The 43,506-nt window shown below is 65.5% G+C and carries 44 protein-coding genes; 20 read left to right on the forward strand and 24 right to left on the reverse strand.

All coding sequences use genetic code 11. The features are described 5' to 3' along the window. The coding region (locus ACR9ZJ_RS07670) for a C13 family peptidase (protein ID WP_481287409.1) at window positions 1-978 on the forward strand (978 nt) is incomplete at its 5' end. Between the two features lie 173 nt (window positions 979-1,151). Here ACR9ZJ_RS07670 and ACR9ZJ_RS07675 read toward each other — a convergent pair. Genes ACR9ZJ_RS07675 through ACR9ZJ_RS07685 form a run of 3 tightly spaced genes read right to left on the reverse strand, consistent with a single transcriptional unit; the run spans window position 1,152 to window position 4,126 of the window. Further along, window positions 1,152-1,955 carry an amidohydrolase gene (locus ACR9ZJ_RS07675; RefSeq protein ID WP_481287410.1) on the reverse strand — a complete coding sequence of 268 codons (804 nt, stop codon included), beginning with the start codon at window positions 1,953-1,955 and terminating at the stop codon, window positions 1,152-1,154. Then, the gene (locus ACR9ZJ_RS07680; protein WP_481280255.1) at window positions 1,943-3,088 is read right to left on the reverse strand and encodes a pyridoxal phosphate-dependent aminotransferase; all 1,146 of its coding nucleotides are present in this window, start codon (window positions 3,086-3,088) and stop codon (window positions 1,943-1,945) included. The genes ACR9ZJ_RS07675 and ACR9ZJ_RS07680 overlap by 13 nt, the downstream gene beginning before the upstream one ends. A 9-nt stretch (window positions 3,089-3,097) precedes the next feature. Further along, window positions 3,098-4,126 carry a LysR substrate-binding domain-containing protein gene (locus tag ACR9ZJ_RS07685; protein WP_481287411.1) on the reverse strand — a complete coding sequence of 343 codons (1,029 nt, stop codon included), beginning with the start codon at window positions 4,124-4,126 and terminating at the stop codon, window positions 3,098-3,100. Between the two features lie 124 nt (window positions 4,127-4,250). Between ACR9ZJ_RS07685 and ACR9ZJ_RS07690 the strand changes: the two genes are divergently transcribed. After that, window positions 4,251-4,835 carry an FMN-dependent NADH-azoreductase gene (locus ACR9ZJ_RS07690; RefSeq protein ID WP_481280253.1) on the forward strand — a complete coding sequence of 195 codons (585 nt, stop codon included), beginning with the start codon at window positions 4,251-4,253 and terminating at the stop codon, window positions 4,833-4,835. 212 nt (window positions 4,836-5,047) lie between these two features. On the opposite strand, the gene ACR9ZJ_RS07695 is transcribed toward ACR9ZJ_RS07690, so the two are convergent. The 6 genes from ACR9ZJ_RS07695 to ACR9ZJ_RS07720 form a co-directional block, all read right to left on the reverse strand. Further along, window positions 5,048-5,203, reverse strand: coding sequence for a hypothetical protein (locus ACR9ZJ_RS07695; RefSeq protein ID WP_481287412.1), 156 nt, complete (start codon window positions 5,201-5,203; stop codon window positions 5,048-5,050). Window positions 5,204-5,221: 18 nt separating this feature from the next. Then, window positions 5,222-5,380, reverse strand: a complete 159-nt coding sequence (locus ACR9ZJ_RS07700; RefSeq protein WP_371021924.1) for a hypothetical protein — start codon at window positions 5,378-5,380, stop codon at window positions 5,222-5,224. Between the two features lie 47 nt (window positions 5,381-5,427). Further along, window positions 5,428-6,318, reverse strand: coding sequence for a ribonuclease H-like domain-containing protein (locus ACR9ZJ_RS07705; protein ID WP_481287413.1), 891 nt, complete (start codon window positions 6,316-6,318; stop codon window positions 5,428-5,430). Continuing rightward, window positions 6,315-8,732: a DEAD/DEAH box helicase gene (locus tag ACR9ZJ_RS07710; RefSeq protein ID WP_481287414.1), complete on the reverse strand. Its 2,418-nt coding sequence runs from the start codon at window positions 8,730-8,732 to the stop codon at window positions 6,315-6,317. The genes ACR9ZJ_RS07705 and ACR9ZJ_RS07710 overlap by 4 nt, the downstream gene beginning before the upstream one ends. 88 nt (window positions 8,733-8,820) lie before the next feature. Further along, entirely contained in the window at window positions 8,821-9,060 is a 240-nt protein-coding gene (locus tag ACR9ZJ_RS07715) for a hypothetical protein (protein ID WP_481280249.1), read from the reverse strand. 33 nt (window positions 9,061-9,093) lie between these two features. Continuing rightward, window positions 9,094-9,498 carry a hypothetical protein gene (locus ACR9ZJ_RS07720; RefSeq protein WP_481280248.1) on the reverse strand — a complete coding sequence of 135 codons (405 nt, stop codon included), beginning with the start codon at window positions 9,496-9,498 and terminating at the stop codon, window positions 9,094-9,096. Window positions 9,499-9,617: 119 nt separating this feature from the next. On the opposite strand from ACR9ZJ_RS07720, the gene ACR9ZJ_RS07725 reads away from it, so the two are divergent. After that, window positions 9,618-10,007, forward strand: coding sequence for a hypothetical protein (locus ACR9ZJ_RS07725; protein WP_481280247.1), 390 nt, complete (start codon window positions 9,618-9,620; stop codon window positions 10,005-10,007). A 4-nt stretch (window positions 10,008-10,011) separates the two neighbouring features. Here ACR9ZJ_RS07725 and ACR9ZJ_RS07730 read toward each other — a convergent pair whose 3' ends face one another. Both ACR9ZJ_RS07730 and ACR9ZJ_RS07735 read right to left on the reverse strand, forming a co-directional pair. Beyond that, a complete protein-coding gene (locus ACR9ZJ_RS07730) occupies window positions 10,012-10,347 on the reverse strand; it encodes a hypothetical protein (protein WP_481287415.1) in 336 nt (111 codons plus the stop codon). 53 nt (window positions 10,348-10,400) lie between these two features. Next, window positions 10,401-11,123, reverse strand: coding sequence for a murein L,D-transpeptidase catalytic domain family protein (locus ACR9ZJ_RS07735; protein WP_481287416.1), 723 nt, complete (start codon window positions 11,121-11,123; stop codon window positions 10,401-10,403). Between the two features lie 141 nt (window positions 11,124-11,264). Here ACR9ZJ_RS07735 and ACR9ZJ_RS07740 point away from each other — a divergent pair, with 141 nt between their 5' ends. Beyond that, on the forward strand, window positions 11,265-12,998 hold the full coding sequence (locus ACR9ZJ_RS07740; protein WP_481287439.1) for a L,D-transpeptidase family protein: 1,734 nt from the start codon (window positions 11,265-11,267) through the stop codon (window positions 12,996-12,998). A gap of 55 nt (window positions 12,999-13,053) precedes the next feature. Here the strand turns inward: ACR9ZJ_RS07740 and ACR9ZJ_RS07745 are convergent, their stop codons facing one another. After that, window positions 13,054-13,551 carry a DUF421 domain-containing protein gene (locus tag ACR9ZJ_RS07745; protein WP_481280244.1) on the reverse strand — a complete coding sequence of 166 codons (498 nt, stop codon included), beginning with the start codon at window positions 13,549-13,551 and terminating at the stop codon, window positions 13,054-13,056. 106 nt (window positions 13,552-13,657) lie between these two features. Between ACR9ZJ_RS07745 and ACR9ZJ_RS07750 the strand changes: the two genes are divergently transcribed. From ACR9ZJ_RS07750 to ACR9ZJ_RS07775, 6 genes are all read left to right on the forward strand, one after another. Further along, window positions 13,658-14,077, forward strand: a complete 420-nt coding sequence (locus ACR9ZJ_RS07750) for a low affinity iron permease family protein (protein WP_481287440.1) — start codon at window positions 13,658-13,660, stop codon at window positions 14,075-14,077. A gap of 70 nt (window positions 14,078-14,147) precedes the next feature. Then, a complete protein-coding gene (locus tag ACR9ZJ_RS07755; RefSeq protein ID WP_481287417.1) occupies window positions 14,148-14,879 on the forward strand; it encodes a 2OG-Fe dioxygenase family protein in 732 nt (243 codons plus the stop codon). A 235-nt stretch (window positions 14,880-15,114) separates the two neighbouring features. After that, window positions 15,115-15,486, forward strand: coding sequence for a 2-hydroxyacyl-CoA dehydratase (locus ACR9ZJ_RS07760; RefSeq protein ID WP_481287418.1), 372 nt, complete (start codon window positions 15,115-15,117; stop codon window positions 15,484-15,486). 33 nt (window positions 15,487-15,519) lie between these two features. Continuing rightward, entirely contained in the window at window positions 15,520-16,338 is an 819-nt protein-coding gene (locus tag ACR9ZJ_RS07765; RefSeq protein WP_481287419.1) for a CHAD domain-containing protein, read from the forward strand. Between the two features lie 100 nt (window positions 16,339-16,438). Then, a complete protein-coding gene (locus ACR9ZJ_RS07770) occupies window positions 16,439-17,161 on the forward strand; it encodes a 3-keto-disaccharide hydrolase (protein WP_481287420.1) in 723 nt (240 codons plus the stop codon). 313 nt (window positions 17,162-17,474) lie between these two features. Further along, a complete protein-coding gene (locus tag ACR9ZJ_RS07775) occupies window positions 17,475-18,770 on the forward strand; it encodes a carbohydrate-binding protein (protein WP_481287421.1) in 1,296 nt (431 codons plus the stop codon). 106 nt (window positions 18,771-18,876) lie between these two features. On the opposite strand, the gene comJ is transcribed toward ACR9ZJ_RS07775, so the two are convergent. After that, window positions 18,877-19,338: a competence protein ComJ gene (gene comJ, locus ACR9ZJ_RS07780; protein WP_481287422.1), complete on the reverse strand. Its 462-nt coding sequence runs from the start codon at window positions 19,336-19,338 to the stop codon at window positions 18,877-18,879. 139 nt (window positions 19,339-19,477) lie between these two features. Between comJ and ACR9ZJ_RS07785 the strand changes: the two genes are divergently transcribed. The 4 genes from ACR9ZJ_RS07785 (at window position 19,478) to ACR9ZJ_RS07800 (ending at window position 24,857) form a co-directional block, all read left to right on the forward strand. Then, window positions 19,478-19,996 (forward strand): RNA polymerase sigma factor, encoded by a 519-nt coding sequence (locus ACR9ZJ_RS07785; RefSeq protein ID WP_481287423.1) that lies wholly within the window; start codon window positions 19,478-19,480, stop codon window positions 19,994-19,996. Then, a complete protein-coding gene (locus ACR9ZJ_RS07790) occupies window positions 19,989-21,074 on the forward strand; it encodes a FecR family protein (protein ID WP_481287424.1) in 1,086 nt (361 codons plus the stop codon). The genes ACR9ZJ_RS07785 and ACR9ZJ_RS07790 overlap by 8 nt, the downstream gene beginning before the upstream one ends. Window positions 21,075-21,156: 82 nt before the next feature. After that, entirely contained in the window at window positions 21,157-23,631 is a 2,475-nt protein-coding gene (locus ACR9ZJ_RS07795) for a TonB-dependent receptor (RefSeq protein WP_481287425.1), read from the forward strand. Further along, complete coding sequence (locus tag ACR9ZJ_RS07800; RefSeq protein WP_481287426.1) at window positions 23,628-24,857, forward strand: histidine-type phosphatase; 1,230 nt, start codon at window positions 23,628-23,630, stop codon at window positions 24,855-24,857. Before ACR9ZJ_RS07795 ends, ACR9ZJ_RS07800 begins: the two co-directional genes overlap by 4 nt. On the opposite strand, the gene ACR9ZJ_RS07805 is transcribed toward ACR9ZJ_RS07800, so the two are convergent. The 3 genes from ACR9ZJ_RS07805 to ACR9ZJ_RS07815 form a co-directional block, all read right to left on the reverse strand. Continuing rightward, on the reverse strand, window positions 24,824-24,991 hold the full coding sequence (locus tag ACR9ZJ_RS07805) for a hypothetical protein (protein ID WP_481280232.1): 168 nt from the start codon (window positions 24,989-24,991) through the stop codon (window positions 24,824-24,826). The genes ACR9ZJ_RS07800 and ACR9ZJ_RS07805 overlap by 34 nt on opposite strands. A 13-nt stretch (window positions 24,992-25,004) precedes the next feature. Then, window positions 25,005-26,117, reverse strand: a complete 1,113-nt coding sequence (locus ACR9ZJ_RS07810) for a calcium:cation antiporter (protein WP_481280231.1) — start codon at window positions 26,115-26,117, stop codon at window positions 25,005-25,007. Window positions 26,118-26,193: 76 nt separating this feature from the next. Next, a complete protein-coding gene (locus ACR9ZJ_RS07815; protein WP_481287427.1) occupies window positions 26,194-26,952 on the reverse strand; it encodes a COG4705 family protein in 759 nt (252 codons plus the stop codon). 220 nt (window positions 26,953-27,172) lie between these two features. On the opposite strand from ACR9ZJ_RS07815, the gene ACR9ZJ_RS07820 reads away from it, so the two are divergent. Both ACR9ZJ_RS07820 and cydB read left to right on the forward strand, forming a co-directional pair. Beyond that, window positions 27,173-28,591, forward strand: coding sequence for a cytochrome ubiquinol oxidase subunit I (locus ACR9ZJ_RS07820; RefSeq protein WP_481280229.1), 1,419 nt, complete (start codon window positions 27,173-27,175; stop codon window positions 28,589-28,591). A 5-nt stretch (window positions 28,592-28,596) separates the two neighbouring features. Then, entirely contained in the window at window positions 28,597-29,604 is a 1,008-nt protein-coding gene (cydB, locus tag ACR9ZJ_RS07825) for a cytochrome d ubiquinol oxidase subunit II (RefSeq protein WP_481287428.1), read from the forward strand. 248 nt (window positions 29,605-29,852) lie between these two features. Here the strand turns inward: cydB and ACR9ZJ_RS07830 are convergent, their stop codons facing one another. From ACR9ZJ_RS07830 to ACR9ZJ_RS07840, 3 genes are all read right to left on the reverse strand, one after another. After that, window positions 29,853-30,632, reverse strand: a complete 780-nt coding sequence (locus ACR9ZJ_RS07830; RefSeq protein WP_481287429.1) for a YkgJ family cysteine cluster protein — start codon at window positions 30,630-30,632, stop codon at window positions 29,853-29,855. Window positions 30,633-30,667: 35 nt separating this feature from the next. Next, the gene (locus ACR9ZJ_RS07835; RefSeq protein ID WP_481287430.1) at window positions 30,668-31,318 is read right to left on the reverse strand and encodes a hypothetical protein; all 651 of its coding nucleotides are present in this window, start codon (window positions 31,316-31,318) and stop codon (window positions 30,668-30,670) included. 221 nt (window positions 31,319-31,539) lie between these two features. Then, window positions 31,540-32,775, reverse strand: a complete 1,236-nt coding sequence (locus ACR9ZJ_RS07840; protein WP_481287431.1) for an MFS transporter — start codon at window positions 32,773-32,775, stop codon at window positions 31,540-31,542. Between the two features lie 94 nt (window positions 32,776-32,869). On the opposite strand from ACR9ZJ_RS07840, the gene ACR9ZJ_RS07845 reads away from it, so the two are divergent. Next, complete coding sequence (locus ACR9ZJ_RS07845) at window positions 32,870-33,832, forward strand: AraC family transcriptional regulator (RefSeq protein WP_481287432.1); 963 nt, start codon at window positions 32,870-32,872, stop codon at window positions 33,830-33,832. On the opposite strand, the gene ACR9ZJ_RS07850 is transcribed toward ACR9ZJ_RS07845, so the two are convergent. After that, window positions 33,829-34,428, reverse strand: a complete 600-nt coding sequence (locus ACR9ZJ_RS07850; protein ID WP_481280223.1) for a winged helix-turn-helix domain-containing protein — start codon at window positions 34,426-34,428, stop codon at window positions 33,829-33,831. The genes ACR9ZJ_RS07845 and ACR9ZJ_RS07850 overlap by 4 nt on opposite strands. Before the next feature lie 88 nt (window positions 34,429-34,516). Here ACR9ZJ_RS07850 and ACR9ZJ_RS07855 point away from each other — a divergent pair, with 88 nt between their 5' ends. Continuing rightward, window positions 34,517-35,887 (forward strand): S41 family peptidase, encoded by a 1,371-nt coding sequence (locus ACR9ZJ_RS07855; RefSeq protein ID WP_481287433.1) that lies wholly within the window; start codon window positions 34,517-34,519, stop codon window positions 35,885-35,887. 202 nt (window positions 35,888-36,089) lie between these two features. On the opposite strand, the gene ACR9ZJ_RS07860 is transcribed toward ACR9ZJ_RS07855, so the two are convergent. Next, on the reverse strand, window positions 36,090-36,878 hold the full coding sequence (locus ACR9ZJ_RS07860) for an NAD(P)H-dependent oxidoreductase (RefSeq protein WP_481287434.1): 789 nt from the start codon (window positions 36,876-36,878) through the stop codon (window positions 36,090-36,092). Window positions 36,879-36,964: 86 nt separating this feature from the next. Between ACR9ZJ_RS07860 and ACR9ZJ_RS07865 the strand changes: the two genes are divergently transcribed. Then, window positions 36,965-37,858, forward strand: a complete 894-nt coding sequence (locus ACR9ZJ_RS07865; RefSeq protein WP_481280220.1) for a LysR family transcriptional regulator — start codon at window positions 36,965-36,967, stop codon at window positions 37,856-37,858. 94 nt (window positions 37,859-37,952) lie between these two features. Then, window positions 37,953-39,077, forward strand: a complete 1,125-nt coding sequence (locus tag ACR9ZJ_RS07870; protein WP_481287435.1) for an RMD1 family protein — start codon at window positions 37,953-37,955, stop codon at window positions 39,075-39,077. Here ACR9ZJ_RS07870 and ACR9ZJ_RS07875 read toward each other — a convergent pair. From ACR9ZJ_RS07875 to ACR9ZJ_RS07885, 3 genes are all read right to left on the reverse strand, one after another. After that, window positions 39,063-39,632 carry an energy transducer TonB gene (locus ACR9ZJ_RS07875; RefSeq protein ID WP_481287436.1) on the reverse strand — a complete coding sequence of 190 codons (570 nt, stop codon included), beginning with the start codon at window positions 39,630-39,632 and terminating at the stop codon, window positions 39,063-39,065. The two genes, ACR9ZJ_RS07870 and ACR9ZJ_RS07875, sit on opposite strands and share 15 nt — an antisense overlap. Before the next feature lie 262 nt (window positions 39,633-39,894). Beyond that, a complete protein-coding gene (locus tag ACR9ZJ_RS07880) occupies window positions 39,895-40,965 on the reverse strand; it encodes a lipocalin-like domain-containing protein (RefSeq protein ID WP_481287437.1) in 1,071 nt (356 codons plus the stop codon). Beyond that, the coding region (locus tag ACR9ZJ_RS07885) for an FtsX-like permease family protein (protein ID WP_481287438.1) at window positions 40,965-43,506 on the reverse strand (2,542 nt) is incomplete at its 5' end. The genes ACR9ZJ_RS07885 and ACR9ZJ_RS07880, both read right to left, overlap by 1 nt.

A 43,506-nucleotide genomic window follows, 5' to 3' on the forward strand; every position in this document is an offset into this window, starting at 1 on the left:
GGCGCGGCGCGGGCCCCGCCCCCCCCCGAGCCCGCCGCGGCGGCGGCATCCTCGCCACGACCCGCGGCCACGCCGGCCATCGCATCGTCGGCCGCAGCCTCGGCAGCGGATTCGGCCCCCTCGACATCGGCCTCCGACGGAGGCGACACCGAACTGGACGCGAGCGCCTGGCCGGACACCGCGCCGACCCCGGAACAGGTCTTCTCGGCCCAGCCGGATGCCATGCGCAAGGCCATCGGCAAGCTCGCACCCCGCACGCGCGGCAAGCCCAACGTCTACGCCATCGCCTTTGGCGGCGATGGCTCCGAGGACGTCTTCCGCAATGAAGCGGAATACGTCGACACGCTGATGTCGAACCGTTTCGGCAGCCCCGGACATACCCTGGTCCTCGAAAACAATCCGGCAAGCCTCGCCACGCGCCCCCTGGCGAGTTGGACGAACCTGGAGGCCGCGCTCGACGGGCTGGCGAAGGTGATGGACCCGCGCGAGGACGTCTTGTTGCTCTACGTGGCCACGCACGGCGGCAACGATCATTCGCTGCTGGTCGACATGGACCCGATTCCCCTCGACCAGCTCGATCCCGAGGGCCTGGCCGAGATTCTCGGCAAGCATGCCTTCCGCTGGAAGGTCGTGGTGGTGAATGCCTGCTATTCCGGTGGCTTCGTTCCCAAGCTGCGCGGCGCAGGCACGTTGGTGCTGACTTCGGCGCGGAGCGATCGCACCTCGTTCGGGTGTGGCGCGGATTCCGACATCACCTATTTCGGCCGTGCCTGGCTGGCCGACGGACTGAATGCCACGCCCGATTTCATCGAGGCCTTCGGCAAGGCCAGGACGGAAATCGCCGCGTGGGAAGCGAAGGAATCACTGGAAGCTTCGGAACCGCAGATCGACGTGGGCGCGGGCATCGAGGACAAGCTGGCGGCATGGCGCAAGATGGCGAAGATCGGGCCGGCGGTGCCGTTCAAGGCGGCAAAGTAGGCGGTCTGTCGCCGCTGAAGCGGCTCCCACGGTGTCGGAGCGGGCGAAGTGGAAGCCGCTTCAACCGCGATGCCCCTGGATGGGAGCCGACCCTGTCGGCGACGCCTCTCATGAACCCGGATGGATGCCTCTCATGAACCGGTATGTGGGAGCCGCTTCAGCGGCGACGCCCTTCAGGCCGAGGTATCCAACGAGAACCGGTCGGCATCCATCCATGCCGGGAAACGCTCGCGGTGCGCCATCAGCGGCGCCGGGTCCAGGATCATCGTGATCACCTGCTCCTGCGCGCCCAACTCCACCAGTGGCTCGCCCACCGGATCGATCACCGCGCTATCGCCCGCATATGGCAGGTCGTTGCCGTCGACACCGACGCGATTCACGCCGATCACGTAGCACAGGTTTTCGATCGCCCGCGCGCGAAGCAAGGTGCGCCAGGGCTGCCGGCGCGGCGCCGGCCAGTTGGCCACGAACAACGCCAGGTCGTAATCCATCCCGCCGGCCGACGATTCACGGCGGCCGTTGCGCAGCCACACCGGAAACCGCAGGTCGTAGCAGACCTGCGGCAGGATTCGCCAGCCTTTCAGCTCCACGATCAGGCGTTCGTTGCCACCGCCATAGCGTGTGTGCTCCCCGGCCATGCGGAAAAGATGGCGCTTGTCGTAATAAGCGAGCGAACCGTCCGGCGAGGCCCAGATCAGCCTGTTGTAGACGGTATCGCCGTCGCGGATCACCAGGCTGCCGGTAATCGTGGCGTTCACCTCGCCGGCAAGCGCGCGCATCCAGGCGACGCTGGGACCATCCATCGACTCGGCATTGCCCAACGTGTCGTTGGTGAAACCCGACAGGAAGGTTTCCGGCAGCACGATGAGGTCGCTGGGGGCGGCACCGCGCACGAGCGCACCGTAATAATCGCGATTGCCTGGGGCGTCGTGCCAGCGTGTCGCGCCCTGGACGAGGGAGACGGTCAGAGTTTGCACAGGAGCTCCGCGGCGGCTTCCATGGTGGCATCGTTCTTGGCGAAGCACAGGCGGACCAGCCGCGTGTCCGGTGCGTTTTCGTAGAACGGGCTGAGCGGGATGACGGCCACGCCACCCTCCCGGACCAGCCATTCGCTGAAGTTGATGTCGTCGACGTCACGGATGGCGCTGTAATCGACGAGCTGGAAGTAGCCGCCGGGGACGTCGAGCAGCGTCAGGCGCGACGGCTTCAGCAGGTCGCGGAAACGGTCGCGCTTGGCCTGGTAGAAAGCCGGCAGTTCGAGGTAATGCCCGGGTGTGGATTCGAGGAATTCCGCGAACGCCCATTGCGCCGGATTGAAGGTGCAGAACGTGAGGTACTGGTGCACCTTGCGGAATTCGGCCGTGAGCGCCTTCGGCGCGATGGCGTAGCCGACCTTCCAGCCGGTGCAGTGGTAGGTCTTGCCGAACGAGGAGACGACGATGCTGCGTGCGGCCAGTTCCTCGTGGCGCAGCACGCTCTGGTGTTCCCGCCCGTCGAAGACGATGTGTTCGTATACCTCGTCCGAAAGAACGACGATCGACGTGTCGCGGACGATATCGGCCAGTTCGTCGAGATCGGCGCGGGAGAGCACGGCGCCCGAAGGGTTATGCGGCGAGTTGATGAGGATCATCCGCGTCTTCGGGGTGACCGCGTCGCGCACGCGCTGCCAGTCGATCGCGAAGGCGGGCAAGGTCAACGGCAGGTGTATGGCGGTGGCGCCCTGCAATTCGATCGCCGGCTCGTAGCTGTCGTAGCAGGGGTCGAAGACGATCACCTCGTCTCCCGCGCGGACCACGGCCGCGATAGCCGAGAACAGCGCCTCGGTGGCTCCCGAGGTCACCGTGACCTCGGTGTCCGGGCTCACCCGGTGGCCGTAGAGGCGTTCGGTCTTGAGCGCGATCTGCTCGCGCAGCTTCGCGATGCCCACGCCCGGCGCGTACTGGTTCTTGCCTTCGGCCATGGCCCGCGTGATGGCTTCGCGCAAGGATTCCGGCGGTTCGAAATCGGGAAAACCCTGGCCCAGGTTGACCGCTTTGTGTTCGATGGCCAGCTGGCTCATGACACTGAAGATCGTGGTTCCCACCTTGGGAAGCTTGGTTTCGAGCTGCATCGAACGCCCTTACTCGTTTGGACGGCCAAACGCCGTCGGATGTGCCGATCCTACCATGCGCGCCATGCGGATCGCTCCGGCCTGCTCCGGGTTCGCGACGGCTTTCTCGCAATCCTTGTGGAATTCGGCCTGGGCCCGCGGCAGGCGTTCGGCCAGGAAATCCACGAAACTGCGAATGGCAGGCAACAGTCCACGACGACTCGGATACACGAAATGCAGCGTGCCCTGTGCGGTCGTGTACTCCGGCAACACCCATTCGAGATCGCCGTTGGCGAGCAACGGCCCGCAAAAATCCTCGGGAAGCAACGCCACGCCGCAACATTGCACGGCGGCGGCGATCAGCACCGAAAAATCGCCGCTCACCAGGCGCGGCTTCACCTCCACCGCCGCCTTCTTCCCGTTCGCGTCGACCAGTTCCCAGACCTGGGCTCCCTCGTGTTCGTACATGGACAACGCCGGAAGCAAGGCCAGTTCGTCCAGTGTCTTCGGTCGTCCGTTGGAATCGAGGAACTTGGGGCTCGCCACCAACAGGCTTCGCGCATAACCGATGCTGCGCAACACCAAGGTCGCGTCGGTATCCAGCTTCTCGCGGACACGAATGGCGACGTCGTAACCCTCGCCAATGACGTCCACGCGCCGGTTGGTGGCGGTCAGGCGCACCTGCACCTTCGGGAGTTCGAGCAGGAAGGCCGGCAACATGGGGCCGACCACGTTCTGCGCGAGCGAGATGGGGCAGCTGACCCTGACCACGCCACGCGGCTCCGTGCGCAACTCGTCCACGGCATCCTGTGCCGCGCGCGCCTCTTCGAGCACGGCCCGGCAGTGCTGGTAGAACCGTTCGCCGATCTCGGTGACCACGAAGCGCCGCGTGGTGCGCTGGAGCAAGCGCACGCCGAGACGGTCTTCCAGTTGGGCGATCCGCTTGCTGAGGCGGGATTTAGGGATGCCCAGGGCGCGCCCGGCCGCCGAAAAGCCGCCGTGTTCCACCACCGAGGCGAAAAAGTACAGATCGTTGAGGTCCTGCAGCGCGCCTTCCATCGGAGGCTCCCGTCGTTTCGCCTAAGAAACAATGAGTCTACTCCAAGCCGGCTTATCCGTGGATTGTCTGCGGCGTATCGTTCTTCGCATGCCGCTCAGGCGGCCAATCACTGAGGATTCGTCCATGAAACTCCTGCATATCGATGCCAGCGCACTGGGTGCCCATTCCGTGTCGCGCGGCCTGACGGCCGCCGTCGTGGCCGAATTCGTCCGCAACCATCCCGGTATCGAGGTCACCTACCGTGACCTGCATGCCGCCCCCCTCGCCCCCTGGGCGCTGCCGGCAGGCGAGAACGACCCGAATGCCGCCGAAGCGGAAAAGGTGATGGAGGAATTCCTGGCCGCCGACGTCGTGGTCGTCGGTGCGCCGATGTACAACTTCGGCATCAGCAGCACACTCAAGGCCTGGATCGACCGGATCGCCGTCGCCGGCAAGACCTTCCGCTACACCTCGGCAGGCCCTGAAGGGCTGGCGGGCGGGAAGCGGGTGATCGTCGCCTCGTCGCGTGGCGGCATCTATACAGCGGGCACCCCGGCGGCGGCCATGGACTTCCAGGAGCCGTACCTGCGTGCGGTCTTCGGCTTCCTCGGCATCACCGACATCGAGTTCGTTCGCGCCGAGGGCATGGCGATGGGCGACGACCACAAGAACCAGGCCATCGGCGGCGCCGTCGCCGGCATCGGCAGCCTCCTGCGCAAGGCGGCCTGATAAAAAAGGTTCTTCACGGAAATCCGGAAAGCGCGGCTGGCGAAGCCGTTACGTCTGTCCTCCCTCACGCGGGCGCGGCATGTGGCGCCCGGCAGCTCCCCCGCCACGCACACAACGAATGCGAGGGCGAAGCCGAGCCCGCACCAGGCGAACCCCGGAAATACGCGAAGAACCAAAAAAGAAGAGCCGCGCAAGCGCGGCCCTTCTTTTCCTCAGGACGACGGGGAATTCTGTTTTCCCGGTTTGTCCTTGGGCATGTTCTGGTGTTCCCGCGGATGCCCTTCGCCAGGAATCTTGGGCGTGCCGTGCGAGGGCTTCGGATTGTCTTCCCGATAGCCGGGCGTCTGTTGCTTGCCGTCGTTGGTCATCTGGATTCCTCTTTCCACTCAAGGCCGTTGCTGGCAGGCGGCATGGCCGCATTCACAGGCGCCACCCACGTTCTGGCTCTCGGCGGCCATGCGGCAGCTTTCGCTGCAATAGTCCCTCGATACCGGCACCTGGCAGTTGCAGCCCACGTGATCACAGGGTTTGCTGGCTTCGTTCATGCGTCGACTCCTCAACGTTGCCTCGACGAGCCTGCGCGGACCAGCGTCTATTTTTCGTAACCGGACGGCGAAACGGCAGCCCCATCCACGGCGGCCCAGCCATGCGCCTCCACCAGCAGGCCGCTCAGGCTGCGGACGTCCTGGAGATTGTGTTCCGCCACGCGGATCAGGTTGGCCGACGAACCTCCACGCAGGTAGGTGAGCCAGGCGCGCGGCGCCTCCGACCCGGGCAGATCGTCCTCACGCACGATGTGCAACAACTTGCGCTCGGCCGTCTGCATCTTGCAGTTCTCCCAGGCCTGCCGGTAGCGGCGGCGCATGGGATGCAGCAGGTCGACGTGCATGCGGCCAAGCAACGGGTTCGGCATTCGTGCAAGCCGGTAACGCGTGGCCAGCAACGGCGCGTCGTACGACTTGCCGTTGTAGCTGACCAGGACCGTCTCCGGTTCGATCCACCGTGCGAATTCCCGCAGCATGGCGGCCTCGGCCGCCATCGCCGTGATGTACAACTGGCGGACGCGCAACGCGCCGTCATGCCAATCCGCGGCACCGATCATGAAGGCGCGCGTGCCGGTGCCGCCGGCCAGGCCCGTGGTTTCGGTGTCGAAGTGGAGGAACTGCTCGCGGCGGGCCGTGGCCAGCTTCGCGAACGAGAGGTCGAGTTCCGCTGGAGGCTCCGCCCAGGCGAAACGCTGTTCGAGGTAGCGCAGGCCTGGCGAGAGTTCATCGCCGGGTACATCACGTGTGTGCGCACGCAGGGGCACGCGCGGCTGGGCGAGGCGCTCGCGGACGCCGGCCATGCGGCGGAGCGTGGCGAGGTCGGGGGTGCTGGTGGGTGTGTCGCGAGCACCCTTCGCCGACCGTGTCGGCGATTCCTGCGGAGCGGCGATTCCAGCTTGCCGGCGCAGGATGGCCAGCTTCGACGCCAGGTCGCTCATGCACCGGCACCCAACAGCCGCAGCACGCGCGCCGCCAACGCCCGCGGCGTTTCCTCGCGCCCCTCGTCGGCGGCGAGCACGGGTCCCACGCATGCCGGGCAACCCGCCTTGCAGTCACAACCTTCGACCGTCGCCAAGGCGTGCCGCAGCAATTCCGATGCGCGGCGGAACAGGGGTTCGCTGAGCCCGACGCCGCCGGGGAAGTTGTCGTACAGATAAACCGTCGGCAGGAAGCGCTCCAGCGTGTCCGGCGATGCGAGACCACCGTCCGGCGCGCGAACCTGTCCACGCCCGGTGGCATCCACCTGGGCGGACCAGACGCCGTCACCGGAGCCGACCGCCTTCTGCAAGTCGCGCGGCTCGGCCATCACCGCGACGACGGCCGCGGTGTGCACGGCATATGCCGCGCCGAGGAAGCCATCGATGGCGTGCTGCCGCGAACGAAACGCTTCGTCGAGCACCGTCTGCGGCAACTGCCACCACACGGCGGTGGAATGGAGTTCCTGGTCCGGCAGGTTGACCGGCCCGTAGCCGATGTTCTCGTGCGTGTAATAGCGGATCTTCTTGTACCCGGACACCCGGCGCACGACATGGACTTCACCGTGTCGCGCGCTTCCGTCGCCCGACTTGCAACCGTCGAAACATTCCAGCTCCTTGAGCTTGGTGTAGTCGATGGCGTCGGTGTAATAGTCGACGCTGGTGCGCGTGCAATAGGCCTTGCGCCCTTCCCAGTCGAGCTTTTCCACCTGGTAAGGCACCGACTGGATCATGTGGATCGCACCCTCGTAAAGCGTCAGCGCCGCAGCCGAGTAGTCCACTTCCGCGATGATCGCCTGCCTGCCTTCCGTGCGGTCCACCACCACGAAGTTGCCGTCGGCGACCGAGCGCAGGCTCACCGCGTTGGCCGGATAGCTGTCGGCGATCCATTCCCAGCGATCGCCCTCGTTGTGCAGCACCTCGGATTCCGCCAGCACCTGCAGGTACGGCTCGGCGTCGTCCGGGCCGAAGGCGTCGCCGGTGACGAAGGGGAGTTCGAATGCCGCGCAGCGGATGTGGTCGAGCAGGATCAACGGCTGGTCGGGCTGGATCCTCGCATGCTCCGGGCTGGCCTCGGTAAGGAAGGCGGGGTGTCGCATCAGGTACTGGTCGAGCGGTGCACTGGTGGCGACCAGCACGCCGAGCGACGGTTGCTGCCGGCGCCCCGCCCGGCCGAAACGCTGCCACGTGGCCGCGATCGATCCGGGATAACCGTTCAACACCACGGCATCGAGGCTGCCGATGTCGACACCCAACTCCAGCGCCGAGGTGGAAACGATGCCGTCCACGTTGCCCGCTCGCATCTCGCGCTCGACCTCGCGCCGCTCGGTCGGCAGGTAACCGCCACGATAAGCGCGTATCCGCGCCGGCTTGCGCGTGTCGTGGTCGAACACGTCCTTCAGGTACTTGGTGAGCACCTCGACCATCAGCCGCGACTGGGCGAACACCAGGGTCTTCATCTTCGCCTTGATGGTGACGCGCGCGATGAGGTTGGTTTGCGAACGGGCCGAGGCGCGCAGGCCGAGGTCGGGATTGACCACCTGGGGATTCCACATCAGCACGTGCTTGTCGCCAGTGGGTGCGCCGCTGCGGGCGATGGTGGCCACGTCATCCTCGATCAGCGCCCGGGCATGCTCCGTGGCGTTGCCGATCGTGGCCGAGCACAGCACGAATTGCGGGCGCACCCCATAGAAGGCGCAGATGCGCTTGAGCCGGCGCAGCACGTTGGCCAGGTGCGAACCGAACACGCCGCGATAGGTGTGTATCTCGTCGATCACCACGTAGCGCAGGTTCTCGAAGAACTGCGCCCACTTGGTGTGGTGTGGAAGGATGGCCTGATGCAGCATGTCCGGGTTGCTGACGACGACATCGCCATGCAGGCGGATGGCCTGGCGCGCATCGCCCGGTGTATCGCCGTCGAAGGTGAACGCCTTCACGCCGAGGCCGCCGGCGCGGTTGATGTCGAGCAATTCGGCCACCTGGTCTTGCGCCAGCGCCTTGGTGGGAAACAGATAGAGCGCCTTGGCACCTGTTTCCAGCACCGAGGCCAGCACCGGCATCGTGTAGCAAAGCGTCTTGCCCGAGGCCGTCGGCGTGGCGACCAGCACGTGCCTGCCCGCGCGCGCGGCGTCCCAGGCTTCCTGCTGGTGGCTGTAGAGGCGATCGATGCCGCGGGCGCTCAAAGCCTGTGCCAGGCCGGCCGGGAGATCTTCCGGCAAGGGCACGAAACTGCCTTCCCGGCCGAAGACCGTGAAGGCGGAACAGACCCGGTCGCCGTATTTTTCGGTCAAGCGGTGTGCGAGCGTGCGGCCGTCGTGGCGGGTGGCGAGGACCGAGTCGGCCTCGTCGGTGCGCAGGGCTTGCAGATAGGCGGCCATGAGAACTACCGGGCACAAGGGGGGGGTGCCCGTTATCCCGTGTCACGGTCTCATAGGCTGAGACGCGTGAGGAGCCGCCGCGGTCACGTCATCGCGAGTAGGCCCGTCGCGCACCCTCCAGCCAGTCGGCGTGCTTGATCCCACGCTCCATGGCGGCATCCACCGCGAGACGTTCTTCCACGAATTCGTCCAGCAGCGTGATCATCACGAAGTCGCTCGGACCCGCATGCGCGACCGGCTCGACGATATAGGCCGCCTTCCAGCGGCCCACCGCCGCCTTCAACGTGCGGACTTCCACGGAATACCGGCCAACGATACGTCGATGCACGAGTACGACTCCCTTGGTCGGATGGAGAAAAACTCAGGCTTTCGGTGGCGCCCGCATGTCCAGCCCTTCCCCACTGGCGGGAATGGTGAAGGTCTTCGTCTCGCCCTGGCCCACGCTGGCATCGGCTTCGACCCGCTCCGCCGCACAAGCGCCGTGCGGGAGCATGCCGAGTTTGCGCGTGCCCGAGGGAACGTGGAGGACGAGTTGCTCGCCGATTTCCATGTCGGCCACCACTTTGTCGTCGACATAGATGGCCGTGGAGCAACCGGCACCCCACAGGCCCTGCTCGCGGACGATGTTCAGGGTGGCGTCGCCGCCGCTGGGATCCTGGTAGCCGAACACCGTACTGGACGGAACGTCGTGGATGCCGACGTGGCGTTCGTTCTGCGTGGCGCAGCCGGCAAGCAGGACCAGGGCGGAAAGAGCGATGTGGCGCATCGGGGAACACTCCATGAATGATGAAGGCAGCATTCGTTTCACAATGTCTAGATTACGTGAAAATCACTCCGCCCCTGCGCCATCTGCCAAGACATCCGGTTCGGCGCTAGACTTTCGCGATGACCGTCCAGCACGCCAGTACGCCCACCGCCCTCGTCTTCGACCGCGCCCACATGGTGGCGGAGACCGTCGCCCTCGTCCTTGCCGACGCTGGCTACGCGGCGCGTGCGACCGTCACATACCGCGACGCCAAGCGCGCCTTTCAGGAACTACCGGAACTGGCCCTCATGGTGATCCATGCCGACACCCCCGGGGAGCGCAGGGCCTCCGGTCTGCTGCAGGCGCTGATCCGCGAACGGCCGAATACCGCGATCGTGGTCGTATCCAGCCGGTTGCCGCAGGACCTGGAGCCATTCCCGCTATCCGCGGTGTTCCTCGAGAAGCCCTTCGACCGCGCCCAGCTACTCGACGCCGTGGAACGCGCGAGGGAATCCCGCCCGCGCGCCTGAGCCGTCAGAGGCAGGAAATGGCTTCGTCGCGGAAGCGGCTGTCGTAGTCGCCCTTGCCCTTCTGGATTTCGTACATCACCACCTGGGCGCCAGCACCGTTGGCGGTGACGTCGAGACGCTCGTGCTTGCCGTCGTCATTGGCGGTCACGCGGCCCTTGTCTTCCTTCGCGTCGCCCTTGGCACCCTTGGCGAGGGCCTGCCACTTCGGCTCCACGCATTGCACATAAGCCGTGACGCTCTTGCCCGTCTTGCTGCTGAGCTTGGGCAGGGTATCGGTCATGCCACTGGTGGCGCAGCCGGCGAGGACGGTGCAGGCGGCGATCGCAAGAACGTGTTTCATGCTGGATTCCACGGTAAGGGTCCGGGAATTCTAGCGCGACGGGGCGGCCGCGATCAGGTACCCGCGCGTGCGACGACGTTCGCCTCGGCTTTCGCCAGCTGGCCGTTGGTGCACTTGAGGTAGTTCGACGAGGCCAGCCAGCGCTTGTCCGGATAGTACGAGAACACCATCTGGCCACCCTTCAGGGCATCGATCAGCTTGTGCGCGATGGCCGTGCGTACGGCCGGGCAACCCCAGCTACGGCCGATGCGGCCGGCTACCTTCGCCATCGCCTCGTTCACGTAGGCGGCACCGTGGATCACGATGGCGCGCGCCATCGCCTGGTCGTTCACGCCCGGCTCCAGCCCACTCATGCGAAGCGAATAACCATTCTTGCCGGTATACGTATCCGACGTGCGGAACAGCCCCAGGCTGGAGGCGAGGCTGTCCGGCGCGTTGGAGAATTTCGTGGCGTTCGCGTCGCCGCTGTTCTTGCCGTGCGCCACCAGTTCCTGGAACAACAGCTTGCGGTTGACCGTGTCGAACACCCACAGGCGCGGCTGCGACGATGGCTTCGAGTAGTCGATCACCGCGAGGCGGTCGGCAGGCTGGCCGCCCTGTGTCTGCGCGCACTCCGCGGCCTGGACGGCGAGCCCGATGACCTTCGGGTCGGCGGCGGGAGCCAGGCGCGACAGGGCCTCGCCGAGCGAATCGGCGGCATGGGCCTGGGCGGGGAGGAAGAACAGGGCGCCAAGCAGCGGCGCGGACGCGAGGAGCGTTCGGAACGATCGAATCATGCGGCCAGCCAGAGGGGTTACGACGGGGCATCCTAACGTGCTGATCATTTATTGACCACAACACCGTCACTTCTTTGCCATTCAGATAGGTGAAAGCGTAGGGTGATCAAGGGTTCGACCAAAGGAAGCATCGAAGTGACCATGGACGCCAGGACATTACGCCGCCGCATCCTGATGGCGCTGTGGAGCGCCCTCCCCGCCTGGGCCTGGGGCCAGGACCTCCCTTCGCCGCCCTCGTCCGCGGCTTCCCCGCCACCGATCGTGGCCGCGGAGCCGGCATCGGCCGCCAGCGTACCCCCGCCCCAGCCGCCGCCCGCCGACGACCCGCTCGCGCAGGCCATTTACGCTCGTTTGCAGCAGATGACGCCGCTGGATGGCGGTCCCCTGCCTCGCCAGGACGCGGCGCTCGGAAAGGCGGTGGCGGACTTCTACGCGCAACGCCACTACACCGCCGCCTGGGCGGACGAGACGAACGTGCGGCAACTGCTGGCGGGGCTGGCTTCGACGGAAGGCGACGGCCTGCTGCCCGAGGATTACCGATTCTCCCAGCTGAAAGCCACGGTGGAGGCGGCGGACTGGATGAACGCATCGCCCCAGCGGCGGGCCGAGTTCGAGGTGGAGGCGACGGGTGCCTACATCACGGCGCTGGTCCAACTGGCCCGTGGAAAGGTGGACCCGGTGCGGTTGGACCCGACCTGGAACTTCGACCCCGCCGCGATCGACCCGCAGGAAGGCATGACCCTGCTGCAGACCTCGATCGACGAACGCAGCATCGACCAGGCCTTCGCCACGGCCCGGCCGCAAAACCCGCTTTACGCGAAGCTGCGCGACGCGCTCGCCCAGCTTCGCGCCACGGCCGCGGAGGGCGGCTGGCCCCACGTACCGGAGGGCCCGGTCCTGAAACCCGGGATGACGGATGCCCGCGTCGTCGCGTTGCGGGCACGCATGGTCGCGGGTGGTTACCTCGACCCGACGCTCGCCGAAGGCGACCGCTTCGACAATCCGCTGAAGGACGCGGTCAGGCGCTTCCAGGCCGACCAGTACCTGGACGCCGATGGCAATGTGGGCGGTGAAACGATCGCCGCGCTGAACGTGTCCGTCCAGGACCGCATCGGCCAGGTCCGGGCCAACCTCGAACGGGCGCGCTGGTTGCTGCATTCCCTGCAAGGCACCTTCGTCGTTGTCGACGTGGCGGGCTACAAGGTGACCTACTACCGCGACGGCAATCCGGTGTGGAAATCGCGCGTCCAGGTCGGCAAGCCCTACCGCAGTACACCGATCTTCCGCTCGCAAATCACCTACGTCACCTTCAACCCGACCTGGACGATCCCGCCCACGATCCTCAAGAACGATGTCTTGCCGAAGATCCGCAAGAATCCCGCCTACCTCGCCAACAATCGCATCCGGGTGCTCGACAGCGGCGGGAATACGTTATCCCCGTCGAAGGTGAACTGGGCCAACCCGCGGGGAATCACGTTGCGCCAGGACGCCGGGCCCGGGAATTCGCTCGGGCAGGTGGTCATCCGCTTCCCCAATTCGTTCGCCGTCTACCTGCACGACACACCGCACCAGGAACTGTTCGAGAAGGCCAAGCGCGATACGAGTTCGGGCTGCATTCGCGTCGAGCACCCGCTCGAACTGGTCGAGCTGTTGTTCAACGACGCGCAGAAATGGAATCGCCAGGCGATCGACGAGCGCATCGCGACGAAGAAGACGCAGAACGTGACGTTACCCACGGCGGTACCGGTCCTGCTCGCTTACTGGACCGTCGACATCGCGGACGACGGGAAGCTCGCGTACAAGCCGGACGTGTACCAGCGCGATGGTTCGCTGCTGGCCGCCCTGGACAAGCCGCAGCCCCTTCGTACTCCCTGAGCCGCGGCCACCGGTCGGCCCGGCCAACGCCGGCAGCGTGGATGCCGGCCTCGGGCTATCGCTCGCGCAATGCCTGTTCGCCCATATCGCGGACCAAGGTGATCTTCCCGTTCGGTTCCAATCGGCCGATGACCACCGAGCTTTCGTCCTCCATGCCCGCCGCATGCAAGGCACGATTGAACGCGGCCTCGGGAAGATTCTGCCGCCGCATCTCCGCGGGATCGCGGCGGCCATTGCGCACGAGTTCGGCGGGCAAGCCCTCCACGAGGCGATTGAAGCGAGGCATGCGCGTACACAACCAGGCAAGCCCCTTGTTGGCCAGCAGGATGCTGGCCACGCCGATGAAGGCACCGAGGTAGCTGTGGTCTTCGCCGACTATCGCCGTGCGCAGGGTTCCGCCGACGAGCACGAGCACCAGCACGTCGAAGGCGGACATCTCGCCGAAGCTTCGCTTGCCCGACAACCGCATCAGGATCAACAAGCCCACATAGGTCAGGACGCCACGGGCGGCGAAGTGCCACCACGGTTCCGAGAGTTCGAACCATTCGTTCATCGCAACGCTCCTCGACTCTTCGCCCATGCTTCACGGGCAACGAAACACCCTGCGCACGTTGTGGCCGTTCGGCCGCATGGACGAAGTGAAATCGGGAGACGTGGGCATGGCAAGCGACAGCAACGACCAGAGTTTCTTCACCCGCATGGCGATGGCCGTGGCGAAGGCGTCGGGGAAGCCGGCCACGTTCGCCGCGGCGGTGGCCATCGTGGTGATCTGGGCCGCCACCGGCCCGGTCTTCGGCTTCAACGACACCTGGCAGCTGGTGATCAACACCGGCACCACGATCGTCACCTTCCTCATGGTGTTCCTGATCCAGAACACCCAGAACCGTGACACGGCCGCGATGCAGATCAAGCTCGACGAGTTGATCAATGCCTTGAACGGAGCCAACCCCGCCTTGCTCGACCTGGAGGAACTGGACGAAGCCACCCTCGACAAGATCCGTGCCCACTACACACGTCGCGCGGCCGAGGCGCGCAGGGCCCAGGGGCATGACGGCGATCCGGAGCACGAAGCCCCCTGATCGCCCATGCACGCCTGCCGGGGCCGTTTGCCGCAGTGCGGGGATGGGGCGCCGCCGTATACTGCAAGTCATGAACGCGCCCCTCGAAGTCAGCGAAACGACCCTCCACGACCAGGTCCGGGACGAGGGTTTCGCCTTCGTGCATGGTCCGCACATGCGCTCCCTGGTCGAACAACTGGCGCCGCTGAGCGATTGGGAGGCTTTCGTCGCCAGCTGGAACGCGCTCGAGCCGGACACCTACCTGGCCGCCACGGGGCGTTTTCGACGCCGCCGCCACGCAACCTTCGCCGCCTCCCGCTTCGGCCATGTGGAGCCGAAGCCGCACCAGCCACATTTCCAGACCCTCGCCTACAACAGTCTCCAGGGCGATATCGCGCGCTGGTTCGAGCCTGTCCTTCCCGAGATCGCCACCGGCGCCACGATGAGCGCGATCCTCGACTTCTGCCGCGACTTCTTCAGTGGACTGTCTCCCGGGATAGGTCAATGGCATGTCGAGGTGCACCAGTTCCGGATCGAGGCGACGGCCGGCATGGCGGGCGAGCCCACCCCGGAAGGCAGCCATCGCGATGGCGTCGACTATGTGCTGGTGCTACTGGTGGACCGGGAGAACATCGCCAGCGGGACCACCACCATCCATGCCCCCGATGGACGCGCGCTGGGCGAATTCACCCTGGCCCAACCGTTCGACGCCGCGCTGATCCACGATCCGAGGGTGTTCCACGGGGTGACGCCGGTCATGCCTCTGGACCCGACGAAGGCGTCGCATCGCGATGTGCTGGTCGTGACCTTCCGCGCCGCCTGACCGGCCACCCACACCGGGGACGTCGCCACCGGCGCCGCGGTGGGCCCCCTCCTGATATCCACAGGCGCTGTGGAAAGCACTTGCATAACCATGTGGATAAGTCCGACGTTGCCTTGCTCGACGGCTACTTGCGTTGTGTTGGTCACACAATCGTCACGATGATTTGGCCGGCAATCTCAAGCCGGGAACGGACGACCGTGCCACAATAGGCATTCCTCCAGCGCCAAGCAGCACGATGAACTCGTCCGGCAAATACGACTTCAAGCAGTTCCAGGAGGAACTTGCCGCTCTCGACCGCCAGGCCTCGGCAAGCAAGCCCCCTGCGGCCGATCCCGTGCCTTCCAAGGCGGCGGCTCCCGAACCGGCCGCCCCGAAGCGCCGCGGGCGCCCGCCCAAGGTCGATCCCCTGGCCGGTGCCCGTGCGGAGTTCGAAGCCCTGCGCCTGCGCCACGGCCTCACGGTCGCCGACGTGGTGTCCTGGTTCCCCCAGGAGGAAGGCGTCGCCTACCTGCAAGCCCTGATCGCCGCCAGCGAACCGAAGCCACGGCGGCGGCGCAAGGCGCTCGATGCGGATGCCGGCCCGGGTGACACCGACGCCGCTGGCTGATCGAAGGCGCGAAGCCCTCGATGATGCTATCTAATGCGCATGCCCCGGACCGCGCCGCCGACCATCGCCGACGCCCTCGCTTCCTTCGCGATCAGGGAGTGCCGCGCGGCCATGCGCGCCCTGGCGGATACGAAACGGCGCCATCGCGGCGTCCATGAGGCGCGAAAGGCCATCCGCCGCCTGAAGAGCCTGCTCACCCTCGCGGCGGAGCCGTTCGCCGCGTCACTACCGTCGATCGAGGCGACCCTCGGCCACCTCGCCACCGGATTGTCGCCACTGCGGGACGCCTACGTGGCGCTCAACATGGCTCGCACGATCGCAGGTCCCGCACCCTCTCCCGAGTGGCGACATGCCATCGAGGCCCTGGAACATCGGAGCGAAGGGCGCCTCGCCGCCGCCCTGACCAAGGACCCGCGCTTCCTCAAGCGGCGCCGTGAACTGCGTGATCTCGCGGGCGTGATCGAAGCCCTGCCGTGGAAAGAAGTGGATCGCAACACCGTCGAACGAGCGATCGCCCGTTCGGAGCGGCGCGTCGCCAAGGCGCACAAGCGCGCATCCCGCGACCCGTCACCGGCCAACCTGCATCGCTGGCGCCGGCGTGCGCGACGCCTGCGCATGCAACTGGACACCTGGCGCAAGGCGTTGAAGACGACCGGCAAGTCGTCGCACCACCATGCGCACCAGAGCAAGACCGCGGCCCATGCCATGTCGAAGCTCTCCGATGCCCTCGGCGCGAAGCAGGATCTCCGTGCGCTGCGCACGACGCTGCGTTCGTTGCGCGAGCCGCAAGCCATCGCTCCTTTACTGGAGCAGATCCGCCGGGAACTGGCGAACCACCGAAAGATCGGCTGAGCGACCCACCGATCCATGGAAGTCCAGACGTCCATACCCCGGCGCACGGCACCGCTTGCCGGGTGCGTTACGCTCGCCCTCCCATTCCCCGGAGCTTCCCATGATTCGCAATCGTTCGAAGATCATCGCGATGGCCTGCTGCCTCGCCATCCTGCCCGTGCATGCCGCGGAAAAGGACCAGGGCTGGACCTCGCTGTTCGACGGCAAGACGCTTGCCGGATGGCATTCGTTCGGACAGAAAGGCGTCGGCAAGGATTGGAGCGTCGTCGACGGCACCATCCAGCTCCAACGCGACCTGAAGGCACCCGCACGCGATTTCGCCGACCTCGTCACCGACAAGGAATACGAGAACTTCGACCTCAAGCTCGAATGGACGATGACGCCGTGCGCCGACGCCGGCATCATGTTCAACGTGCAGGAGTCGCCGAAATATCACGAGACCTGGGAAACCGGCCCTGAGATGCAGATTGCGGACCTGGTCTGCACCAAGCCGGACAGCTACACGCTGTACGAACGATCGGGCGACCTGTTCGATCTCATCTCTTCCGACATCGAGAACGTCAAGGAGCACGGCAACTGGAACGCGGTGGAGATCATCGTCGACCACGGCCACGTCCAGTTCTTCCAGAACGGGCACAAGACCGTCGACACGACGCTATGGACCCCCGAGTGGAACGCCCTCGTCGCGAAGACGAAGTTTTCCCGGATGCCCGATTTCGCCCGCTTCCACAAGGGCCGCATTTCCCTGCAAGGCGGCGAAGACAAGGGCATCGAGCCGATCCGGATCGCCTACCGGAACATCCGGATCAAGGCATTGGACTGATCCCTTGTCGGAACTTGACCTTCGTTGTCATTCGAGGACATCGGACAGGTCATGAACCCCGGAGGCACCTGACGCACCGCATCAGGTGCCTCCGCCCTCCAGCGCCCGAATTATCGCCGCATGTGGCCGGATATCCGCCGCACTGCGCCATCGGTTCGTTAAACGCGCTTCACGCCGGCCGTCACACTTCGCCGCATTGCAAATAGACAACGTTGTCATTCAGGACTAAACCGGACCCGCGTTTCGTCGTGGTTGTTCAGCGCAGGGGACGCAGTCAGGGGAATCAAAACTACTCTCGATCAGGAGGCGCTCCATGTTCATGAAGACATCCGGTGTGCGGTCTCGTGCGGTTATCGGTGGGTGTTCGGGCACGCTGGGCGTGGCCATCGCCATCGCCCTCTCCTCGGTGGTGCCTGTGCGACAGGCCCATGCGGCCGGCGCCTGCGCCGCCGCGTGGAGCGCGACGACGGTCTATACCGCCGGCAATACGGCCAGCGAGAACGGCACCAACTACATCGCCAACTGGTGGACGCAAGGCAACGACCCCGCCACCAACAACGGTGGCAGCGGATCGGGACAACCGTGGACCTCGCAGGGCTCGTGTACCGGCGGCGATACGCCACCGCCCGATAACCCGCCACCGGACAATCCGCCCCCGACCAGCGGCCAACTGCTCTTCAGTCCCTACAAGGACATCACCATCAACCTCGACTGGAACACCAACATCATGTCGACGATGGTGACCGGCACGCGCCTGCCGGTCGTGGGCAGCGGCAGCCTCGTCTCCACCCAGGTGCCGAACCTCGGCGCGATCACACTGGCCTTCGCCACCGGGGAATGCGGAAGCGAGAACTGGGGTGGCGTGCCCGCCGCGGCCTTCGCCAACGCCAACATCGCGCGCCTGAACAGCGCGGGCGTGAACTATGTCGTATCGACCGGTGGTCAGGCGGGCGTGTTCACGTGCGGAAGCGCGACGGGCATGGCGAAGTTCCTCTCCACGTACATGACCTCGCACATGGTCGGCGTCGACTTCGACATCGAAAGCGGACAAACCCCGGCACAGCTCAACGCCCTGGTCAGCAACGCCGTCTACGCCGAAAGCCTCTACCCGAACCTGCGCTTCTCCTTCACCCTCGCCACGCTGGCTGCCTCCGATGGCAGCTACGGCGGCGTGAATGCCACCGGCGACGCGGTGGTACGCGCCGTGAAAGCCTCGGGTCTCAAGAACTACACCATCAACCTCATGACCATGGATTACGGCTCCGCCGGTCCAGGCATATGCGTGGTGAAGAACGGCAGCTGCGACATGGGTCAATCGGCGATCCAGGCGGTGACCAACCTGCAACATACTTACGGCATCCCGCTGAGCAAGATCGAGATCACCCCGATGATCGGCGTGAACGACGTTTCGAGCGAGACCTTCACCGTCGCCGATATCGACACGGTCACCAACTATGCCGTCGCGAACAAGCTGGCCGGCCTGCACTTCTGGTCGCTCGACCGCGACAATCCTTGCTCGGGCGGGTTCGCCTCGCCCACCTGCAACTCCGTGCCCAGCACCAGCGTGTTGCAATACACGAGGCGTTTCCTGAGCAACCTCGGCAAGTGACGGCCGCACGGTCGCGAAGCCCATGGGCTTCGCGACCGTGCGAAAGCAGGACGCCATGCCGGTGGGAGCCGACCCTGTCGGCGATGGGTGGCCGCATCGACCGCCTTCAGGCTGCGACCGCCGCAAGATCGAAATCCGTCCGCCGCGTGATGGCCGGATCGGCGACGGGGATGGCGAAACGGGGCTCGGCATCCGCAAGGAAAGTCAGTTCCATGCGCGGTGAATCGAAGAAGGTCGCGCGCAGCAGGTAACTTCCTGGCAGCCAGGCGATCATCCTCGTGTCGCCCACCCCGCCCACCTCGATGCCGCTGACCGTCGGCAGGAGGAAGAGCAGCTCGATCACGCGGACCGCATCGGCCGCCACGAGCTGGCATCCCCGGACCCGCGTCACCTGGATCTGGTGGGGGCCGTCTTCCTGGTGAAGACGGAACGAAGCCGAGCCGGGACGCCACGCGAAACCCTGGGCGATCTGTCGTTCGCTCCAGGCGCTGAAGGGCGAATCCATCGCCGCCCAGCAGACGACGACCTGCCGCCGGGTCAGCCGTACGTCGATGAGCGTCCTGTCCATGTGTCCTCCTGACGAAAGCGATTCCGATGATACCCGTGAGATGATACCCGTGATTATTTGCGAGTGTCGGAAACCGGCCGGCGGGTAACACGATTGCCATACAACGATCCTAGGCTCGCCTGACGAACCTGGAGCCACCGTGTCGATCGAGACGCCGCAGAGCTGGGCGCGCCTCCTCGTGGACAAGGGCCCGTCGCTCGCCAACTACTTCCTTCGCCGCGTGGCCCATCGCTGGGACGCGCAGGACCTCGTGCAGGAGGTTTACCTGCGCCTGCTCCGGTCTGGCCAGGGCGACACGGGCGCGGTTCGCAACCCGGAAGCCTACCTGTTCACCGTAGCCGCCAACCTGGTGAAGGAGCATGCGCAGATGCGCCAGCGGGCCTCGGTCGGCAGCGAAGGACTAGAGGAAGTCATGGAGCGGCTGGCCACTCCCTGCGACGCGGGGGCGGACATCGATCGCCAGCTGCGCCGGCAGCGACTGGCCACCTTGATCGATCGCCTGTCGCCGAAATGCCGTGCCGTGCTGGTGCTGCACTATCGCGACGAGCTTTCGTATCGCGAGATCGGCGAACGCTTGTCGATCTCGCCGAACATGGTGAAGAAATACATCGTCAAGGGACTGGCCGCGTGCCGGCAAGGATTGCAGCGTTATGAATGACCGGCGCATCACCGAGGAAGCGGCTGGCTGGTACCTCGACATGCGCGAGAACCCCGGCGCGCAAGCCCGGGAGCAGTTCCTCGCATGGTTGCGCCGCTCGCCACAACACGTGGCCGAGTACCTGGCGATCGCCCAGTTGCACGGTGACATGCGCGCGGTCGCGGCGATGGATGGCGCGTCGCTGGACGAACTTCGGGCGCTGGCCGCGACCGAGCCGAGCGTGGTCCCGCTGAGGCGCGACCAGGAAACGGGACCACGGGAGGTTTCGGCAAGGCAACCGCGACCGCGACGGCCCCGCCGCTGGGTCGCCGCCGCGTCGGTCCTCTTGCTGGCAGCCATGGGGTGGTTTCTGGGGCGACCATCGACGGAACCGCCCGGCGTTCGTTACGCCGCCGCGGAAGATGGCATCCGGACCGTCACGCTGGCCGACGACACGCGGATCCAGCTCTCCCCGGGCAGCATCGTGGATGTCCGTTTCGACGACCGCTCGCGCCGCATCGAACTGGTGTCCGGCGACGCATCGTTCGACGTCGGCCGGGATGCCACCCGCCCCCTGGAGGTGGAGGCCGGCGGCCAACGCATCGAGGACGTCGGCACGGTGTTCAACGTCAGCCGCCGCTCCGACGATATCGAGGTATCGGTGATCAGCGGCCGCGTGGCGATCTCCCACGTGCCGGCACCCTGGCTGGACCGCGCCCGGCGTCGCCTCACCGGCCGCGGCTGGCCGCCCGAGCGCATCGCCGAGATCGGTGGCGGTGAAACCGCGCGGGTGTCGGCGGATGGACGACTGGTCGGCCGCGGCAAGGCCGACGTGATCACGGCGGCCATGTGGCTTCCCACCGAAATTCGCTTCCACGACAGCCGCGTCGCCGACGTGGCACGCCGTTTCAACGCGTACATCGCGACGCCGTTGTCCGTGGACGATCCCGTGCTCGCGGAGAAACACATCAGTGGCGTGTTCCATGCGCGCGACCCGGAAGCCTTCGTGAGCTACCTGGGCAGCCTGCCCAACGTTCGCGTGGTGCGCGAGCCGAACCGCATTCGCTTCACTTCGGCCCGTGGCAGCCATCGGCTGTAAGAAAAAATTCATCGAAAGAGCGGTACCCGATGGGGTGCGAGCGGACTCTTTGAAGGTGTATCCCATCGAAGGAAGCTCCTCCATGCGTCGTTCGCTCGCGTTCTGTATCGCCCTGGCCCTTGCCGGTCCGCCCGTGTCGTCCGCCTTCGCGGAAGTCCCCGCCACGACGCCCATCGCGTCGATGCCACTGGCACAGGCGCTCGACCGGTTCGCGCAGGAATCGGGATGGCAGGTGGTCTACGACGCCAGCGTATCGGACACGATGCGCAGCGGTGCCGCGCCCGGCGGCGTTCCGGCGGAGCAGCAACTGGTCGCCCTGCTGCGGGGTACCCACATGACCTATCGGTTCGTCACCCCCACCACCGTGAAGATCGTGCCGGGAAACGCCCGGGCCGGCATCTCCCCGGCCAACGACGCTATCCCACCCATCGACACCCGTGACGAAGCGAAGAACCTCGCCCCCATCAGTGTCCACGCCAATGCGGTCGACACGCTGGCACCGAGCGCCGCGCCGCTGGACGCCACCCAGCCCACCTCGGTGATCGACGAACGCTTCATCCGGGATGGCCTGCGCTTCAACGCCAACTTCGACGACATCATCAAGTATGCGCCGAGCATCACGGTGACCTCTCCCGAAGGGCCCGGCCTGGGCAAGAACGAAGGCATCAGCCTGCGCGGATTCCAGGACGGCCAGTTCAACATCACCTTCGACGGCATCCCCTTCGGCGACGCGAGCGACCTGCACCATACGACCTCGGCCTATTTCAACAACCACGTGCTGGGCCAGGCCGAGATCGACCGTGGCCCCGGTGGCGGCAGCACCATCGGCAACGCCACCTTCGGCGGCACGATCGCCCTGCGATCGCGCGATCCCTCGGACGAGCCTGGCATCACGCCCTATCTGACGCTGGGCAGCTGGAACACGCGGGCGGGCGGTGTCGCCGCCGACGAATCGATCGGCAACACGCGTGTCTTCGCGGATATCTCCAAGGAGTCCAGCGACACCTACCTCAAGGGAACCGAAGACAAGCGCGAACACGCGTTCGTGAAGACCATCAGCCCGTTGAGCGATGTCACCGCGCTTACGTTCGTCACCAGCTACAACCGCGAACACCAGAACACCGTGCAAGGCGCCACCAAGGACGAGATCGACCGGTTCGGCTGGCGCTTCGGCCTCGGCGACGATCCGGCCGTACAGAACTACAAGGGCGCGAACAACGCGGCCTACTATTCGAGCTTCACCTACCTGGGCCTGACCAGCCAGGTCGGTGGCTGGGATGTCGACGACAAGGTCTACTACAACACCTTCGACCATTGGGCGCGGAAAGCCGCCGACGCCACCGACATCGATCCTGCCGACAACGGAGTCACCTTCTATGACGCAAAGGGCAAGAAGGTGTCCAAGGCAGCCACGGACCTGCCGGGCAAGCTGTCCGATTCCGGCTTCCACGCGTTCGGCAACGTCCTCCGGCTGGGCCACGACCTCGGGCCGGGCACCCTGCTCACCGGCGCCTGGCTGGAACGCAGCATCGACGCGCGTTACCAGTATCCCGTGGACCTGACCACGGGCGCGAAAACCGGCACGAAGTACGGCCCCGTCGAAAACTACGTGCTGTCCGATCGCACCGATACCGTGCAACCCTATGTGCAATACGACTGGAAGCCGACCGACAGCATCACGGTGAGCCCCGGCATCCGTTATTCGGAAGTGACACACAGCATCGACGCGCCGCTGAACAAGGTTTCGCCACCGGTGCCGCTGACCGCGGAAGCGACCTACCACGCCACCCTGCCCTCCATCAGTATCCACGACCGCCTCGGCGATTCGTGGAGTGCCTATGCACAGGCCGCCAAGGGCTTCCTCGCTCCGCCGATCGACGTGATCCAGGTGAACGGATCGCGCGGTCTCTCGCCGGAAACCACGCGCAACTACCAGCTCGGCACGGCCTACGCCTCGCGCGAACTGACCTTTGGCGCGGACATCTACTACATCGATTTCTCGAACTACATCTCGCAGACCGAAATCGCCACCGACAACGGCAACGAGGACACCTTCGTCAACGGAGGCGGCGCCATCTACAAGGGTGCCGAGGTGGAGGCGACCTGGGCGCTCACCCCCACGGTGAGCGTGTATGGCAATGCGAGCTACAACAAGGCCACCTACAAGGACAGCAGCGTGCAGGTCGCGGGCACTCCAAAGGTCACCGCGGCGCTGGGCCTGCTCTACAGCGGAAGCAACGGCTATTTCGGCTCGCTGATGGGCAAGTTCCTCGGCCACCAGTACGGGGTGGACAACACCACGGACGACGACGGCGACCTGGTCTTCCACAACGACCGGCGTATCGCAGGCTACCTGACCGTCGACGCCGCCGCGGGTTATCGTACCGACAAGGGCCCGGCGGGCACGAAGGGTTTCTCGGTGAGCGTGGACGTGAACAACCTCTTCAACGTGCACAAGTTCACCGGGTATGCGGGAACCCAGTCGGTCAGTGGTGCTCCGCTGTACTTCGGCCTGCCCGGCCGTGGCATCTTCCTCGACCTGTCGGTGAAGCTGTGAGAGTCGCGCCGAGGCTCGTTCTTCTCGCCCTGGCCTGCCTGGCATCGACGGTCGCCACGGCCTCCGGCGACGGCGTCAGGCTGGAGATCGTGCTGATGCGCCACGGCGTGCGCTCGCCCACGAAACCGTCGGCGACCTATGCCGACTATGCCAACGCCGCGTGGCCCGAATGGCCGGTGGCACCGGGCCAGCTCACGGCGCATGGCCGCGAGGGCATGCGGGCCATCGGCGAACAGCTGCACCGTCGACTCGTCGCCGATGGTGCCCTGGGCAAGGGCTGCCCGACGCCATCGTCGCTCGTGGTCGTCGGGGACAGCACACCCCGCAACCGCGACAGCAGTGCCGCCCTGCTCGACGGGCTGGCACCTGGCTGCGACATCGGATACCTCGCCACGGAGGGCGATACGAACAATCCCCTGTTCCACTTCAGCAAGAATGACGACGATGACGACGGCACGGCGGCGGCGATCCAGCCACCCGTGGCGCTGGCCGAGCTGCAGTCACTGCTATTGGATTGCGCCGGCTCTTCGTGCGCGGAAACCGCGAAACGCACCGGCAAGCATCTCCTTCCCGTCGATACGGGCAAGGCGATGAAGCTCGCCGGAACACTCAGCGAAAACCTGATGCTCGCCTATGCGGAAGGCATGCCGATGAACGCCATCGCCTTCGGTCGCGGCGACGGCGTGCTGCTGGGCCGCCTGATCACCTTGCACAACGCTCAGTTCGAGGCAACGAAGAAAGCCATGCCGGCCGCTGCCCGCGCTGGCTCGAACCTCGTGGCGCACATCGCCGCGACGTTCGACGCCGCGCTCGGCGAGACGTCTTCCGTCGAGCCGCTCATGGCATCGAAACGCGGCGTCGTGCTGCTGGTCGGCCACGACACCAACCTCGCCAACGTCGCAGGAATACTGGGCCTGGACTGGCATGATCCGAAACGCCCGGACGATTACCCACCGGGGGGTGCCATCGTCCTGTCACTGGTGGCCCACGAAGGCCACGACACGATCCGCATACGCAGCCTCATGCCGGACATGGACCAGCTGCGAACCAACCGCTTCGACGACATGAAGGCACTGCCTGTGCATGTCGTGGGATGCCACGTCATCGGCGAATGCACGGTGGAAGAGTTTCGCGCGATCGTCGGCCGCGGCGTCGACACCACGCGCGTCGACGCCGCCCTCCCGCCGATGATTCAGACGGGACGCGCTTTCCCACGGCGCCTGTGAACGAGCTTGGACCAGAAGGCCAACTCGAACAGCACGCCAAGGCCTACGAGGACCATGATGCCGGCGATACTCCCGGTGACATAGGAACTTGCCGCGGCCAGGGCCAGGAGCACGAGCACCAACGTGTGTTTCATGGGTTTTTCCCGTTCATGGCGCGAAGGCGAAGAAGATGAAGCATGCGAACAGCATGAGGTGAACGGCGCCCTGGAGCAAGTGCGTACGCCGGCTGGAAAACGTGACCATGCACAGGAACAGGGTCAATACGAACAGCACGAGGTCCGTGTGGCGCAGGCCGAGCATCACCGGATGATCGGTCAAGCCACCGATGATGAGGATCGCGGGGATGGTGAGTCCGATCGTGGAAAGCACCGAACCCATGAAGACGTTCACGGCCCGCTGCAATTCGTTGCGATTGGCCGCGCGTATGGCGCCCATGCCCTCGGGCATCGCCACGAGTATCGCCATCGCGAGGCCACCGAGGGCGGCCGGCGCACCGAGTGTCTCCACCACGTAATCGACGGGCACCGCCAGCCTGTCGACCAGGAAAACGACCGGCAGCATGTACGCGATGAGAAGCAAGGCAGATATCAACGGTCCGTGGGGGGTGACGGATCGCGGCCTAGGCCGCTTCCCACCCGAGGGCATGCCGTCCGGAACGAAATAGCCTTTCAATCGCCGCGTCTGCAGGAACAGGAAGGTGGCATAGAGCACCAGCGCGAAGATCGCCAGAAATAACTGATGGGAGAACCTCAACGGCGAGTCGGCGGCATCCCGGGTGAAGCTCGGCAACACCATGCTGAGGACGCCGAGCGGGATGATCAGGCCGAGGTAGGCATTCGCGCCTTGCAGGTTGTACGACTGCTCGCTGTGTTTCAGGCCACCCAGGAGCAGTGAAAGCCCCACCATGCCGTTCAATACGATCATCGTGACGGAGAACAGCGTGTCGCGGGCGAGGGTCGGATTGTTCGCGCCGTGAAGCATCACCGCCGACACGCTCATCACTTCGATGGAGGTGACCGCCAGCGTGAGGATGAGCGTGCCGCGCGGCTCGCCCAGATGGTGCGCAAGATGCTCGGCATGGCGGACGACGGCAACCGCCGAACCCAGGACGACGAGGAACAGCCAGGCGAAAACCACGGCCAGCCAACCCATCGATTCCAGTCCGGTGAGCAACACCTCCGGCACGGCGAGGAACACGAGACAGGTGACCAGGCTCACCGCAAGGAACCATTCGGTACGGAACAGGGATCGCCTGCCCATGTCTGCTCCCGAAGCGTGGAGATGGATGCCGGGCGAAATCCTAGCATCCGAAGCCATGGGACACGGACCGCCTGGGCTAGTTCCGTGTCTCGGCGGGCCGTTGGGGTACCAGCCAGACACATAAGGCCATGAACGCCAGCAATACCACCGTGGCGCTGTAGCGGCTCAACGCCAGGCCGCCATCGTCGAGCGGCTTGTCGAGGAAATCGCCGAGCGCGGCGCCGAGCGGCCGCGTGAGCACGAAGGCCATCCAGAACAGCAAGGTACGCGATACGCGGGGCATGGAATACACCACGGCGATGGCGGCCAATACGCCACCGAAAAGCATGGCGCTACCGAAGTAGCCGAGGCCGGCGTCATCCGCCGTCCAGTCGCCCAGGGCGGTGCCGAGCGTCTGCGAAAACATGATGGTGACCCAGTAGAACCATTCCGCGCGTGGCGTCACGATGTGATGTATGGACACCGTGCCCATCGCCCTGTACCAGGCCGCCAGCGACGCCAGCACCGCCGCGAGAAGCAAGCTGCTGCCACCGGCATAGCCAATGCCCAGGGAGCGATCGGCGAAGTCGGCCATCGTGGTACCGACGGTCGTGGTGGCGACGATCGTCACCCAGTAGAGCCAGGGATGAAAACGTGTCGCACGAACCTGCGCCACGACCGCGACGACGAAGATCGCCAGGAAGAGGCCGCTGGCCAGGAGATAGCCCAGGCCCAACGACATCGAAACGGCGTCGCCACCCGTCTCGCCGAGCGTGGTGGCGGCAACCTTCAGGATCCAGAAGACGACGGTGACCTGCGGCACCTTGCCGACGGTGATCGAGGTGGGAGTGCGCATCCTTTGGCCTTCGCTTGGGGAGTGATCGAGTCTAGGAAGCGCTCCTTAGAAGGACCTTTTCCTGATCGGATGGCAGGAAGGTGGAAACGCACCTGTCACGGCAAGACGCTGCAATTCAGCCGGGCCGCTCGTCCTGCGACAATCCTTCACGTGCCAAAACGTCGCGCCGGCGTACCCTGCGCGCGCCACGGCCTAGACTGGATGCCAGACGGAGATTCCCATGCACGTATCCGACACGGCGCTCCTATTGGCCCGCTGGCAGTTCGCCTTCACGGTGTCCTTCCACATCATCTTCCCGGCCATCAGCATCGGCCTGGCCAGCTATCTGGCCGTGCTCGAAGGCCTGTGGCTGAAGACCGGCAAGGTGGTCTACAAGGAATTGTTCTTCTTCTGGTCGAAGGTGTTCGCCGTCGGTTTCGCCATGGGCGTCGTTTCCGGCGTCGTGATGAGCTACCAGTTCGGCACCAACTGGTCGGGCTTCTCGGCCGTTGCCGGTGCGGTGACCGGCCCCCTGCTGGCCTTCGAGGTGATGACGGCCTTCTTCCTCGAAGCGGGCTTCCTCGGCATCATGCTTTTCGGCTGGACCAAGGTGGGTCCGAAGGCGCACTTCTTCGCCACGCTGATGGTCGCCGTGGGTACGCTGATATCGACCTTCTGGATCCTCTCTTCGAATAGCTGGATGCAGACGCCGCAGGGCTTCGAACTGGTCGACGGCAAGATCGTTCCCACTGACTGGCTCAAGATCGTCTTCAATCCTTCCTTCCCTTATCGCCTCGTGCACATGGCGCTGGCCGCCTTCATCGTGGCCGCCGTGATCGTCGGCGCATGCGGCGCATGGCACCTTCTTCGCGGACGAAAGGACGACGCCATCCGCAAGTCGTTCTCGATGGCGTTGTGGATGCTGCTGGTGGTCGTGCCGATCCAGGTCGCCGTGGGCGACGCGCATGGGCTCAATACCCGCGAGCACCAGCCGGCCAAGATCGCCGCCATCGAAGGGCTTTGGGAAACCGAGAAAGGTGGCACGTCGCTCAACCTCGTCGGCTGGCCGGACATGGAAGCCGAAACCACCCGCTACGCCGTCAAGGTTCCGCACCTGGGCAGCGTGATCCTGACGCATAGCTGGAATGGCGAGATCCAGGGCCTGAAGTCGTTCCCGCCGGAAGACCGCCCGAATTCGACGATCGTCTTCTGGAGCTTTCGCATCATGGTCGGCATGGGGCTGTTGATGCTCCTGCTCGCCGTCTGCGGACTCGCCTTGCGGCGCAACGGCCGCCTGTACGAGGCACGCTGGTTCCAGCGCTTCGCCCTGTTCATGGCTCCCTCGGGCCTGATCGCGCTGTTGGCCGGATGGGTGACCACCGAGGCCGGCCGCCAGCCGTGGGTGGTCTACGGCGTGTTGCGCACGCGCGACGCCGTCTCGGCCATCACCGTGGACCAGGTCGGCACATCGCTGATGATCTTCGTGATGGTGTACTTCCTGGTCTTTGGCACCGGCATCTATTACATGCTCAAGCTGATGGCGAAGGGGCCGAACCTGCCCCACGACGAGGCCGGTGCGGAGGCCGGCGACACCGGCCGCGGCAGGGAACGTTTCGACCATCGCCCGCTGTCGCGTCCCACCGATTCCATCGACGAGTAACCGCCATGCCTATCGACTTGCCAATCATCTGGGCGGCCATCATCGCGTTCGGCGTGTTCATGTACGTCATGCTGGATGGCTTCGACCTCGGCATCGGCCTGATCTTTCCCTTCTTCGACCGCGAGGGCGAACGCCAGGTGATGCTCAACACCGTGGCGCCGGTGTGGGACGGCAACGAGACCTGGATGGTGCTCGGCGGCGCTTGCCTGTACGCCGTGTTTCCCCTCGCCTATTCGATCCTTCTGCCGGCGACCTACCTGCCCATCATCGCCATGCTCTGCGGGTTGATCTTCCGTGGCGTGGCTTTCGAAATCCGTGCGAAGGCCCGGCGCACGCAGCACCTGTGGGACCTGGCCTTCATCGCCGGTTCCGGCGTGGCCACGTTCGCACAGGGCGTGATTCTCGGCACCTTGCTGCAAGGCGTGGAAGTACGCGACGGCAAGTTCGCCGGCGGCCCCTTCGACTGGTTTTCGCCGTTCAACCTGTTCAGTGGCATCGGCCTGCTGGTGACCTATGCGACCCTGGGCTGCGGCTGGTTGTTGATGAAGACCGAAGGCGAGCTGCAGCGCCGCATGGCGGTGTTGATGCGCCCCTTGACGCTCGCGCTTGGCACGACGGTCGGCATCGTGAGCATCTGGACCATCGCGGGGCAGGAATCGGTGGCGAAGCGCTGGTTCGCGCTACCGGATCTCTTCTTCTTCCTGCCGGTGCCCATCCTGGTGATCGCCTGCCTCATCGGCATCCTGGTCTGCGTACGCCGCGGTGCCGACCGTGCGCCCTTCCTGCTGACCCTGACGATCCTGTTCCTTGGCTACACCGGATTGATCATCAGTATCTTCCCGAACATCGTCCCGCCGACGGTCGACATCTGGACGGCCTCGGCGCCGCGGTCGAGCCAGGTATTCACCCTGATCGGCGCCGCCATCATCATTCCGATCATCCTCACCTACACCACCCTCGCCTATTGGGTCTTCCGGGGCAAGGTGAGGGCCAGCGACGAGGGCTACCACTGATGCCCACCCGCAGCCGATGGCGACAGGCGGCATGGTTTGTCTTGCTTTACGCGGGGGGCGTCCTCGCGGTCACCCTCGTGGCCCTCTTCTTCCGGCTGCTGATCCCTCGCTGACCTTGCACGGCCTTCACCTCCTTGTGGGAGCCGCTTCAGCGGCGATGGGTGCTCGCGGAAGCCTGTCGCGTCACGAGCCGGAAGGGAGCCGTGCGCCCGAACCTCGGGCGACGTCCCGAACAGATGCGCAGCCGCTTACTCCGCGTCGCCTGCCAGGAAACCCATGTAACTCACCCCATCCGACCCGACCTCCGAAGCGCCCAACGATACCGTGCCCGCCGAACGCAAGAGTTCGAGCGTTCCCTTGCGGTTACTCACGATGGACCATCCGGGCTTCGTACCACCGAAGGTACCGTCCGCATCGAGCGCCGACTCCAGCGCCGCCAACAAGCGCCCCCGCTCGGGCGCATGCACGACCACCCCTTCGTTCGAAAGTCCGCCCATGTCGATGCCCAGCACCGCGCAAACCCGCGCCTTGACCCCTGCGTCGCGCGCGTCCGCCTCACGCATCCCCACGACCGCCCGGGCCACTTCAGGGTCGCTCCACTCGCCGTCGTCGTTCTGCAAGAGTCCCTCGGCCTGCCATGCTTCGGGTGGGCACAGCTTGCCGGCACGATCGACCTGGAAGAACGGGTTCACTTCCGCCGGATACACACGGCAGGCACGCGGACGGCGTTCGTAGATCCCGCAACGCAGATCGGGTTGGAGGTTCGGGCACGGGCCCTCGAACGTCGCCATGAAGGAGACGATCACGCGCAGCGGCAACAGGCCGCTCGTCGCGGGAAACGAGCGGCGGTGCTTGTACCAGGCGGGAAGATTGTCGGCGGCTGGATCTTCCGGCCAGGGAATCGCCTCGCAGAACACCTGCACGTCGCCGCCGTCGCGAAGCCAGGCGATGGCTTCGTCGACACCCACGGGCAGACGAAGGCCGTTGCAGCAACGGCCGCACATGGTGCAGGAGAAGTGGATGGTCATGACGGATCGCGCGATATGCAAAACGCGAGTATGTCTCAGAACGCCAGGTTCAGGCCCATGTTGATCCAGCGGTCGGCCTGCTGGCCGAGGGCACGGCCCAGCACGAGATCGATACTGTTGTCGCCGAAAGGCAGCCGGACGCCCGCCTGCAAGGTCCGCCCGGAACCCGCCGTGTCCAGTACCTCGGCAAGCAGCGTGGCGCTGGCCGACGCGGCGAATTCGATACCGCCGCCGAGGATGCGCCGCGTCGGTTCGCCTCGCTGGTGCGTGGCACCGAGGTTCACGTTGAACAGCCAACGTCCCGCCTCGTCCAGCTGGACGGTGGAAGCCGCATAGGCGACGGCCCCATGCACACGCCCGCCTTGCACGGTCAGGCCGGCATCGAGCGCCGTCGACACACGCGACCCGTTGAACACCTGCCACTTCGCGCCGGGCGCCACGCTTCCCGCCCCCGCATGAATACCGCCGGTGAGTTGCGCGGAGAACTCCACGACGCCCCAGGAGCATGCGGGCACGGTGGTCACGGTTCGGGCCGCGGTACGGAACTGCATCCAGCTTTCGAGCTGGCAATGCGATGCGGGCGTGATGGCCGCGTCGTCGACGAGATAGCTACCGCCCGAGGCGAAGCTCGGCAGGCTGACGAATACCGACCCCATGGCCAACAGGAGTAGAAAGAACCGGGACATGCTGCACCTCGGCAACCGGAGCCTTGCTGCCGGTCGCACTGGAGGGCTATCGCTTGGAAAACGACAGCCGGATGGTTATTCACCGCATCCGGATGTCGTCGGAGACGGTGCTACGTATGGGAAACGAACCGACCAGGGTCGTCTTTCATGGGTATGCCCGTCTTTGGGGAAGTGGTGCGCATTGTCCCCGGCTACATCGCCCAGGGTCAATATGGTGTCGCTCACGCCTCGTCGGCTTCGCCGATGAAATCCCTGTTGTCGTCGTAGGCGGGAGAGACGGGATGAAGCTTCGTGGCGATCGTCGCCGCGGCGACCAGCAGGACAATGCCACAGCCGACGAATACACCCTTCGCCCCGGTGGCATCGAACACCACGCCACCCACCGCGGCACCGAGCGTGATGGCCAGCTGGACGGCGGCGACGATAAGACCACCGCCACTCTCGGCCTCGTCGGGCACGGTGCGCGTGATCCACGTCGTCCACGCGACGGGCACGGCACCGAAGGCCATGCCCCATAGCGCCACGAGGATGGCATCGGCCACCGGCGCGCGGCCAAGCACGACGAGCGCGAGAGCCATGCCGCCCATCGCCAACGGCATGAGTAGCAGGGTCATGCGCAGGTTTCGTTCGAGCACGAAGCCCGCCAGCGACGTGCCGATGAAGTTGGCGACGCCGAAACCGAGCAACATCCCGGACAAGCCATTGACGCCGACACCGGTGACCACTTCGAGGAAGGGCCGCAAGTAAGTGAAGAAGGCGAAGTGGCCGGTGAATACCAGTACCACCGCGATCATGCCCATGCGCATTGCCGGCCGCTTCATCACCTCCACCAGCGTTCCCATGCGCGCCGATCCGGTCGGCGCCATGCGCGGCAGGGTGAAAAGTTGCCAGATGAAGGCGAACACGCCGATCGCGGTGGCGATGAGGAAGACGTTTCGCCAGCCGATCAGGTGGCCGAAGTAGCTACCCAGAGGCGCCGCCGCCACGGTGGCGACCGAGACGCCACTGAAGATGATCGACAGCGCACGCGGCACCATCGCTTCCGGCACCAGCCGCATCGCCGTGGCGGCGGACATCGTCCAGAAACCACCGATGGCGATGCCCAGCAGCACGCGGCCCGACAACACCACCGTGAGATTGGGCGCGAACGCGACCAACAGGTTCGACCCGACCAGTAACACGGAGAAAGCCAGTAGCACCCAACGCCGGTCGATGTTGCGCGTCACCACCGCGATGACCAGGCTCGTCACCAGGGCCACCACCGCGGTGGCGGTCACGGTCTGCCCGGCCATCCCTTCGGTCACGCCGAGCGTGGCCGCCATGGGCGTAAGCAGGCTGGCGGGCAGGAATTCGGCGGTGATGAGGCCGAATACGCCCAGGGTCATGGCGAAGACCGCGCCCCAGGCGGGCTGGACCTCCTCGGGTGCCGCGACGGCGGCTTCCACACAGCTGTTCATGTCACATCCGTCATCAAGGAAAGCGGCAGGTTAAGCCTCAGGCGCCGGACGGTATATGATGCTGAATCCTCAATACTTGATCTTGCGTCCGACCATGGCCACACTCGCCCCGAACCGCGCCCCCGATCCCGCCAGCGAACTGCTGCTCGGCATGCGCCTGAACGGCGTGCAGTACCGACGGATCGAGGTCGCCCGCCCGTTCGGTATCGCCTTCCACGCGGCGCCAGGCCGGGCACAATTCCACTTCGTCGGACGCGGGCCGGTGCTGCTCCGGACAAGCGACGGCACGCTGTACTCGCTCTCGAAGGGCGACGCGGTGCTCATGCCGCAGGGAAGCTCCCACACACTGCTTTCCTCGTCCGACGTGGCCTGCCGCGATATCGCCAGCTTCGACACCACGCCCTTGTGCGAGACCGTGAACGACATCCACCCTGACTGCCCTGTCGCCACCCGCGAGGACGGCGCGCTGGTCTTCAGCGGTTGCATGGAATTCGAGTTGGGCGGCATGCAGCCGTTGGTCGCCGCCATGCCTGAAGTGATGCAGGTAGGCACCTTGCTGGAGAAGTATCCAGAACTGCCACCCATCCTGGATGCGATGGAACGCGAGTCCTGTGCGAAGCGGGCGGGATTCGCCGGCATCCTCGCCCGTCTCGCCGACGTCGTCTCGGCGATCATCGTGCGTGGTTGGGTCGAATGCGGTTGCGGTGACGCCACCGGATGGGTGCAGGCCTTGCGCGATCCGCGCCTTGGCAAGGCGATCGTCGCGTTGCATCGCGATCCAGGGAGGAACTGGACCGTTGCCGAGCTCGCCGCGGAAATGGGCAGCTCGCGCTCGGTGTTCGCCGAGCGTTTCCTCGAGGCCACCGGCATGACGCCACTGCGCTACCTCACCGAACTGCGCATGCGGTTGGCGGCGCAGTGGATCGGACGCGAACGCGAGCCGATCGAGTCCGTCGCTTTCCGGTTGGGCTACGGTTCGCTCGCGGCGTTCAGCCGCGCGTTCAAGCGCGTGATGGGACGCCCGCCGGGCGCCGTGCGTGGCGCCAGCGGGCTCTAGTCCGCCGCCTTGGGCCGCCGCTTGGAGCGGGGGCGAAGTGGCGCCAGGGCGAAGGCGAAACTCATTAGCCGCTCGCGTCCGGGCGCCTTAGGCTGGCTGGTCAGCGCGCTGAGTCGCTCCAGGAGCCGCGAGACTTCCCGTAGATCCTCCTTGCTCAGCCAGCCCTTGTTGCGCGAAGCCCAGAGTTCGCGCCCAGGTCCCTCGGTAAGGACCTCCGCCGACGTCAGGGCGGCCTCGAAGTCCTGGGCGGCGATCTGGAGGAGCGCGCGGGCGAACGCGCCCAGTTCGCGTCCATTCCCCTGCGGTCCCAGGTCATAGGCTAGCCGCAACGGGCCGTCCCCCTCGCCAGCCAATCGATAGCGGCGCTCGTCGTCGCCCACGACGGCGATCTCTTCCACCAGCCCACCGTCGATCAGGGCGCGCAGGTGGTAGTAGAGGCCGTCAGCCGGACGGCCCAGGTGCACCGCCATGGCCGCAACGCTCGCCTCGCCACCCAGGGCGGCCAGCGTGTCGACGATTTCCTGCCGCACGGCCGAACTCAGAAGCCGGATCTGCCCCGGGTCGCGAACAGCGCGCTGGACGAATGGCTCAACCATGTCATGGACTCTTGTTGAAATTTACTGATACTATTTCAACATGAGGGCGCGCTGGCAACCTCGTCGTCGTCGGAATTGGGAACGGGTCTTGGAAGCAAATCTCTTCAAGAGGCTGGGTTTAGCCATGATGGCCGCGGCCCTGGCCGCTGGCGCAGCCAAGGCGGTGGAAGCGCCGATCTCCGTCACTGGCCTCCGCGCGGACCTGCGGCTGGCGGTCGATACGATCGAGCAGAACCATCCAGATCTCTCCCATTCGGTAGGCAGGGTACAGTTGGAGCGCGCCGCGCGGCGGGTCGACCGCCAGCTGGATCATCCGATGACCCGGGCCCAGGCCTGGGCCGCGCTGGCGCAACTCAATCCAGTGCTCGCGGATGGCCACCTGTTCATCGGGCTGCCCGATTGGCGGAAGGAGAGCGCCCAGGCGGCGGCTGAAGGCAAGACTTTCTTCCCATTCGAAGTCAGCCTGGACGCGCAAGGCGCTCTGCGGATCGTCTCCGTCCTGGGCGGTGCGCCGACGCCGTTCGCCGGCCAACGCATTCGGCAAATCAACGGACAGGACGCAGGCCTGGTGGTGAGGGCGTTGTTGGCTCGCGTGCATGGCGACACGCCCACATCCAGATCCGCTCTATTGGCCAAGCGCTGGTGGCTCTTCTACGCCAAGGTCTACGGATCGCCGGTCGCGTTCGACATCGACCTGGCCGACGCCGGCCGCCAGACCATAGCGGGCAGCGGCGAGACGCCGGCCATACTGCAGGAGGAAGCGAGCTTCGAACGCACCTATCAATGCGATGTGAGGAAGCAAGGAGCCGTCCTGACAGCCGCTGCGTTTTCATGGCCGGACAAGACGCGGTTCTTCGCCTTCACTCGCGACTGCTTTGCGAGGATCGCCGCGGCGGGCGTGACCCGGTTGGTCATCGACATCCGCCAGAACGGCGGTGGCGACGACGACATGTGGCGTGATGGCTTGCTCCGCTATATCGCTGACCGGCCCTACAAGCATGGCTCACGATACATCAAGCGGGTGCTTCAACCGCGAGCGCCGGGCGAGATCGCTGGCGAGGTCGTCTCCGGCGTGATCGAGACCGCCGCCACGCCGCCCGCCGACGAGCCACTACGGTTCGCAGGACAGGTCTATGTGCTGGTCGGCCCGCTTACCTATTCCTCCGCCGTGCTCTTCAGCAATGTGGTTCAAGATTACGGCTTCGCCAAGGTCGCCGGGGTAGGCGGCGCGGTCCGCGCGCGCCAGTCGGGCAGCGTTCAGAGCCTCCGCCTGCCGAACACCGGCCTTCTGTTATTTTATCCTCGGTTCGTGCTCGACCGCCCCTCGGAAACGGCGACGACCACCTATATCGAGCCCGATCTACCGGTTCCCGACGACCCGCTCCACCAGCAGGCCGCAGTGGACGCGCTGCTGCTGGGCTCGAATGGCCCGCTACCCCCGAACAGTAGCTCCAGATGACTTGCGAAGGTCCGCTATGGGTGGAGGCTATGTGGAAACACAGGCCTGAGCCGACTCGCGGAGGAAAGACATGGAAGAGAGTTTCGGCACAGGCGAGTTCATGCGAGAGCAACGAAGCCTCGCAGTGTGCTTTCGAAAAAAAAGCCATCGGGCATGACAGCCAAGGAGACAGCGATGCCCCCATGGCTGCCACGCTTGACGGTCAAGCCTCCCCATGGACGACGTGCGCGCCGAAACCCGATCTGCCGGGCGAGATCCCGTCCTTCAGCGTAAGCTCTGGAATGGCATAAGCACCGCCATTCTGCGGCAGGAAAGGAATGGGTGCCGTCTCCCACAGGTTGTCGAGCCGTTCACCGAGCGCCTGGCAAGTCGCCGCGAAACGGGCTTCGTCGACCTTGCTCGTGCGGTAGACGACGAACGGCGGCACGACGTCGAAGCCGGGGAAATACAGGATGCCGTGCTGGATGGGAAACAGCACGTCGTTCATCGGCCCGTTGATACCGCGCGCGCTGTAATGCGACTCCCATCCGCCCGTGGTGACGATCAGCATGGCCCGCTTCCCGGCCAGGTTGCCCTCGCCGTAACGGTTGCCCCAACGCTGGTCGGAGTGCTCACCGACACCGTATGCGAAGCCGTTCGCATATACGCGGTCCACCCATCCTTTCAGGATCGCGGGCATCGAGAACCACCACAGGGGAAATTGCAGGATGAGCGTATCCGCCCACCGGAGCTTTTCCTGCTCCGCGGCTATGTCGGCGCTTTGATGCCCGTTCGCGAAGGCACGTGCCGAGGCACTTGAGGCATCGAAGCGCTCGTCCTCGTTCCACTCGGTGCTATCGGCTGCATCCAACGCTGGCTTCCAACCCATCGCATACAAATCGGAGACCTGGACCTCGTGGCCCGCCTCCGTGAGCCGCTTGACGACAAAATCCCTTATCGAACCGTTGAGCGACCTGGGTTCAGGGTGGGCATAGACGAGAAGGACTTTCATGACGAGCTCCAAAAAACCGGGATGCCACCATGATGAGGTCGCGTCAGGTATAGTCAAAATGAATTTATTCAATTGCAGCTATAGTCATGACTAATCTCCGTCGGATCGACCTCAACCTGCTGGTGACACTGGATGTCCTTCTTGCCGAGCACAACGTGACCCGCGCCGCAGAGCGCCTGCATCTTTCGCAGCCTTCGGTCAGCGTGCACCTGGCAAAGCTCAGGGACATTTTTGGAGATCCCCTCCTGCTTCCCGGCCCACGGGGGATGCTGCCGACGGCCCGTGCGGAAGCGCTGCGCGGGCCATTGAAGGAAGCACTCCATGGGCTGGAGCGCGCTGTCGCACCCACCGCCCCTTTCGATCCGGCCGTGGCGGACCAGACCTGGCGCGTGTCCGCGGCCGACTACGGCGAATCGACGGTACTCATTCCCGCCATGCGCGGCTTGCGCGCCGCGGCGCCGGGTACGCGCCTCGCGGTGCTCGACATCACGCCCGAACGACTGGGTCGCCTGACGGAGCGTGGCGACATCGACCTGGCCCTCCGGACGAAGGACATGGCACCGCCGGAACTCCATCAGCGTGCATTGTTCACGGAGCGCTATGTGCTTGCCGGTCGACTGGGACATCCCGCATTGAAGCGGCGGCCCACCCTGTCCCAGTTCGGCAAGCTGGAACACGCCATCGTTTCACCCGACGGTGGCGGCTTCCACGGCATCACCGACGAAACGCTGGCCAAACGGGGACTGAGCCGGCGCGTGGTTCTCTCCGTACCCCATTTCCTCTTCCTTCTGTCCGTACTGGCGACCACCGACATCGTCGCGATGGCACCGGAGCGCCTGGTCAGGCGCGCCCCGGGACTGCGGGTGGTCGAGCCACCCGTGGACGTGCCCGGGTTCGAAATGGTGATGCTGTGGCACGAGCGCTCCCATCGCGATCCAGCGCACATGTGGCTTCGCGAGCATATCGCGGCTTCCGTCTGACACAGGCACGCGGCGTGGCGCATGTTACGCGTCGAACGTCGGGATTTCACAATCGTCTGCCTACACTGGCGGCATCCAGATCGAGGCTCTTACCATGGCCGCCGCCCATCCCGTCGTCACATCCGGTGAATTGATCGTCCTGCGATTGGTCGACATCGCCTATAGCATCGACCTGGCGCAGGCGGAGCGCCTGTGGACGGCGCATGCGAATACCGCGTTCAACCGTTCCTATCTTTCAAGCACGCCACCCAAGGCCGTCGCCTTCGGCGTCGCTCCGCTATGGCTTTCACTGGGGGAGATCCATGTTCCGCTTGCGGGCGGGCCGGTGCGGGCCGCGGTCTCGGTCCGCTTGTACGACTTCGGCGTGGCGACGCTCTCGCTTCGCGCACCATGCACGGATCGGTCCTGGCCCGATTACGTCAAGGATGTCGCCACCATCGACGCTCGATTCGGCCCGTCCGCGCGGACATCGTTCTGGGACGATCTCCTGGACCGTGTGCACGAGGTGATTCGTCCCGCCCTGGACCGTCCCGCCGAAGGCGAACGATTGGACGAGGATTACCTCATCGCGACCGTCCAGGCGTTCGACGAACCCATGGACGCGGAGACGCTGAAGGAGCGCCTCGACCTGACGGAAGTGCTGTCGGGGGAGACTCGCCCGCTTTCCAGGGCCTCCCGAAAGGAGCTTCTGTCACGAAACTTTTCCTATTACGCCGACGACCTCGTCGTCCTGAACTGGGATCGCGCCTTCGTCTACGAGCCGCGAAGCGACTCGGACGTGGCGGACGTCATCGAGGTGGCCAACGCCCAGCTGGTCGAACTGCGCTATTACGACATCCTCCTCGACAACGAGCTTCCACGCATGTACGACCAGGTGGAAAAGGCACGAACCGCCGCGTCGCTTTTCGCATCGCGTCGTTTCGCCCACCTCGCACGGCGGCTCTATACCCTCGTCGCCGAGGTCACCGAACTGACCGAACGCGTCGACAACGCCTTGCAGGTCACCGAAGATGTCTACCTCGCACGCGTCTACAGCACGGCACTGTCCTTGTTCCGCGTACCCGCGCTGAGCGCCTCGGTCGATCGCAAGCTCGCCATCGTCCGGGACACCTATGCGGCGCTCTACGACGAAGCCTCCAGCCGGCGTGCCGAGTTGCTCGAGATCGCCATCGTCGTGCTCATCATCGTGGAAATCGGCATATCGCTATTGCACGCCTGAAGTCCCTGCATGCGTCGTATCGGTGACCGTACTGACACCGGGCCGCCCGTCGACGATCTCGAAATCGAACGCATAGTCGAGGCTGAAGGGCGCGGTCCTGCGAACCTCGGTGATGTTTCCCTTCTTGTCTTCGACTTCCTGCACGACCGTCATGGGCGTAAATTTCCAGCGCGCCACCGCCTCGCGGCAGGCATCGAAGAACGCGGCATGTTCCGGACCGGTCGACGTGTCCAGGTCCCTCACCTCGGTGACGCGCCCCTCGCCATCCACGATCGCCTTCACCCGGACCACCGCGGAGGAAAGATTCTTGCCCATCAAGGCGGGGGGATAGGCGGGAGGATCATGCGTGATGGGTACGGCTCCATACGCATTCTCGTCCTGCTTGAGTTGGTACTGGCCCTCCCTGGCCGATGGCAACAGGGCATAGGAGACTTCGCCCGTCGCATTCGGCTTGGCAGCTTCAGCGGAAACGGGACGCTGGGCATGGCATCCGGCAAGAAACAAGGCGGCCGCAAGGATGGAAGTGCGTGTACCGCCAGACGTAAAAATGAGCACCAGGGATTCCCTCTGTCAGTTCTCTACCCACCCCAGCCCGAACATTAACAAAAGGTGCCAACGCTCGTCCGTGCCGCAAGATCCGGCGGGCATTGTCGGCCGTCCACGGCAGCGGGCCAAGTTACGGCAACATGGTGGGAGCCGACCTTGTCGGCGATCCCGCGGCAGCGGGCCAGGTTACGGCAAGCTCCCATCGCCGACAGGGTCGGCTCCCACCAGGCTTCCATCAGAACTTTCCCTCTTCCCTCTCCTGTGACAAGCCTCAAAGATTCACCTTGCCGCCGTACCCGACCAGTTCGAGATAGCCCCGGCCTCCACCCACCTCCACGGCACCCTCCCAATAGACCGGCCCGCCGGTGCGCCGCGTATCCAACTCCTGGTCGTCCATCAAGGGGCGGAGTTCGAAACGCCTCGTACCGGCCGGGGTCGTGACCGACACCGTGGTCTCGACCGGATAGTCCGCACCCGTACGTGGCGAGTGCCAGTGGCGACGAGGCGAGAAGGCCACGTCCCCGGGGCCGAGAATGGTGAGCGCACCGTCCGCCGCGCGCACGCTGCCGCCCGCCCATACCGGATGGCCTTGCGCGTCGCGCACGCGGAACACTGTCACGGCGCTTCCATCGTCCATGTTCAGGCCCGCCCAGTCCCAGCCCACCGAGCGAGGATTGAGCAGGCTCGACGACCACTCTCGGTCGAGCCACGCTTCACCGCGGATCGCTTCGGTGTGCGTGCCGCGCGTCAACCGTCCCGTGACGGTCAGATGCGGCATGCTGAAATAGGCGCTCGCTTCGCCCTGCCCAGGGCCTTTGCGGCTATAGCCATGGTCACCTTGCAGCAGGGCGGCCTGGGTGCCGTTCAATCGCAAGTCCAGGGCGAAGCCGGCCGTGCCGGCACGGGCCGTGAAGCTGCCATCCTTGTTACGCACGAGACGCCAGTCGTCGAGCACGACATCCGTATCCCCCGTGGCCGCCTCGGCCAGGCCGAAGCCTTCGCGTGCGAGCCGCTGCCCATGATCGAGATGCCCTGTCGCGGGATCGGCAAGCGCGACATGCCCGACGATGACCTGCCTGGCCGCGAAACGGCTGGGATTGCCATCGTCGAAAGGCAGACGCGATCGGAAGAACGTCACCTGGAAACCGACCGGGCCGCCCTTCGTTTGTAACCATCCGGTGACGTACCACCATTCGGTCTTGAAATCGGGATGCGCACCGTGGTCGCGCGGCAGCACTACCGGTGCATCCACGGGCACCGGTGCGTAGGTGACGCGGTTGTCGGCCCATCCACACGCCGCGAACCCCAGCAACGACAGCACGACAAGGCGAAGCATGCGCATCACCAATCCTCCCGCACCGCGCGCACGGCATCGGCGGAAAGCACGCTCCGGCCCACGACCAGGGCGGTGCCGGATGTCGCCACCGCCAGCCCGGCGATGACCCAGCCAAGCAAGGGCCACGGCAGCAAGGTGTCCATCGTCCAGTGGAACGACTGTGGGTTCACGACATGGATCAACACCTGGCTCATGGCCACGCCGAGCGCGACACCGGCGATGCCACCCACCAGCCCCAACAGTGCCCCTTCGATGAGCAACATGCGAACGAGATCGCGGCGCAACGCACCCACGTGACGCAGCATGCCGAACTCCCGTATGCGCGAAAGTACCTGCGCACCGATGGTCGCCGCGACGCCCGCCAGGCCGACGCATACGGCGATGCCTTCGAGCAGGTACGTGATGAGGAAACTGCGATCGAAGGCTTCCAGCGCCTGCCGGCGGATATCCTGTGGCCGGCTCACGGTAACGCCGACGCCATCGGTCGCCACCGCCGAACGCAGGCCCGCACTGACCGTATCGATGTTGGCGCCGGGAACGAGGAGCACCGATACGCCCGTGCGCCTGCGATCGCCGGTGAGGCGGGCGTAGGTCCCCTCTTCCATGACGATCGCGCCGTGTTGGCGTGCATAATCTCGCCACACGCCGGCAACCCTCGCCGTTGGCGAACCGGGCAAAGGCAACGTCAGCGTGTCGCCCGGCTTCCAGTGGTAGATCCGCGACGCGGGCTCGGAAACCCACACAGGGATCGCGCCGGCGGGAACGGTTATCCGGGGCCCCATCAATGCGAGGTGACCGCCCGGCCCCGTCAAAGTGCGCGCGAGAAGCGTAACGGCAGGGCGCCGCGCATCGAACTGAAGCGGTGTCTCCTTAAGCACGCCCAACCATGCCACCCCCGGTACCTTGCGCAGGCGTTCCAGCGTCGTGGCATCGAGCCCTCCACTTCCGCCGTCCGCGATCAGATAAACATCCGCTTGCAACACATCGCCGAGCCATCGCTCCACCGAACCACGAAAGCTGGTGACCATCACCGCCATCGCCACGGTCAACGCGGTGGACGCCACGATACCCGCCAACGCGACGGACGCCTGCGACGGCGCACCCCAAAGTCGGGCGGCGGCGAGCCGGAACGGGACATTGCGAATGGGCACATGCCGCAGCGGGGAAACGAGCGTACGGGCGAGCCAGGGCATGAGCATAACGCCACCGGCCAGCAACAGCGCCATCGCCACGTAGCCGAACAGCGCGATCCCGCCCACCGCGGGCAGCATCGACGCCAGGAGCGCTCCCGCCAGGCATGCGACCGCTTGCCATGGACGCGCACGAACGCGTGGATCGACCACGTCGCCGACGTTCTTGATCGCCAGGGCCGGGAGGATGCGCGAGGCCGCCAGGGCGGGAACCATGCTGCCGAGTACCGCCGCGCCGATGCCAAGCAGCCCGAAGATCGCCGCCGCCCAGGGCGCGAAGACGAGTTGCGGCGCATTGCCGTGGAAATAACCGCCACCAAGGTCGCCACCCAGCAGGTTCAACGCGAGCGACGCCAGGCCAAGCCCGAGCGCGACCCCGGAACCCGCCCCGACCACGCCCAGGATCAAGGCCTCTGTCAGCACCTGTCCCAACACCTTCTTGCGCCGCATTCCCAGGACGCGTAGCAACGCGAACTGCGCACGCCGCCTTGCCACCGACAGCGATTGCGCGGAATAAACGAGGAAACCGCCCGTCAGCAAGGCGATAAGCGCCAACATGTCGAGGTTCACCCGATAGGCGGCTGAAAGTCCGTCGTTGCGCGCCGCTTCGCTGGCGGTATCCGCCACGATGGCATCGGGCGGCAATACCGCGCGTATCGCACGCATCGCCCCGGCGGCGCCGACGCCGGGTGCGAGCTGGATATCCAGGCGCTGGAGACGGCCGAGCATACCGAAGCGCCACTGGACGGCGGCGATGTCCATCGTCGCGGCGTTCGTGTTCGCGCTCGATGGCAGGGTACCGGCGATGCGAACACGGATCGCGTGACCGTTCGCGCCGAGCGTGATCGAATCGCCTACCTTGCGTCCCGTCGCAGCGAGCGCCGCCGCCGATAGATACGCCGAACGACCCGAGAGGACATCGGCGAATCCTTCCGACGCGCCGTTGGAGACACCCTGCCCCATTCCGCCAGCGCGCAGGACGTCGATGCCTTCCAGCGAGACCGGAGTCTTGCCGTCCACGAGCGCGGAAAGCGCAACGACAGGAAAGACGTCCAGCCCCGGCAGGCGTGCAACCCGTGGATAGACCATCTCGTCGAAACCGAAAGCGTTGGCCGAGCGCACCTTGATATCCGCCGCCCCGCTCACCGCATGCACCGCCTTGTCGAACTCCCCTAGCGCCGACGCGTTGACCAGGTGCACGGCAAATCCCAGCGCCACGCCCAGCGCGATCGCGAACACGGCGGCAAGTGCCCTGCCCGGATACGCGCGCCACTCGCTCCACACGAGCCAGCGGCTAGCGACAGATGGGGACGCCTCCCTAGCCACGTTCGACCAGACCCCTCGGCGAAAGCACGAG

The sequence above is a fragment of the Luteibacter sp. KNZ12-1A genome (genome assembly GCF_056755675.1).

What these genes read in the sequence shown, in the direction of transcription:
- ACR9ZJ_RS07680 (WP_481280255.1), bottom strand. Translation starts at nt 3,088, where the DNA reads ATGCAGCTCGAAACCAAGCTTCCCAAGGTGGGAACCACGATCTTCAGT.
- ACR9ZJ_RS07685 (WP_481287411.1), bottom strand. Translation starts at nt 4,126, where the DNA reads ATGGAAGGCGCGCTGCAGGACCTCAACGATCTGTACTTTTTCGCCTCG.
- ACR9ZJ_RS07690 (WP_481280253.1), top strand. Translation starts at nt 4,251, where the DNA reads ATGAAACTCCTGCATATCGATGCCAGCGCACTGGGTGCCCATTCCGTG.
- ACR9ZJ_RS07695 (WP_481287412.1), bottom strand. Translation starts at nt 5,203, where the DNA reads ATGACCAACGACGGCAAGCAACAGACGCCCGGCTATCGGGAAGACAAT.
- ACR9ZJ_RS07700 (WP_371021924.1), bottom strand. Translation starts at nt 5,380, where the DNA reads ATGAACGAAGCCAGCAAACCCTGTGATCACGTGGGCTGCAACTGCCAG.
- ACR9ZJ_RS07705 (WP_481287413.1), bottom strand. Translation starts at nt 6,318, where the DNA reads ATGAGCGACCTGGCGTCGAAGCTGGCCATCCTGCGCCGGCAAGCTGGA.
- ACR9ZJ_RS07710 (WP_481287414.1), bottom strand. Translation starts at nt 8,732, where the DNA reads ATGGCCGCCTATCTGCAAGCCCTGCGCACCGACGAGGCCGACTCGGTC.
- ACR9ZJ_RS07720 (WP_481280248.1), bottom strand. Translation starts at nt 9,498, where the DNA reads ATGCGCCACATCGCTCTTTCCGCCCTGGTCCTGCTTGCCGGCTGCGCC.
- ACR9ZJ_RS07725 (WP_481280247.1), top strand. Translation starts at nt 9,618, where the DNA reads ATGACCGTCCAGCACGCCAGTACGCCCACCGCCCTCGTCTTCGACCGC.
- ACR9ZJ_RS07730 (WP_481287415.1), bottom strand. Translation starts at nt 10,347, where the DNA reads ATGAAACACGTTCTTGCGATCGCCGCCTGCACCGTCCTCGCCGGCTGC.
- ACR9ZJ_RS07735 (WP_481287416.1), bottom strand. Translation starts at nt 11,123, where the DNA reads ATGATTCGATCGTTCCGAACGCTCCTCGCGTCCGCGCCGCTGCTTGGC.
- ACR9ZJ_RS07740 (WP_481287439.1), top strand. Translation starts at nt 11,265, where the DNA reads ATGGACGCCAGGACATTACGCCGCCGCATCCTGATGGCGCTGTGGAGC.
- ACR9ZJ_RS07745 (WP_481280244.1), bottom strand. Translation starts at nt 13,551, where the DNA reads ATGAACGAATGGTTCGAACTCTCGGAACCGTGGTGGCACTTCGCCGCC.
- ACR9ZJ_RS07750 (WP_481287440.1), top strand. Translation starts at nt 13,658, where the DNA reads ATGGCAAGCGACAGCAACGACCAGAGTTTCTTCACCCGCATGGCGATG.
- ACR9ZJ_RS07755 (WP_481287417.1), top strand. Translation starts at nt 14,148, where the DNA reads ATGAACGCGCCCCTCGAAGTCAGCGAAACGACCCTCCACGACCAGGTC.
- ACR9ZJ_RS07760 (WP_481287418.1), top strand. Translation starts at nt 15,115, where the DNA reads ATGAACTCGTCCGGCAAATACGACTTCAAGCAGTTCCAGGAGGAACTT.
- ACR9ZJ_RS07765 (WP_481287419.1), top strand. Translation starts at nt 15,520, where the DNA reads ATGCGCATGCCCCGGACCGCGCCGCCGACCATCGCCGACGCCCTCGCT.
- ACR9ZJ_RS07770 (WP_481287420.1), top strand. Translation starts at nt 16,439, where the DNA reads ATGATTCGCAATCGTTCGAAGATCATCGCGATGGCCTGCTGCCTCGCC.
- ACR9ZJ_RS07775 (WP_481287421.1), top strand. Translation starts at nt 17,475, where the DNA reads ATGTTCATGAAGACATCCGGTGTGCGGTCTCGTGCGGTTATCGGTGGG.
- comJ (WP_481287422.1), bottom strand. Translation starts at nt 19,338, where the DNA reads ATGGACAGGACGCTCATCGACGTACGGCTGACCCGGCGGCAGGTCGTC.
- ACR9ZJ_RS07790 (WP_481287424.1), top strand. Translation starts at nt 19,989, where the DNA reads ATGAATGACCGGCGCATCACCGAGGAAGCGGCTGGCTGGTACCTCGAC.
- ACR9ZJ_RS07795 (WP_481287425.1), top strand. Translation starts at nt 21,157, where the DNA reads ATGCGTCGTTCGCTCGCGTTCTGTATCGCCCTGGCCCTTGCCGGTCCG.
- ACR9ZJ_RS07805 (WP_481280232.1), bottom strand. Translation starts at nt 24,991, where the DNA reads ATGAAACACACGTTGGTGCTCGTGCTCCTGGCCCTGGCCGCGGCAAGT.
- ACR9ZJ_RS07810 (WP_481280231.1), bottom strand. Translation starts at nt 26,117, where the DNA reads ATGGGCAGGCGATCCCTGTTCCGTACCGAATGGTTCCTTGCGGTGAGC.
- ACR9ZJ_RS07815 (WP_481287427.1), bottom strand. Translation starts at nt 26,952, where the DNA reads ATGCGCACTCCCACCTCGATCACCGTCGGCAAGGTGCCGCAGGTCACC.
- ACR9ZJ_RS07820 (WP_481280229.1), top strand. Translation starts at nt 27,173, where the DNA reads ATGCACGTATCCGACACGGCGCTCCTATTGGCCCGCTGGCAGTTCGCC.
- cydB (WP_481287428.1), top strand. Translation starts at nt 28,597, where the DNA reads ATGCCTATCGACTTGCCAATCATCTGGGCGGCCATCATCGCGTTCGGC.
- ACR9ZJ_RS07830 (WP_481287429.1), bottom strand. Translation starts at nt 30,632, where the DNA reads ATGACCATCCACTTCTCCTGCACCATGTGCGGCCGTTGCTGCAACGGC.
- ACR9ZJ_RS07835 (WP_481287430.1), bottom strand. Translation starts at nt 31,318, where the DNA reads ATGTCCCGGTTCTTTCTACTCCTGTTGGCCATGGGGTCGGTATTCGTC.
- ACR9ZJ_RS07840 (WP_481287431.1), bottom strand. Translation starts at nt 32,775, where the DNA reads ATGAACAGCTGTGTGGAAGCCGCCGTCGCGGCACCCGAGGAGGTCCAG.
- ACR9ZJ_RS07845 (WP_481287432.1), top strand. Translation starts at nt 32,870, where the DNA reads ATGGCCACACTCGCCCCGAACCGCGCCCCCGATCCCGCCAGCGAACTG.
- ACR9ZJ_RS07850 (WP_481280223.1), bottom strand. Translation starts at nt 34,428, where the DNA reads ATGGTTGAGCCATTCGTCCAGCGCGCTGTTCGCGACCCGGGGCAGATC.
- ACR9ZJ_RS07860 (WP_481287434.1), bottom strand. Translation starts at nt 36,878, where the DNA reads ATGAAAGTCCTTCTCGTCTATGCCCACCCTGAACCCAGGTCGCTCAAC.
- ACR9ZJ_RS07865 (WP_481280220.1), top strand. Translation starts at nt 36,965, where the DNA reads ATGACTAATCTCCGTCGGATCGACCTCAACCTGCTGGTGACACTGGAT.
- ACR9ZJ_RS07870 (WP_481287435.1), top strand. Translation starts at nt 37,953, where the DNA reads ATGGCCGCCGCCCATCCCGTCGTCACATCCGGTGAATTGATCGTCCTG.
- ACR9ZJ_RS07880 (WP_481287437.1), bottom strand. Translation starts at nt 40,965, where the DNA reads ATGCGCATGCTTCGCCTTGTCGTGCTGTCGTTGCTGGGGTTCGCGGCG.